Source organism: Marinifilum breve (assembly GCF_003202155.1).
In the GTDB taxonomy this organism is placed as follows: domain Bacteria; phylum Bacteroidota; class Bacteroidia; order Bacteroidales; family Marinifilaceae; genus Marinifilum; species Marinifilum breve.
On record NZ_QFLI01000006.1, the window covers coordinates 1 to 57,671 of the forward strand.

General features: G+C 35.0%; 46 protein-coding genes (1 of these 46 running past the window's edge). 30 read left to right on the top strand and 16 right to left on the bottom strand.

What is annotated here, in order from left to right; genetic code table 11:
• Window positions 1-316: 316 nt before the first annotated feature.
• Both DF185_RS13790 and DF185_RS13795 read right to left on the bottom strand, forming a co-directional pair.
• Window positions 317-1,126, bottom strand: coding sequence for an alpha/beta fold hydrolase (locus tag DF185_RS13790; RefSeq protein WP_110361345.1), 810 nt, complete (start codon window positions 1,124-1,126; stop codon window positions 317-319).
• A gap of 351 nt (window positions 1,127-1,477) precedes the next feature.
• Entirely contained in the window at window positions 1,478-2,191 is a 714-nt protein-coding gene (locus DF185_RS13795; protein WP_110361346.1) for a pyridoxine 5'-phosphate synthase, read from the bottom strand.
• A gap of 105 nt (window positions 2,192-2,296) precedes the next feature.
• On the opposite strand from DF185_RS13795, the gene DF185_RS13800 reads away from it, so the two are divergent.
• The 8 genes from DF185_RS13800 (at window position 2,297) to murI (ending at window position 10,200) form a co-directional block, all read left to right on the top strand.
• A complete protein-coding gene (locus DF185_RS13800; RefSeq protein ID WP_110361347.1) occupies window positions 2,297-2,962 on the top strand; it encodes a CBS domain-containing protein in 666 nt (221 codons plus the stop codon).
• A gap of 130 nt (window positions 2,963-3,092) precedes the next feature.
• The gene (locus DF185_RS13805; RefSeq protein WP_110361348.1) at window positions 3,093-3,977 is read left to right on the top strand and encodes an NAD kinase; all 885 of its coding nucleotides are present in this window, start codon (window positions 3,093-3,095) and stop codon (window positions 3,975-3,977) included.
• Window positions 3,978-4,164: 187 nt separating this feature from the next.
• The gene (gene porG, locus DF185_RS13810; protein WP_133250044.1) at window positions 4,165-4,851 is read left to right on the top strand and encodes a type IX secretion system protein PorG; all 687 of its coding nucleotides are present in this window, start codon (window positions 4,165-4,167) and stop codon (window positions 4,849-4,851) included.
• A gap of 3 nt (window positions 4,852-4,854) precedes the next feature.
• Window positions 4,855-5,601 (top strand): undecaprenyl pyrophosphate synthase, encoded by a 747-nt coding sequence (gene uppS, locus DF185_RS13815; RefSeq protein WP_110361350.1) that lies wholly within the window; start codon window positions 4,855-4,857, stop codon window positions 5,599-5,601.
• A gap of 24 nt (window positions 5,602-5,625) precedes the next feature.
• Window positions 5,626-8,139, top strand: coding sequence for an outer membrane protein assembly factor BamA (bamA, locus tag DF185_RS13820; RefSeq protein ID WP_110361351.1), 2,514 nt, complete (start codon window positions 5,626-5,628; stop codon window positions 8,137-8,139).
• A 75-nt stretch (window positions 8,140-8,214) separates the two neighbouring features.
• Entirely contained in the window at window positions 8,215-8,736 is a 522-nt protein-coding gene (locus tag DF185_RS13825; RefSeq protein WP_110361352.1) for an OmpH/Skp family outer membrane protein, read from the top strand.
• Between the two features lie 29 nt (window positions 8,737-8,765).
• Window positions 8,766-9,281, top strand: a complete 516-nt coding sequence (locus DF185_RS13830) for an OmpH/Skp family outer membrane protein (protein ID WP_110361353.1) — start codon at window positions 8,766-8,768, stop codon at window positions 9,279-9,281.
• Window positions 9,282-9,372: 91 nt separating this feature from the next.
• The gene (murI, locus tag DF185_RS13835) at window positions 9,373-10,200 is read left to right on the top strand and encodes a glutamate racemase (protein WP_110361354.1); all 828 of its coding nucleotides are present in this window, start codon (window positions 9,373-9,375) and stop codon (window positions 10,198-10,200) included.
• A gap of 50 nt (window positions 10,201-10,250) precedes the next feature.
• On the opposite strand, the gene DF185_RS13840 is transcribed toward murI, so the two are convergent.
• The gene (locus tag DF185_RS13840; RefSeq protein ID WP_110361355.1) at window positions 10,251-10,787 is read right to left on the bottom strand and encodes a gamma carbonic anhydrase family protein; all 537 of its coding nucleotides are present in this window, start codon (window positions 10,785-10,787) and stop codon (window positions 10,251-10,253) included.
• A 454-nt stretch (window positions 10,788-11,241) separates the two neighbouring features.
• Between DF185_RS13840 and DF185_RS13845 the strand changes: the two genes are divergently transcribed.
• The 7 genes from DF185_RS13845 (at window position 11,242) to DF185_RS13875 (ending at window position 27,536) form a co-directional block, all read left to right on the top strand.
• A complete protein-coding gene (locus DF185_RS13845; RefSeq protein ID WP_110361356.1) occupies window positions 11,242-14,289 on the top strand; it encodes a SusC/RagA family TonB-linked outer membrane protein in 3,048 nt (1,015 codons plus the stop codon).
• Between the two features lie 18 nt (window positions 14,290-14,307).
• Entirely contained in the window at window positions 14,308-15,828 is a 1,521-nt protein-coding gene (locus DF185_RS13850; protein ID WP_110361357.1) for a RagB/SusD family nutrient uptake outer membrane protein, read from the top strand.
• A gap of 204 nt (window positions 15,829-16,032) precedes the next feature.
• Window positions 16,033-18,960 (top strand): M16 family metallopeptidase, encoded by a 2,928-nt coding sequence (locus DF185_RS13855; protein WP_110361358.1) that lies wholly within the window; start codon window positions 16,033-16,035, stop codon window positions 18,958-18,960.
• Window positions 18,961-19,490: 530 nt separating this feature from the next.
• A complete protein-coding gene (locus tag DF185_RS13860; protein ID WP_110361359.1) occupies window positions 19,491-22,661 on the top strand; it encodes a SusC/RagA family TonB-linked outer membrane protein in 3,171 nt (1,056 codons plus the stop codon).
• Between the two features lie 21 nt (window positions 22,662-22,682).
• Window positions 22,683-24,299: a RagB/SusD family nutrient uptake outer membrane protein gene (locus DF185_RS13865; protein WP_110361608.1), complete on the top strand. Its 1,617-nt coding sequence runs from the start codon at window positions 22,683-22,685 to the stop codon at window positions 24,297-24,299.
• 349 nt (window positions 24,300-24,648) lie between these two features.
• Window positions 24,649-26,493 (top strand): 2-oxoacid:acceptor oxidoreductase subunit alpha, encoded by a 1,845-nt coding sequence (locus tag DF185_RS13870; RefSeq protein WP_110361360.1) that lies wholly within the window; start codon window positions 24,649-24,651, stop codon window positions 26,491-26,493.
• Between the two features lie 2 nt (window positions 26,494-26,495).
• Window positions 26,496-27,536 carry a 2-oxoacid:ferredoxin oxidoreductase subunit beta gene (locus DF185_RS13875; protein WP_110361361.1) on the top strand — a complete coding sequence of 347 codons (1,041 nt, stop codon included), beginning with the start codon at window positions 26,496-26,498 and terminating at the stop codon, window positions 27,534-27,536.
• 316 nt (window positions 27,537-27,852) lie between these two features.
• On the opposite strand, the gene DF185_RS13880 is transcribed toward DF185_RS13875, so the two are convergent.
• Window positions 27,853-28,113: a hypothetical protein gene (locus DF185_RS13880; protein ID WP_110361362.1), complete on the bottom strand. Its 261-nt coding sequence runs from the start codon at window positions 28,111-28,113 to the stop codon at window positions 27,853-27,855.
• Window positions 28,114-28,683: 570 nt separating this feature from the next.
• Between DF185_RS13880 and DF185_RS13885 the strand changes: the two genes are divergently transcribed.
• Window positions 28,684-31,659: a PEP/pyruvate-binding domain-containing protein gene (locus DF185_RS13885; protein ID WP_110361363.1), complete on the top strand. Its 2,976-nt coding sequence runs from the start codon at window positions 28,684-28,686 to the stop codon at window positions 31,657-31,659.
• Window positions 31,660-31,741: 82 nt separating this feature from the next.
• Here DF185_RS13885 and fabD read toward each other — a convergent pair whose 3' ends face one another.
• Window positions 31,742-32,632, bottom strand: coding sequence for an ACP S-malonyltransferase (fabD, locus tag DF185_RS13890; protein WP_110361364.1), 891 nt, complete (start codon window positions 32,630-32,632; stop codon window positions 31,742-31,744).
• A 170-nt stretch (window positions 32,633-32,802) separates the two neighbouring features.
• Window positions 32,803-33,429, bottom strand: a complete 627-nt coding sequence (gene folE / locus DF185_RS13895; protein WP_110361365.1) for a GTP cyclohydrolase I FolE — start codon at window positions 33,427-33,429, stop codon at window positions 32,803-32,805.
• A gap of 108 nt (window positions 33,430-33,537) precedes the next feature.
• On the opposite strand from folE, the gene DF185_RS13900 reads away from it, so the two are divergent.
• Window positions 33,538-34,227 carry a hypothetical protein gene (locus DF185_RS13900; protein ID WP_110361366.1) on the top strand — a complete coding sequence of 230 codons (690 nt, stop codon included), beginning with the start codon at window positions 33,538-33,540 and terminating at the stop codon, window positions 34,225-34,227.
• Here the strand turns inward: DF185_RS13900 and DF185_RS13905 are convergent.
• The gene (locus DF185_RS13905) at window positions 34,220-35,524 is read right to left on the bottom strand and encodes an MATE family efflux transporter (RefSeq protein ID WP_110361367.1); all 1,305 of its coding nucleotides are present in this window, start codon (window positions 35,522-35,524) and stop codon (window positions 34,220-34,222) included. The genes DF185_RS13900 and DF185_RS13905 overlap by 8 nt on opposite strands.
• 183 nt (window positions 35,525-35,707) lie before the next feature.
• Here DF185_RS13905 and DF185_RS13910 point away from each other — a divergent pair, with 183 nt between their 5' ends.
• On the top strand, window positions 35,708-36,310 hold the full coding sequence (locus DF185_RS13910) for a superoxide dismutase (protein WP_110361368.1): 603 nt from the start codon (window positions 35,708-35,710) through the stop codon (window positions 36,308-36,310).
• A 125-nt stretch (window positions 36,311-36,435) separates the two neighbouring features.
• The gene (locus tag DF185_RS13915; protein ID WP_110361369.1) at window positions 36,436-37,017 is read left to right on the top strand and encodes a superoxide dismutase; all 582 of its coding nucleotides are present in this window, start codon (window positions 36,436-36,438) and stop codon (window positions 37,015-37,017) included.
• Between the two features lie 34 nt (window positions 37,018-37,051).
• Here DF185_RS13915 and DF185_RS13920 read toward each other — a convergent pair whose 3' ends face one another.
• Together DF185_RS13920 and DF185_RS13925 are read right to left on the bottom strand one after the other, a co-directional pair.
• Window positions 37,052-37,933: a DUF6268 family outer membrane beta-barrel protein gene (locus DF185_RS13920; protein WP_133250045.1), complete on the bottom strand. Its 882-nt coding sequence runs from the start codon at window positions 37,931-37,933 to the stop codon at window positions 37,052-37,054.
• A 41-nt stretch (window positions 37,934-37,974) separates the two neighbouring features.
• Complete coding sequence (locus DF185_RS13925) at window positions 37,975-39,066, bottom strand: adenylate/guanylate cyclase domain-containing protein (protein WP_110361371.1); 1,092 nt, start codon at window positions 39,064-39,066, stop codon at window positions 37,975-37,977.
• Between the two features lie 168 nt (window positions 39,067-39,234).
• On the opposite strand from DF185_RS13925, the gene DF185_RS13930 reads away from it, so the two are divergent.
• Both DF185_RS13930 and DF185_RS13935 read left to right on the top strand, forming a co-directional pair.
• Window positions 39,235-39,807: a nitroreductase family protein gene (locus DF185_RS13930; RefSeq protein WP_110361372.1), complete on the top strand. Its 573-nt coding sequence runs from the start codon at window positions 39,235-39,237 to the stop codon at window positions 39,805-39,807.
• Between the two features lie 35 nt (window positions 39,808-39,842).
• Window positions 39,843-40,556, top strand: coding sequence for a carboxypeptidase-like regulatory domain-containing protein (locus DF185_RS13935; RefSeq protein WP_110361373.1), 714 nt, complete (start codon window positions 39,843-39,845; stop codon window positions 40,554-40,556).
• A 48-nt stretch (window positions 40,557-40,604) separates the two neighbouring features.
• On the opposite strand, the gene DF185_RS13940 is transcribed toward DF185_RS13935, so the two are convergent.
• Window positions 40,605-41,516 carry a proline dehydrogenase family protein gene (locus DF185_RS13940; protein WP_110361374.1) on the bottom strand — a complete coding sequence of 304 codons (912 nt, stop codon included), beginning with the start codon at window positions 41,514-41,516 and terminating at the stop codon, window positions 40,605-40,607.
• 260 nt (window positions 41,517-41,776) lie between these two features.
• Between DF185_RS13940 and DF185_RS13945 the strand changes: the two genes are divergently transcribed.
• Window positions 41,777-42,364: an OmpH/Skp family outer membrane protein gene (locus DF185_RS13945; protein WP_110361375.1), complete on the top strand. Its 588-nt coding sequence runs from the start codon at window positions 41,777-41,779 to the stop codon at window positions 42,362-42,364.
• Window positions 42,365-42,450: 86 nt separating this feature from the next.
• Window positions 42,451-43,719: a glycosyltransferase family 2 protein gene (locus DF185_RS13950; RefSeq protein WP_110361376.1), complete on the top strand. Its 1,269-nt coding sequence runs from the start codon at window positions 42,451-42,453 to the stop codon at window positions 43,717-43,719.
• A 295-nt stretch (window positions 43,720-44,014) separates the two neighbouring features.
• Here DF185_RS13950 and DF185_RS13955 read toward each other — a convergent pair whose 3' ends face one another.
• The 3 genes from DF185_RS13955 to nhaC form a co-directional block, all read right to left on the bottom strand.
• Window positions 44,015-44,323 (bottom strand): FtsB family cell division protein, encoded by a 309-nt coding sequence (locus DF185_RS13955; RefSeq protein WP_110361377.1) that lies wholly within the window; start codon window positions 44,321-44,323, stop codon window positions 44,015-44,017.
• A gap of 275 nt (window positions 44,324-44,598) precedes the next feature.
• Complete coding sequence (gene pruA / locus DF185_RS13960) at window positions 44,599-46,230, bottom strand: L-glutamate gamma-semialdehyde dehydrogenase (protein WP_110361378.1); 1,632 nt, start codon at window positions 46,228-46,230, stop codon at window positions 44,599-44,601.
• Between the two features lie 251 nt (window positions 46,231-46,481).
• Window positions 46,482-47,921, bottom strand: a complete 1,440-nt coding sequence (nhaC, locus tag DF185_RS13965; protein ID WP_110361379.1) for a Na+/H+ antiporter NhaC — start codon at window positions 47,919-47,921, stop codon at window positions 46,482-46,484.
• 234 nt (window positions 47,922-48,155) lie between these two features.
• Here nhaC and DF185_RS13970 point away from each other — a divergent pair, with 234 nt between their 5' ends.
• The 3 genes from DF185_RS13970 to DF185_RS13980 are packed head-to-tail and all read left to right on the top strand — an operon-like array spanning window position 48,156 to window position 50,702.
• Window positions 48,156-48,941: a hypothetical protein gene (locus DF185_RS13970; protein WP_110361380.1), complete on the top strand. Its 786-nt coding sequence runs from the start codon at window positions 48,156-48,158 to the stop codon at window positions 48,939-48,941.
• The gene (locus DF185_RS13975) at window positions 48,938-50,008 is read left to right on the top strand and encodes a sensor histidine kinase (protein ID WP_110361381.1); all 1,071 of its coding nucleotides are present in this window, start codon (window positions 48,938-48,940) and stop codon (window positions 50,006-50,008) included. The genes DF185_RS13970 and DF185_RS13975 overlap by 4 nt, the downstream gene beginning before the upstream one ends.
• Window positions 49,992-50,702, top strand: a complete 711-nt coding sequence (locus DF185_RS13980) for a LytR/AlgR family response regulator transcription factor (protein WP_110361382.1) — start codon at window positions 49,992-49,994, stop codon at window positions 50,700-50,702. Before DF185_RS13975 ends, DF185_RS13980 begins: the two co-directional genes overlap by 17 nt.
• 315 nt (window positions 50,703-51,017) lie before the next feature.
• Here DF185_RS13980 and bioB read toward each other — a convergent pair whose 3' ends face one another.
• From bioB to DF185_RS13995, 3 genes are all read right to left on the bottom strand, one after another.
• Window positions 51,018-51,995: a biotin synthase BioB gene (bioB, locus tag DF185_RS13985; RefSeq protein WP_110361383.1), complete on the bottom strand. Its 978-nt coding sequence runs from the start codon at window positions 51,993-51,995 to the stop codon at window positions 51,018-51,020.
• A gap of 21 nt (window positions 51,996-52,016) precedes the next feature.
• A complete protein-coding gene (locus DF185_RS13990) occupies window positions 52,017-52,373 on the bottom strand; it encodes a hypothetical protein (RefSeq protein WP_110361384.1) in 357 nt (118 codons plus the stop codon).
• Window positions 52,374-52,589: 216 nt separating this feature from the next.
• Window positions 52,590-53,879, bottom strand: coding sequence for a type IX secretion system plug protein (locus DF185_RS13995; RefSeq protein ID WP_110361385.1), 1,290 nt, complete (start codon window positions 53,877-53,879; stop codon window positions 52,590-52,592).
• A gap of 206 nt (window positions 53,880-54,085) precedes the next feature.
• Between DF185_RS13995 and DF185_RS14000 the strand changes: the two genes are divergently transcribed.
• The 4 genes in view from DF185_RS14000 to DF185_RS14015 are tightly spaced (at most 21 nt apart) and all read left to right on the top strand, a layout consistent with a single transcriptional unit that may run on beyond the window.
• Window positions 54,086-55,441, top strand: coding sequence for a Na(+)-translocating NADH-quinone reductase subunit A (locus tag DF185_RS14000; RefSeq protein WP_110361386.1), 1,356 nt, complete (start codon window positions 54,086-54,088; stop codon window positions 55,439-55,441).
• A gap of 21 nt (window positions 55,442-55,462) precedes the next feature.
• Window positions 55,463-56,641: an NADH:ubiquinone reductase (Na(+)-transporting) subunit B gene (locus DF185_RS14005; RefSeq protein ID WP_110361387.1), complete on the top strand. Its 1,179-nt coding sequence runs from the start codon at window positions 55,463-55,465 to the stop codon at window positions 56,639-56,641.
• Window positions 56,642-56,661: 20 nt separating this feature from the next.
• A complete protein-coding gene (gene nqrC, locus DF185_RS14010) occupies window positions 56,662-57,366 on the top strand; it encodes an NADH:ubiquinone reductase (Na(+)-transporting) subunit C (protein WP_110361388.1) in 705 nt (234 codons plus the stop codon).
• A 7-nt stretch (window positions 57,367-57,373) separates the two neighbouring features.
• On the top strand, window positions 57,374-57,671 hold the start of the coding sequence (locus DF185_RS14015; RefSeq protein WP_110361389.1) for an NADH:ubiquinone reductase (Na(+)-transporting) subunit D. 347 nt of this gene lie beyond the right edge of the window; only the first 298 of its 645 coding nucleotides appear in the window; it begins with the start codon at window positions 57,374-57,376; the stop codon falls past the right edge of the window.

A 57,671-nucleotide genomic window follows, 5' to 3' on the forward strand; every position in this document is an offset into this window, starting at 1 on the left:
GTCAGCGGAAGAGCTCATCAAAAAATTAATTGATGTGTTCCGCCAGCGTGCGAGCTTGTCAAAAAAATAAATGATTACTTCCGCCAGCGTACGGACTCATCGAAAAAATAATTGATGTGTTCCGTCAGCGGAAGAGCTCATCAAAAAATTAATTAATGTGTTCCGCCGACGTGCGAGCTTGTCAAAAAAATAAATGATCACTTCCGCCAACGTGCGGACTCATTAAAAAAATAATTGATGTGATCCGTCAGCGGAAGAGCTTGTTTAATATCTGACTATCATTGAATAAAAGTGTATTTTATTTTCTTGTGGAAAATTAATCCAGTACAAAATATTCAACTGTTTTAACCAGTAATCTAGGTTGTTCTGCATGAACCCAGTGTCCAGCTTTTGGAACAGTGGTGATTTCGGCATAGGGAAAAATGGTTCGAATCAGCTGATGATCGTCATCGGTGATGTAATTAGAGTTTTCGCCTTTTATAAATAGAACAGGAAAGCCTGTAATTCCTTTTCCTTTCTGAAACTTTTCCTTATCCATCCCATCCATAATTTGTGGCAAATATTCACTAATGGTTTTGATGTTTAGTTTCCAAACAAACTCTTTGTTTTCGTTTCGTTTTAAATTTTTGAGTAGAAATTGTCGTACTCGTTCGCTAGAGATATCTTCAGATAATTTTTGATCGATTTCTGTTCTGCTTTTGTATGCTGACAGATTAAAATTTAGCATGGCCGAAACGATATTTTCATGATCGATTGTTTGTGGAGCGTAATCAGAAATTTTCGTATAATTTTTTGGTGCAATATCAGCAACAATCAAATTGTTTACTCTTTCAGGGTAATCAGCTGCAAAAAACATTACCGTTTTTCCTCCCATTGAATGACCTAGTAAGCTAGCTTTTTCAATTTTGTGATCATCCATAAACTCCAGTAAATCTTCTTTCAGATCCTCGTAGGTATGCGAATCGGAATGTGGGGAAGCACCATGATTTCTTTGATCTAAAATATATACTTCGAAATTGTTGCCCAACTCTTTGGCAACACTCAACCAGTTATCCGAAGAGCCATATAATCCGTGAACAATGATTAATGGATATCCTTCTCCGACTTTTCTATAATTCAACTTCATAATGGTAAAGATATAATAACCTGAGTTCGATTTAAAATATTGTCACAGTTTACAGTGGTTTTGAGTAGAAATTTTCTCAAATTTTCGAAGGAATATCGGGATATTTCGAGGTGATTTGAGGAAGTTTATGCCAAAAGCATGTAAATTCTTTGAAAAATCATTTTCATCCAATCTTTACATTAAAAACTCTTCAAAATATCCCGATATTCTTTCAGTTTTTTAAAAACAAATCTTGAATAAATCTGATTTTCTGTGTCGGATATTTTAAATCGAACTCAGGTTACCAGATAATTAGATTGCAAAAAGAAAGGGTACCGTGCTGGCACCCTTTAAAAATATATCTTGTAAATATTATTTAAGACATTTTTTATACATCTGTACGGTGTTTTCCAAGCCAAAGTACAAAGCATCAGAAATTAGAGCATGACCAATCGAAACTTCAGCCAAATTTGGAATTTCCTGATAAAAATATTGAAGGTTTTCCAAACTTAAATCGTGACCAGCATTAATTTCAAGACCTAATTCGTGGGCTCTTTTTGCAGCAGTAACAAATGGACGAATAGCTGCTTCTTTATCTTCAGGATATTCTGTTGCGTATGGTTCTGTATATAATTCAATACGATCAGTTCCTGTTGCTACAGCACCTTCAACATTTGCTAAATTGGTATCAACAAAAATCGAAGTTCGGATTCCTGCAGCTTTAAATTGAGAAATAATTCCAATTAAAAGATCTTTGTTCTTTACCGTATCCCAACCTGCATTTGAAGTGATGGCTTCTGGTGGATCCGGAACCAAGGTAACTTGTTCTGGTTTTACCTCAAGAACTAAATCGATAAAATCTTGCGAAGGATACCCTTCAATATTGAATTCGGTAGTTACCAATGGTTTTAAATCCCTAACATCTTGATAGCGAATATGTCTCTCATCTGGACGCGGATGAACGGTAATTCCTTCTGCACCAAAACGTTCGCAGTTAACAGCTGCTTCGCAAACATTAGGAGTATTGCCACCGCGGGCATTTCGTAATGTTGCAATTTTGTTTATATTTACACTAAGTCTAGTCATTTTAATAGAATCTTAATTGATTAAAATGTAAGGTAAGCGCAGTTTAAAAATCGTAACTCATTTACCTATCGGCAAAAATATAAGTAATTCCTAGAAAAACTATTTATGATCGCAAAAGATTTAATTTCTGATGTAGTTCCTGTTTTAAGGGAAACGGATACTGGAATTCAGGCACTAAACTGGATGGAGATTTTTCGTGTATCTCATTTGCCAATTGTGAAAGGAGATGAGTTTTTGGGTTTGATATCGGATAATGATATCTATGACCTAAATCAGGCAGAGGAGCCAATAGGAAAGCAAAAGTTGTCTTTGTTTAGCCCATATGTAATGGAAAATCACCATATATATGATGTTATTGAGATTATATCACGACTTAAACTTACCGTAATTCCCGTTTTAGAAGACGAAAAAACATATGTGGGCCTAATTACGCTTAATGATTTAATGCAATATATCGAAAGGATTTATTCCGTTCGAGAGCCAGGAGGTATTATTGTGTTGGATCTTAATTCAGTCGACTATTCTCTTAGCGAGATTTCAAGAATTATTGAAAGTAACGATGCAAAAATTTTAAGCTTGTATGTGAAGTCTGCGACTGATTCCAGGAAGATAGAGCTCACCATAAAAATAAATCGTAGCAACCTAACCTCAATAATTCAAACTTTTTTACGTTACGATTATACGATAAAGACTACTTATGTGCGCGAAGATGATATGAAGGACATGTTAGAGGATCGTTACAATTCGTTCATGCGATTTCTGAACATCTGATTTAAATCTTCAAATCTTTATTGAATTAAGTTTTCCGAACAAGAGAAACTTTTATATTTGCTTTTACGGATATTGAATGCGTTTATGTGTGCAATTGTCTGTGAAAATCAATAAAACAAACACAAACCGGATGAAAATAGCTCTTTTTGGTCGACTTTTTAATGAAAGTTTTACCGATAGCTTTAAACTCATGTTCGATGAGTTTGCCAAACACAATGTGGAGGTAGACATATATGAACCATTTTACGATTTTTTAATTCGTGAAATCAATTTTAAACCACCCGTTAATGGATACTACAAGGGGTGTGATGATTTGAATAAAGATGTAGATTTCGTTTTCTCTATTGGAGGAGATGGAACTTTTCTTGAAGCTGTGACCATTGTTCGTGATGCAGGAATTCCTATTGTGGGGATCAATAGTGGTAGATTAGGATTTATGGCAGATATTGCCCAGGATGAAATTCCACAGGCATTATCAGACATTTTTGAGGGGAATTATACCATCGAGGAAAGGAGCTTGCTTCAATTGGAAACCTCAAAGAACGGATTGTTTCCTGAATTCAATTATGCACTTAATGAGTTTACCGTGCATAAGACTGATACAGCCTCAATGATTACCATTCATACCTATCTGAATAATGAATATTTGAACTCTTATTGGGCTGATGGGTTAATTATTGCTACGCCAACGGGTTCAACAGCATATTCATTGAGTGTTGGTGGGCCAATATTAATTCCTAATACACAGAATTTTATTATTTCTCCCATATCACCTCATAACTTAACGGTTCGTCCTATTGTAGTGCCAAACTATCACGAAATTACATTAAAGGTAGAGGGGAGAAGTGATAGCTATCTAGCTTCCTTGGATTCTCGTTCGTGTACATTTGATTCTTCAATTGAACTTAAAATAAAAAAATCAGATTTTAAAATCAGAGTTTTAAAATTGAGAACTCACAGCTTTTACGGAACCTTGCGCAATAAGCTAATGTGGGGCGTTGATAAACGTAATTAATAATCTAAGTAATACTGTTTTTCATTTTAACAAAATTTAACTCGATAGGCATTATATTTTACCCCTGAAATAAGGATTTTTAAGATTATATGTTACTTTTGTAGCTTGTGAATGAAATTTGGGAGAATACATCCTGTTTCAACAGGGCATTAAAGCGATATGCAAGGCTCTCAAATCAATTTTACAGGTGAAAAACAAACTTGTTTTTATGCGCAGACTGATTTTTGGTATACTTTTTTTTGTCGTTTGTAATTCGGCATTTTCGCAAACCAAAGCAGAATTAGGTTTTTATGGAGGAGCAGCCTACTACATGGGTGATATAAACCATACCTATCATTTTTATTCAAGTTCTGTGGCAATTGGAGGAATATATAGGTACAATTTCAATCCCAGATATTCTTTAAGAGCAAGTATGTTGTTTTCTGGATTAAAGGGAGAAGATAAAGATTTTAAGAATCAATATCAGCGAAATAGAGGCGCTTCTTTTGATACCGATGTGGTTGACTTGTCTTTACAAGCAGAATTTAATTTTCAGCCATTTTGGTCTCCGGGAAAATCAAGAACCAAAAAGTTGGTTCCCTATGTAACGGCAGGTATCGGGTATATCGCACCAAGTAGTACTGAGTCATCCTTTACCATCCCAATGGGAGCAGGATTTAAATATAACCTGGGAGGAAGATGGACTGCGGCATTAGAATGGAGTTTTAGGAAAACATTCACCGATAATTTGGATCACTTGGATGATCCTCATAGTTTAAACAAAAGCAATTTAATGCACAATAACGATTGGGCATCCTTCTTTGGAATCATGTTTAGTTATAAACTATTTCCAGATAATGAAGAATGTCATTCATACGGTCGATTTGTTAAGTAATATATGTCATTCAAAGAAAAGATTATAAAAGAAAAATTGCCTTCTCACTTGGCAATAATTATGGATGGTAATGGTCGCTGGGCAAAAATGCGTGGCGAGCATAGAATTGTAGGCCATCAGAATGGCGTTGAAGCGGTAAGACAAACTGTAGAAGGAGCCGCAGAATTAGGAATTTCTTACCTAACCCTTTATGCATTTTCAACTGAAAATTGGAATCGCCCACAGGATGAGGTTCTTGGGTTGATGTCTTTGTTGGTTGAGGCGATTGAGAACGAAACTCCAACTTTAATGAAGAACAATGTTCGATTAAAGGCGATTGGGAATCTTGATAGTTTGCCAGAGGAGGTAAGAGAGAAATTGAATGGAACCATCAATACGACATCGGTAAATACTGGATTGACTTTAGTCTTGGCCTTGAGTTATAGCTCAAGATGGGAAATTGTGAATGCGGTTAAGTCAATTGCTGATAAAGTATCTGATGGGAAAATATCTTCAGAAGATATAGACGATTCAATTTTTGAAAATCACTTGACTACAGCTGGTATTCCTGATCCTGAGTTAATGATTAGAACCAGTGGGGAAACAAGAATTAGTAATTTCTTGTTATGGCAATTGGCTTATGCCGAATTGTATTTTACCGAATTGTTTTGGCCTGATTTTGATAAGGAAGAATTGTACAAAGCATTGTATAGTTATCAAAACAGAGAACGCAGGTTTGGTAAAACAAGTGAACAGTTAACAGATAATTAAGAATTAACCATTATAAGCTAAGTAATGATTAAACGATTAACTTTTATTTTAACCCTTTTTATAAGTTTTACTGCGATAGCGCAGGAAACCGATACGATTTACAATCCAGCTCTTTACTACAACTCCCCTAAAACTTATGAATTGGGTGGTGTAACAGTTTCAGGAGTAAAACATTTGGAAACTAACGTACTCGTACAAATATCAGGATTGCGTGTTGGATCTCAGCTAGAAGTGCCTGGAGAAAAGGTTACTAAGGCAGTTAATAAATTGTATAAGCAAGGTTTGTTTTCTGATATTCAGATTACAGCAACAAAGTTAATTGATAAGCAGATTTATTTAAACATTCACTTGCAAGAAAGACCTAGATTATCGGAGGTAAATTATAATGGTACCTCTAAAAGTGAGACCAATAAAATTAAGGAAAGGTTAAAACTTCAGAAAGGAACTCAGGTTACCGATTATATGATCTCAAACATTAATACTATTGTTGGTAACTACTTTAAAGAAAAAGGATTCTATAATGTAGATGTTAATGTTTTACAGAGGGATGATCCAAATGAGGCAAATAGTGTGATTTTGGATATCAATATGGATAGAAATAATAAGATTAAGATTAAGAATATCTTCATAGAAGGTAATGGGGCTCTTTCCGATAAAAAGGTAAAGAAAGCCATAAAAGGATCCAAAGAAAAACGATTAAGAAACTTCTTTAAATCATCTAAATACATTGAAGAAAAGTGGTATGAGGATAAGATTGGCTTGATTACCAAATATAATGAAGAAGGTTATAGAGATGCGATTATCATTTCTGATAGTATTGAACAAGTTTCTGAAGACAGGGTTAATCTGTATTTAAAGCTAAAAGAGGGAAATCAGTATTTCTTTAATGATATTACTTGGGTTGGGAATACTGTTTACACTAGTTATGATTTGGATAGAGTTCTTAAGGTTAAGCAGGGTGATGTCTATAATCAGAGCTACCTGAATGAGCGATTAAGAGAAGATGATGATGCGGTAAGTAACTTATATTTAGATAATGGTTATTTATTCTTTAATGTAAATCCGGTTGAGAGAGTAATTGGGAAAGACTCTATTAATATCGAAATGCGAATGGTTGAGGGTAAGCAAGCTACAATTGACCGTGTTAATATTGTTGGTAATACAAAAACTCATGAGCATGTTGCTCGAAGAGAGTTGTATACTTACCCTGGAGAATTATTTAGTAAGTCTGATATCATCCGTTCTGTGCGAGAGTTAGCACAGCTTGGTCATTTCGATCCTGAAGCAATAAATCCGGATATAAAGCCACATCCAGAAAGTGGAACTGTAGATATTACATATGAATTGGCTGAAAAAGCAAACGATCAAATTGAACTTTCAGGAGGTTGGGGTGCTGGTATGATTATCGGTACAGTAGGATTACGTTTCTCTAACTTCTCTATTCGTAATATATTTAATAAGGAAGCTTGGAGTCCACTACCAACTGGTGATGGTCAGACATTAAGTATTCGTGCTCAAACAAATGGATCTTATTATAACTCATACAGCTTATCATTTACAGAGCCATGGTTAGGTGGTAAAAAACCTACATCATTGAGTACATCAATTTATTATTCGCAACAAACTGGGTTTAATCGTAACGCATATTACTACTCTCAAGGTTCTGATCGATTTGATACAGGACAGAGTCAAAAGATTTTTGGGGCTAGTGTTGGATTGGCTCGTCGTTTGAAATGGCCAGATGATTATTTCTCTTTGTATAATGAAGTAAGCTATCAAAATTTTAGGCTAAAAAACTGGCAGTACTATTTAATTTCGGATGGAACTTCAAATAACTTTAGCTTCACGACTACATTGTCTAGAAGCTCTATAGATAACCCATTATATACGCGTAGAGGTTCTTCTTTCTCTTTGAGTTTAAAATTCACACCTCCATATTCTTTATTTGAAGATTTGGATTATGAAAGAGCGGCAGATGATGAAAGATATAAGTGGATAGAATACCATAAGTGGGTTTTTAAGGGGAAGATGTATAATGGATTGCTACCTAAAAATGACAAATTAGTACTTTATACAGGAGCTGAATTTGGATATTTAGGATATTACGATAAGGACAAAAGATCACCATTTGAAGGTTTTGAAGTTGGTGGAGATGGTATGTCGGGTTATAGCATGTATGGTAGTGATAATATAGGGGTAAGGGGTTATGAAAATGGTTCTTTAACTCCAATTCAAGCCAATGGTAGACGTTTGGGGGGTAATGTTTACTCTAAACTTACTGCTGAGGTTAGGTATCCATTATCATTAAGTCAATCAGCTACTATTTATGCATTAGCATTTGCAGAGGCTGGTAACGCCTGGTATGATTTTGAAGATGTTCAACCATTTAACCTTAAACGTTCGGCGGGACTTGGTTTAAGAATATTCTTACCAATGTTTGGACTTCTTGGAATTGATTGGGCTTATGGTTTTGATGAAGCTAATCTACCTGGACAAAACGGTAGTCAGTTCCATTTTGTAATTGGTCAACAATTTTAACATATTTTAAGAGTTGAGTATTGACTCCTCGTGTATTTTAGCTTAATTTAGAGTTTGTTTGAAAAAAGCATTAATATGAAACGAATCATCTTATTGATAATAGTCTTGGTAGTTTGTATAGGAGAATCATATTCTCAACAACGCTATGGATTTGTCGATACGGAATATATCTTAAATAAGATACCTGATTATAAAAATGCGCAGGAGCAATTGGATCAATTTTCTCAAAAATGGCAAAATGAAATTGAAAGTGTTGCAACTGAAATTAAGGAATTACATGCAAAATTTAGAGCTGATGAGGTTTTTCTATCATCAGAAATGAAAGCAAAAAGAGAAAAGGAAATTCACGATAAAGAAGTGTTAGCGCAAAAATTACAGCAAAAATACTTTGGTAGAAATGGTGAACTTTATAAAAAAAGACAAGAATTAATGAAGCCTATCCAGGATGATATCTATGAAGCAATCAAGGAGATAGCGAAGTCTGGAAGTTATGGTATGATTATTGATCGTGCTAATGGGCCAACAATTATATACAGCAATGCAAAATTTGATTTAAGCGATAAAGTGCTGTATAAATTAGGTATAAGAACTAAATAAATATCAAATAAAAACTAACTGAGTATACTATGAGACAATTTTTAAAAGTAACATTAGTAGCCGCTTTCCTTCTTACAGGAGCTAACTTATTTGCACAAACTGTAAAATTAGGACATATTGATTCAAATGAATTATTGTCTATAATGCCAGAAAAGGAGCAAGCTCAAAAGCAAATACAAGCAAAAGCAGAAGAGTACGATAAACAAATTCAGGAAATGAAGGCTGAGTATCAAAAATTAGCTCAAGCATATATTGCCGCAAGAGAAACTTTAACTGAAGAAGTTCGAGCTATTAAAGAAAAGGAAATTCAAGATCTTCAAAACCGTATGCAAACTTTTGATGGTTTTGCACAACAAGAACTACAAAAAACACAGAATGAATTATTGAGACCTATTTTCGACAAAGCATCGAAAGCAATTAAGGATGTTGGTGCTGAAAATGGTTTTACTTATATCCTAGATATAAGTACTGGTGTTATCTTATTTCATGCAGATAATAGTACAGATGTTATGCCATTGGTAAAAGCTAAATTAGGTCTACAATAGATATTCGTATCAAGATATTTTAGATAAAGGTGGTATTTTAATACCACCTTTTTTATTTTTACCTATGTTGATGTAGTAAAAATGATGATAAATGAAGAATAATAGGCAAGCAATAGGAGTGTTTGATTCTGGATATGGAGGTCTAACTATTTTAAATGAATTTTTAAATGAGCTGCCTGAATATGATTTTATCTACTTGGGAGATAATGCGCGAAGCCCTTATGGAACAAGATCATATGATGTTGTATATGATTACACATTGCAAGCAGTGGAACAATTGTTCTCTATGGGCTGTGAATTGGTGATACTTGCATGTAATACTGCTTCAGCGAAGGCTCTTCGTACAATTCAGCAGCGCGATCTACCAAAGATTAATTCCAATAAACGAGTGTTAGGTGTTATCAGACCAAGCGTTGAGGAGATTGGTTTGTTGACTAAATCAAAACATATTGGTGTTTTTGGAACCGTTGGAACGGTACGTTCAAATTCATATCCTTTAGAAATAAAAAAGTTGTTTCCGGAAATTGTGGTAATTCAAGAAGCTTGTCCAATGTGGGTTCCTTTGGTAGAAAATAATGAGTTTCAATCTGCAGGAGGGCAGTTTTTTATTAAAAAGAATATTGATAGTCTTTTAAAAAAAGATCCAAAAATTGATACGATTATTTTGGGGTGTACTCATTACCCACTATTAAAGGAGGAAATTCGGAAATTTCTGCCAAATAATATAAAATTAATTTCCCAAGGTGAAATTGTAGCGAATAGTTTAAAGGATTATTTGTTTAGGCATCCAGAAATGGACGTTAGGTGTTCAAAAAATTCGGAAAGGGAGTTTTTTACAACCGAATTCGTTGATAGTTTTGAAGAAAAGGCAAGTCGATTTTTAAATCTCGACTTGAAAGCAAGACATATATCTTACTAAATAAAAATAGCCTTCATTATTGTGAAGGCTATTTTTATTGGAATATTATCCTACTCTTTTATTGTTTCTTCATCAGTCTGATACCAGCTTGCGTACATAGCGTAGCTATTTGCTATTCTATTGATTTCACCTTCAAGAAGTTCAGGGCTGATTTCTTTTATTTTTTTTGCTGGAGAACCAGCGTAAACACTTCCTGATTCAACATGAGTTCCTTTGGTAACAACTGAACCAGCAGCAACAATTGAATTACTTTCAATTACAGCATCATCTAATACAACGGCACCCATACCAATTAATACATTGTCTTTAATAGTACATCCATGTACAACTGCATTGTGTGCAATAGAAACGTTGTTTCCAATATTGGTTGGTGACTTTTTATAAGTAGCGTGTATGGTAGCATTATCTTGAACATTTACATTGGTCCCGAGCTTTATGTAGTGAACATCTCCTCGAAGAACAGCACTATACCAAATACTACAATCGTCTCCCATTTCTACATTTCCTATAATGGCCGCATTTTCGGCCAGAAAGCAGTTTTTACCAAATTTTGGTGATTTTCCGTTTAAATCTCTAACAATAGCCATTCTTATTTAGTTTGATTATAAATACAAAGATAATCAAAATAAGATCTGATACTTAAGGCAAGAGTATGTTGTGGAAAAAAATTACGCAAACGTTAGTGTAATAGGATAGATTATCAATGATATAAGATATCATATTATTTTACTTGAAGTAAATAGTAAGTAGTAAAATAAGTTATTGTTTATCAATCAATAGATTGATAAATTATATTTTTATGAAAATATAATTTGAAAGTTTAACATTTTTTCACAACTTTGGTTGCGACTAATTAATAGGGAAATTAATTAAAAATAGGTGAAAATTATCGTAGGGGTGCAATAAATCACCTAATTAGTCGATGAAATAAAACAATTCAAAGGGGTATGTATTCTATCTATAGCTTAACTAGGGATTAAGCTTAGGATTCATATATGAATAATTATTTAATAAATTAATTAATCCACTAACTAAAAATTTATGAAAAAAAGTTTAGTTTCGACGCTAATCCTAATGTTTATTGGGTTGCAGGGGCTTTTAGCTCAAAGTCGAGAAGTTTCTGGGGTTGTAACATCTGCTGAGGATGGACTAACAATACCAGGAGTTTCTGTAATTGTAAAAGGTACTACCATCGGTACCTCCACAGACTTCGATGGAAAATACACAATACAGCTACCTGACGGAGAAAGTGTTTTAGTTTTCTCTTGCGTTGGTATGGTTAACCAAGAAATTACAGTTACTGGTTCTACATTAAATGTAGTAATGGAGAATGAGTCAATTGGAATGGATGAAGTTATGGTAGTTGCTTATGGTACTGCTAAAAAGGAATCATTTACTGGATCTGCATCTGTGGTGAAAAAAGATGATATTGTAAAAGTTTCTGGTGGTATTGGTAAAGTAATTCAAGGTAAAGTTGCTGGTGTTACTGTAATGGGTGATGATATTCGTATCCGTGGATTCGGTTCATTCTCAGCTTCATCTTCTCCTCTATATGTTGTAGATGGTGTTGTTGGTGCCCCTAAACCAAATGATGAAGATATCGAAAACTTTACAGTGCTAAAAGATGCGGCATCTACTGCATTGTATGGTTCACGTGGTGCTAATGGTGTAATTATTATTACATCTAAAAAAGGTAAAAAAGATAAAAAACCTACGTTTGAAATTAAGTACCAGCATTCTGTGGAAAAAATGATTGAGCCTGAATGGGACTTAATGAATGCTGCAGAATATTATCAGCACCAATTTAAAGGAATGGTTAATTATGTAGGAGAAAGCAGAGCTTATACTTACTTTAACTATTACATGAATAATAAAAATCCATATAATATGGCTGAGCCATTTAATTTGGATGGTTCACTTAAAGAAGGTGCTAAGTTGCTATATGATACAAATTGGAAAGACGAAGCTCTTGAAAATGCATCTAAGGATGAAATATATGTTGCAGCAAGTGGTGGATCAGAAAATTCTAATTACCATTGGTCAGCGCGTATGTATAAGTATGATGGATTTGTGCGTACTTCAAAAAGCAAAGGGGCAAATACTCGCTTTAATTACTCTATTGACTTGCGTGATAACTTAAAAGTGAATGTTAACTCAACGATATCTTACTACGAAGGTTCGGGTACTTATACAACTAAGGCGAATGAAAATAACCACTTGTATTTGTCATATGTACTTTCTCCAGCAGCTCCAATGTATCAGTTAAATCAAATTGATAATGGTGATGGAACTCATAGTTATGAATATGTTTTGGATAAACAAGGCAACAGAGTTTATGACTATTCAAACCCTAACTACAAAAATTACAACCCAATTGGTTTGATGGAAGCAGATTTTGATGACAATTATGGCTTTTCAGCTTTTTTTGCTCCGTCTATTACTTATGAAGTAATTGATGGCTTAACATTAAAAGGTCAACTTTCGGGAAGATTAAATACTAGAAGAGGTGATTCGTTCCAGAATCCATACTATGGATCAGGTTCAACAGAGAATGGACTTTCTACTAAAGAAACCTATCATACAATGGATTGGACCATGCATACTTCCGCAAACTATAAGTTTGAAGTTGGTGATGATCACTCTTTTGATGTATTGCTTGGTTACGAAGCAGCAGACTACGACTATCAGGATTTTTATGCTACTAAAAATGGATATTCTCTAGGTGATATTTCTACAGAATTGTCTACAGGTAATAGTCCTAGATATGCTGGTTCATCAACAACTGAAGTTGGTTTGATTTCTTACATCTCTAACATGACCTATGATTTTAGAGATAAGTACTATATGTCTGCTTCATTCAGACGTGACGGATCATCTAAATTTGGAGAAGATAATAAATGGGGTAATTTCTGGTCTGTTGGTTTCTCTTGGAGATTATCAGAAGAAAACTTTTTGTCAGCAGATTGGATTAATAATCTGAAACTAAGAGCTTCTTATGGTGTTTTAGGTACTAATGACATTGGTAATTATAAGTTTGGTGATTACTATAGCCTTGGTGCAAACTATGGTGGTATCACTGGTGTTTCTCACACCAACTTGCCTAATGCTCAATTAGGATGGGAAGAGTCAGACAATTTCTCAGTTGGGGTTGATTTTGATTTATTCGATTCTAAATTGAGTGGTACAATTGAGTATTTTAATAAGAATACTGATGGGTTATTATATAATGTGCCTCTTCCTACTACTACCGGATTCCCTTCTGTACTTATGAATATTGGTGAGATGCAGAATTCAGGTTTTGAAATGGAATTGAGTGGAAAGATCCTTTCTGGAGAATTCAATTGGAATGCTGATCTTACCATGACTTACATTAAGAACGAAATTAAGTCGCTACCAGTTGATCAGGTAATTCAAGGTACAAAACGCTGGGTTGCTGGTGATAGCCGTTATGAATATTATATTAGAGAATGGGCAGGTGTAGATCCTGAAGATGGTAGAGCTCAATGGTATATGGATCAAGAAAATGCTGATGGAACAGTAGAGAAAGTGAAAACAAAATCTTACAGCGAGGCTACTAGATACAATATGGGGCAGTCTACTCCAAAATTCTTCTTTGGTTTAAACAACAACCTATCGTACAAAGGATTTGATTTCTCTGTTCAAACAGTTGCAGCTTTTGGTCACAAAATTTATGATGGTCAATACCAGACATTCATGCACGATGGTTCAGGTAAAGCTACTAACTTAGCAAAAGATGCATTGAATTCATGGACTACAGAAAACACTAATACTGATATCCCAAAATACAGATGGGCTAACAATACAAGTAGTAATTCAACTTCATCAAGATGGTTAGTTGATGGTGATTTCGTTAAAATCAAAAATATCACATTTGGTTATACTGTTCCAGAAAGATTTTTGGATAAAATGTTCTTGACTTATGCAAGAGTATTTATGACTGTGGACAATGTACACTCTTTCTCTGATTACAAGTCTGGAGATCCTGAAATCAGTTTAGCAGGTGTTAGTAATGGATATACTTTCAACCCTGCCACTACCTACAGAATGGGTATCAATATTAAATTTTAATCGGATTACTAAGAAATTATGAAAAAATATATTTTATTATTGTTCGCAGCTTCATTCTTTTTCTCGTGTAGTGAGGATTTGATTGAAGTGGATCCTACAACTAAGGTTCCAGCTAAGGACGTTTATAATACTGAGGATGCTATTGATGCGGTTCGCATTGGTATGTATTCGCAATTAGCTTATAGAGGAGATGGTGCTCTTTACACTTTAATGTTTCCAGTTTTAGGTGATATTCTTGCTGATGATATGGTGTATGGTGATACATGGTATCAGGTTTGGGGAACCGAGTATGCTTATGAAACTAGAGCAACTAGTAGTGGTCCAAAGCAAATTTGGAATCAATCATATTACTCTGTTGAAATTACAAATACTATGATTCATGAAATTGATTATAGTAAAGTTGAAGGTTTTTCGGATGATAAGGCGAAGCAATATATCGCTGAAGCCAAAGCTATAAGAGCAATGGTTCATGTTGATTTAGCACGTTATTTTGGTAAAGCTTATCATTTGGATAATGGAGCTTCGAAAGCAGTTCCTTATGTAGATAAGATTGGTTATTCTTCAACTCCTGGTGAAGTTGACCTTCCTGAAAGAAATACAATGAAGGATATTTACACTAAGGCAATTGCTGATTTAACAGCTGCAATTCCTGATCTTCCAGCAGTAAATAGCGGTAATTCGAGATATATGAATAAAAATGCAGCTTATGCTATTTTAGCAAGAATTTACATGGATATGCATATGTATCCTGAAGCAAAAGCTGCAGCTACTAGTGCTTTGGAAGGTGTTGATTTAATGAACAAGGATACTTATTACCAGGGAGGATTATCAAGAGTTAATGATGAAAGCTTATTGGTGTTTGTGAGTGATAAGGATAAGTACTCAAAGTGGAGAACATTTACTTCTTTCCATGATAACTGGGATGGCATGGGTGACGACTTTCGTGCTAATGAAACTTTAGTTGCATTGTTTGCTGATAATGATTTAAGAAAACATTTTTTCTCACCAGAATCTGACCATGAGAATGGTTCCGGTTATGAATATCATAAGCACTACTTAAAATATCCAGGATATGGTGTTACTGTAGGAAAAACAAGCTTAGGATATTATACTTATGGAAAATTCCCTCGTATTGATGCTGTAATCGGTGAAGCAAAAGGTTCTTTAGGACTTGGTGAGTACAATTACATTCGTGGATCTGAAATGGTATTAATCATTGCAGAGTGTGCAGCTCGTGAAGGTGCTTCTGGTGAAACTGAAGCTAAGAACAGATTACTTGAAATTCAGCAAAGAATGATTTCTGGAGCTAGTTTATCAACTAACTCAGGACAAAACTTAATTGATGAAATCATTGTTGAGTATAGAAAAGAAATGTTCGGTGAAGGTCATGGTCATAGATTAATGTTGCGTTTAGGTAATGGTTTAAAACGTACAGGTGGTAATCATACTGCACTTTTAAATCTTCCGGCAGGAGATCCTAAATTCCAGTGGCCAGTTCCACAATCAGAATTAGATACGAATCCAAACTTAGCTAAATAAGAATATTTAAATATTAAGCTAGTTTGAAAATATAGGAAGCCTGGTCTTTAAGTTTATGGCTATGGCTTCCTTTTTTTATACAGTATCATATTGTGTTATGTAATATTCCCTGTCTCTCATTACGGTATACATCCCTATTTTACCGTTTATTTTAATTCTTAAAAGAAAAAATATTTCATTAGTAAAAAAGGAAAATTAGATCTTATGAAATTTAAAAAACTTATTTCATTACTCACTTTGTTTGTGGTTGTTACCTCTAGTTTATTAGCTAGTGACCTAAACAGTATTAAAGAGTATAAATTAAAAAACGGATTAACAGTAATCTTAAATGAGGATAAGTATGCCTCTGATGTTTTTGGTTATGTTGTAACAAAAGCCGGAGCAAAAGAAGATCCAGCAGATCAGGAAGGGATCGCTCACTATTTGGAGCATATGCTATTTAAAGGCAATGAACAAATTGGTACGATTAATTGGGAAAAGGAAAAAGTATATATCGATAAGATTTATGCTTTGTATGAGAAGCTAAAAAGCACAAAAGATAAAAAGGAAGAAGCTGAGATTCAAAAAGAAATTAATGAACTTTCCAAAGAAGCAGCTCAGTATGCTTGTCAAAATGAACTGGACAAAGTTCTTAAAGATATTGGTTCTACAGGGCTGAATGCAAACACTAGTTGGGATAGAACAGTGTACATGAATAGCTTTCCTGATTTTCAACTTGAGAAATGGCTGAAAATCTATAGTGATCGTTTTATTAACCCTGTTTTTAGAGGTTTTCAGGCTGAGCTAGAGGTTGTTTTTGAAGAGAAAAATGAATCTTTGGATAACAGAAACAGGAAAATGTATGAAGAATTGCTTGCAAAAGTGTTTGAAGGTCATGAATATAGTAGAACTGTTTTAGGACGTGTAGAGCATATTAAAAAGCCTTCATTGGTAGCCATGAAAGAATTCTATGACAAGTATTATGTGCCTAATAATATGTGTCTAATTTTAACTGGAAACTTTTCCTCTACTGAAGCTCAGCCATTAATTGAAAAATATTTTGGACGTTGGGAACCAAAAGATCTACCTAAAGAGGAAGTAAAACCGGTTAAAGATTTTAAAGGGGGAGAGAGCTTAGCTTTAAAATTGGGATATTCAAGAAGAGGATCTTTAGTTTATCGTACAGTTAATAATAAACATGAAGATGCTGTTACTTTGGAATTTGTTGCTCAATTGCTATCTAATTCAACGGAAACAGGATTACTTGATCAGTTAAGATTAGATAAAAAAGTAGGTGGTGCTTACAGTTCCAATATGAACTTAAATGATCATGGTATTTTTACCATTGATTACTCTCCTAAACTTCGTAAAGAAGTAATGATTGAAAAGTATAAACAAACAGGGCGATATGAACCAGTATATGAATCATTCAATGGTGCGGAAAAATTGATCCTTGCTCAGGTAAAAAAATTAAAGAATGGTGAATTTGAAGATTGGAAAATTGATGCTATAAAAAAGGATTTAATCAAAGATTTTGACTTGTCATTAGAAAATAATGTACGAATGGGAATTCTTTTAGGAGATGTTTTTCAAAAAGGTTCTGATTTGAATGAATTAAAATCTTATACAGCAAAGATTAAGTCAATCACGAAAGAAGACATCGTAAATTGTGCTAATAAATATTTAGGCAATAATTATTTAGCACTTAATGCATACGAAGGAAAACCTAAACAGAAGAAGATAGAAAAGCCAGGTTATGAACCTATTGAACCTGTTGCAGGTAACCTTTCAAATTACGCTAAAGAAATATTCGAAACAAAAAATACAAATTCAAAAGAAGATTATGTTGATTTTGATAAAGATTTTGTTTGTGCAAATATTAGAGATGGCGTTGAATTATATTACGCAGAAAATCCTCATAATAACGTGTTTAGTCTAAGAATAAGTTATGGTGCAGGAAATCATCAAATAAAAGATCTTGAATATGCTTCTGGCTTAATGAATTATGCAGGAACATTGAAAAGAGATATCAGTAGCCTTAAAGAAGAATTTGCTAAAATTTCATGTAATTATAGTATCTACAGTACAGACAATGAGTTAATCGTTTCTGTTAATGGAGATGAGAAATATTTGGATGATGCTTTAAAATTAATTACCGAGTTATTGTTGATTCCAAATTTGGATGAAGAAAAACTTGAATTATTAGTGAATTCGCAAATCTCATCTCGCTACTATGAGAAACAAAATGTTGGAGCAGTTGCTAATGCTCTACGTCAATATATTCTTTATGGTGAAAAATCTGATTATCTCGATAGAAAAACTATTGATGATCTGAACAAATTATTGGTAAGTAAATTAGTTGGTGTTTATCAGGATGCAACAAGTTATGGAGTAGAAATGCACTATTGTGGAGCAAAAGATTTCAACTCAGTTAAGCAATCCATAATGAGTAATTTGAACTTTAAATCAGATTTGAAACCAAGATGCGATAAGTTTTCGCGTGAAATGAATAAGGTTGAAAATGATGAAATTTATTTTGTACATGATGCTGATGCTGTTCAATGTAATATTTTCTTATTCGTAAATGGTGAGATATTTGATCCTGCAGACCTATCAAAAATTATGGCATTCAATAATTATTTTTCTGGCGGATTCAGTGGAATTGTATTGCAAGAAATTCGTGAAAAAAGATCTCTTACTTATGGTGCAAGTGCACAATATGGGTTTGGTCTGAAAAGCAAGCCAGGATATTTATTAGGGGGAACTAAAACACAAGCTGATAAAACGGTTGAAGCTGTTAAGGTATTTAAGGATATCATTAAAAATATGCCTGAAAAAGAGGACAGAATTAAAAATGTTAAAAGTTATTTAACACAATCATTAATGTCAGGTAAGCCAAGTTTCAGAAGTATGACTCCAACTGTAAGCCGATGGAAAGAGTTAGGCTTTACTGAAGATTTAAATCACAAAATGGTTAATGAAATTAATGAATTGCAATTTGAAGATATTAAAGACTTTTATAAGAAAAGTATTGGTGGAAAACCTATCGCTATTTGTATTGTTGGAAACAAATCAAAAGTGGATGTTAAGGGATTAAAACAAATTAGTAAACTTAAATTTATTTCAAAATCGAAATTATTTTCAAGTAAATAAGAGAGTTTTAGTTAATTGACTTTATATGGAAAGCAGTTCTGATTCATAATCAGAACTGCTTTTTTGTTTTTATATATTTTGAGATGTGTTTAGTATTTAATTTGAATCTAAATACTAAAAAATAAGAGAAGTAGGCCATTTTATTTTCTGGGAGATTTATTCACGCAAACGATTTAGATAACAATATTGAATATCAGTAAGGTAATGGAGTTTTAAATTGAAAGTAATAATAAACAATTTGCTATTATACTGTAAGAGAACTGAAGTGCAATTATTTAGAATTAAAAAGTAAAAAAAAAAAAAGATTTGATTTTTTAAGAATTTTTTACACTTTTGACGCCTCAGATTTGGTAGGGGTATCGAAATCTGAGAGTTGGATATTTTAATCTAGGGGTATATTATCTTATCCAGCTTTAATCAAAAATATTCTAAAGGGAGAATATGCTTTCTATAATCTAATGGGGAAATTATTTTATAGAATTTACATATAGATGTGTATTAATTGTTAATTAACCACTAACTAAAAGTTTATGAAAAAAAGTTTAGTTTCGATGCTAATCCTATTTTTTGTAGGATTGCAGGGCGTTCTAGCTCAAAGTCGAGAAATTTCTGGGGTGGTGACTGCAGCTGAAGATGGGCTGTCAATCCCAGGTGTCTCGGTAATCGTAAAAGGTACAACCATCGGTACCACAACCGACTTCGATGGAAAATACTCTTTAAATGTTCCTGAAGGTGAAACTGTATTGGTTTTCTCTTTTGTAGGTATGACTACACAGGAATTAGCTATTACAGGTTCAACATTAAATGTTGTAATGGAAAATGAATCCATTGGAGTTGAAGAAGTAATGGTTGTTGCTTTCGGTACAGCTAAAAAAGAATCTTTCACGGGTTCTGCAGGAGTAGTTGGAGCTGAAAAACTTGAGGAAAGAACATTAACTTCAGTTGCTCAAGCATTCGAAGGTTCTACTACTGGTGTGCAAGTTGCTGGAGGTTCTGGCCAACCAGGATCATCTCCAAACATTCGTATTCGTGGTTTTGGTACATTAAATGGTGATGCCTCTCCACTATATGTAGTTGATGGAGCTCCATTTGATGGAAGTTTGGCAGACATTTCAACAGAAGATATTGCGTCTATGACAATTTTGAAAGATGCTTCTTCTACTGCACTATATGGTGCACGTGCTGCAAATGGTGTTGTAATGATTACCACAAAAAAAGGTAAGAAATCAAAAGGTAAAGTTAAGATTGATTTCAAAGCAGTTACTGGTATTGTTTCTCAAGCCATTCCTAACTACGAAACCGTAGATGCAAAGGATTATTATGAGTTAATGTATGAAGGTTACAAAAATTCACTTATTCATAGTAATGGTAAAACTCCAGAAGATGCAGCTTCAATTGCTGCATCAGGTATCTATTCTAAATTGAAGTACAATCCATTTAATGTTGCTAATGATCAAATAATTGGAGCTGATGGAAGAATTAATCCTGATGCTGAAGTTATTGCTAAGAGTTTAGATTGGTATGATCCATTGGAGCAAACAGGTAGTAGACAAAACTATAACCTTTCTGCTTCAGGTGGTGGTGAAAATCATGACTTTTATTTCTCTTTAGGATACTTGGAAGAAGAGGGTTATGTTGTAAACTCTGACTTTGAGCGTGTAAATACACGTATGAAAGTGAATGTGACACCAAAGAAATGGTTGAAATTAGGAACTAACTTATCTGCGTCTATTTCTAAGCAAGGTTTAGCTTCTGCAACAGATGGAAATACAAGTTATGCAAATCCATTTAACTTCGCACGCTACATGGGTCCTATTTATCCTGTTTATATTGTTGATCCAACAACAGGTGATTATATTCTTGATGAAGTTACTGGTGAAAAGCAGTATGACTTAGGTGGTGGATATAGTCAATATGGTATCAATTCAAGACCTTCAGGTGCAAATAATGGACGTCATATTGCAGCTGAGTTGGATTACAACTATAATAAAACTAAGAGAAACAATTTAAGTAATCGTACTTTCGCAGAATTTACTATTATCGACGGTTTAAAAGTTTCTACAAATGTTGGTTTGGATATCCAAAACTACATTGATAAGGAATACGAAAATGATATCGTAGGAGATGGAGCACCAACTGGTAGATTTAATGAAACCAGATATACAAGAACTGTTATTAACTGGAACCAGTTAATTAATTATTCTACTACCATTGGTGAAGATCATAACATTGAAGTATTGTTAGGACACGAAAGTTATGATAGAAATTATACAAACATGTATGGTATGAAGTCTAATCAGACTGTAACCAATACATATGAATTTGATAATTTTGTTACTCCAACTTCTTTGTCAGGATATTCACTAGACAAGAAGAATGAAGGTTATTTTGGTAGATTCAAGTATAATTACCAGCATAAATACTACTTCGAAGGATCATATCGTCGTGATGGTTCATCGGTATTCCACGAAGATGAGCGTTGGGGAGGTTTCTTCTCAGTAGGTGCTACATGGAGAATGGATCAGGAAGCATTTATTCAGGAAATAGATTGGCTTGATCAATTGAAAGTTAGAGCTTCTTACGGTCAGGTTGGAAACGACAGATTAGGAACAAGTGCTGCTGATGTGTATGCTTATCAGGCATTATACGGATTCCGTCCAAATGCAGGTGCACCAGGACTATATTGGTCTACAATTGGTAACGATGCATTAACTTGGGAGTCTAACAATTCATTTGATGCTGCTATTGAGTTTGCTGTATTGAATAACCGTTTGTCAGGTTCTATCGAGTATTACAAAAAGACATCTGAAGATCTTCTTTATGATATGCCATTGCCATTATCAATGGGACTTAACTCACAGCCAAGAAACATCGCAACTCTTTACAATGAAGGGATTGAGATTGGATTGAGCGCTGCTATTTTTGATACTGATGAATTCTCATGGGATATCGATGTTCAAGCATCAACTGTTAAGAATGAGATTACTGAGATTCCAGATCCATTTATTAATGGTTCAAAGCGTTGGGCTAAAGGACATTCAGTATATGATTACTGGTTGTATGATTATGCAGGTGTGAATCCAGCTAACGGTGAAGCATTGTATAATGTATGGAAAGAAGAAAATGGTCATATGGTACAGCAGTTTGATGATAATGGAGTAGCTGTAACTACAACAAGTTATTCAAAAGCTGGTAAACGTTATACTGGAGATTCTTCTATTCCTGATTTGTATGGTTCAATTGGAAACACTTTAAAATATAAGGACTTCCAATTAAGTTTCATGATGACTTACTCTATTGGAGGAAAGATCTTAGATTATAACTATGCATCATTGATGCACGGTGGAACTTATGGTCGTGCTCTTCACGTAGATCAAAGAGATGGATGGAGAAATGCAGGAGATATCACAGATATTCCTAGATTGGAAAATGGTAACTCAAACATTAATCCAACATCTGACAGATGGTTAACTGATGCATCATATCTTGCATTAAAGAATGTAAACTTAAGCTACACATTCAAGCAGCAAGCTATTAGAGATTTAGGAATTACACACCTTAAAGTTTTCGCAGCTGCAGAAAATTTATTTATGCTTACAAAGCGTAAAGGAATGAACCCACAGCAGGCTTTCTCTGGTACAACTAGTAATGTATACTTACCTTCAAGAGTTGTTTCATTAGGTGTAAATGTTTCATTTTAATTGACAGAAAAAGAAAAAATTATGAATAAATATATAAAAAGAGCGGTCTTTGCTTTTATGGCCGTTTCAATTATGGGATGTTCTGATGACTTCCTTGAAACCTATCCAACAGATAGTGTTTCAACAACAGAAGCATTATCTTCTCCTAAAAACATGATGGCTGCCTTGAATGGTGTTCATAGAGCTATGTACGGACAATCTACATTCGAAGATTATTCGTTAGCAGCTGAAGGATATATTTTACCTATGATGGAGTATGGTGCAAGTGATGCATTGCATTCAACTTCAGGAAATGGTTGGTTCAGATCCAATTTAAGATGGTTAGTTCATACAGATCCAAACAGAAGTGACATGGAATATGTATGGTATCATCACTACAACATTATCGGAAGTGTTAATAATATTATTAATGCAGCTATTGATAATGAGATGACAGTGACCCCTGAATTATCAAATATTCTAGGTCAGTGTTATGCTTACAGAGCATGGGCACATCACCGTTTGGTTACTTTGTATGCGAAGAGTTATACTTATGGAACTCCTGCTACAGATCCAGGTGTGCCAATTATGACTAAAACTGCTGCTCCTTTTGAAGGTCAGGCAAGAGCAAGTGTAGAAGCTGTTTATACTCAATGTGAAAATGATATTAAGAAATCTATTGAGTATTTTGAAAATGCAACTAAAGCAGATGATAATTCTCATATTTCAATGAAAACTGCAAAAGGGATTGCTGCTCGTATCGCTTTAACAAAAGGTGATTATGTAAATGCTGCTACTTATGCTAATGAAGCTCGTGATGGTTTCGCATTAAAAAGCGAAAATGAGTACAAGCAAGGATTCAACAATTTTGAAGATACAGAAGTAATGTGGGCTGGTGATATTGTACCTGATCAAACCACTTACTATAGAGCTTGGTTCTATTATATCGGAACAAACTTCAATGGATCTCAAAATAGAGGTAATCCTAAGTTTATCAATCACGAGTTGTATAAATTGATTGGTGATAATGACTACCGTAAAGATATGTGGTTAGAAACAGCTCCAAATACAATTGATGTAGAATTCGATGATGATGGAAACGTGATTTCAGGTGATGATAACTATGCAACATCTACCGAATTTTGGGCAGCATGGAGAAACGTGGTTGATGAATATGAAATGACTACTTCATTTAATACATACCCATACATGTCAGTTAAGTTCCGTAATGCAAATGGTGGTACTATCGATCCTGATGATGTTCTTTATATGAGAGCTTCAGAAATGTATTTGATTGAAGCGGAAGCTTTGGCAATGCAAGGAGGAAAAGATACAGAAGCTATTGCTGTTATTACAGAATTGGCTAATGCTCGTAGAAAAGACAATACAGTTGCTTACGATGTAACAGCTAGAGGTTTGAGTCTAATAGAAGAAATCAAAGTTCAACGTAGAATTGAGCTGTGGGGTGAAGGTCACAGATGGGTTGACATGAAGCGTTTTGATGAAGCTCTTGATTTAACAAATAGTGGTGCTGATGAAACTTTATACCAAAAAGGTTTCAAACAAGATAAGCCATCTATTAACAGCGATTGGATTTACAAAATTCCACAAGCTGAGATCAACGCAAATCCTAACATTTCTGAAGAAGATCAGAACTAATAAAGGAATTATATTCTCTGAGAGGACAACCTATTGGTTGTCCTCTTTTTTGTTTTTATAAGTAGAGTTATAAATTCTGCCTTTCACAAACTAAAATTCACACTTATTAAGACTTAATCAACTCAAAATCAGCTTAATTTGTATACATAAGTTAAGTGTAACTTTTTATTATACAAACGTTTGCAAAAAGTAAGCAAAATTTCATATCTTTTCTTGTCTAAAATTGGGGAAACGCTACCTTTACCATGTTAAATAACATGTAAACGGAGGTTTACTTGGTTTAATGAAATTCAACAGCAATAAACTAAAAAAACAAAAAATTTAATCTGAGATTAAATTAAAAACAGTCATGAGTCAAAAGACAAAAGTCATTGAAAAGGAAGAAGTTGTAATTAGATTCTCTGGTGACTCCGGAGACGGTATGCAGCTTACAGGAACTCAATTTTCCGATACTTCCGCATTATTTGGGAACGATGTAGCTACTTTCCCGGATTACCCTGCAGAGATTAGGGCTCCACAAGGAACAGTAGGAGGGGTGTCAGGATTCCAATTACACTTTGGGCACACTGAGGTAAATACACCTGGTGATTATGCCGATGTATTGGTTGCAATGAACCCAGCAGCGCTAAAAGCAAACTTGAAATGGGTAAAAGCTAGTGGAACAATCATCGTTAACGAGGATAGTTTTACTGATCGTAACCTTGAGAAAGCAGGTTACGATTCAGATCCGCTTCAGGATGATAAACTTGCGGATTACAATCTGATTAAGGCTAGAGTTACTTCTCTTACAAAAGAGTGTTTGAAAGATTCAGGACTGGATCAGAAAAGTATTCTTCGAAGCAAAAACATGTTTGCTTTAGGTATGGTATATTGGATGTTCGATCGTCCATTGGAGCATACCGAAGAATTTATCGAAAGCAAGTTTAAGAAGCACCCATTGGTTGTTGATGGTAACAAGAAAGTATTACGTGCTGGTTACAACTTCGCAAAAACAATTGAAGCATTAGCATACAATTATAGTGTAGCTCCTGCTAAAATTAAAAAGGGTACCTATCGTAACATTACGGGTAACAAAGCAACAGCTTGGGGATTAATTGCAGCAGCTGAAAAAGCTGGATTACCACTATTTTGTGGATCTTATCCTATTACTCCTGCAACTGAGATTTTACAAGAATTAGCAGCTCGTAAGGATTTAGGTGTAAAAACATTCCAGGCCGAAGATGAGATTGCTGGTATTTGTACTGCAATTGGTGCTAGTTTCGCAGGTAATTTTGCTGTTACAACAACTTCAGGTCCAGGTTTGGCATTGAAGACAGAAGCTGCTGGTTTAGCTGTTATGACAGAGTTACCATTGGTAATTGTAAACGTTCAGCGTGGAGGTCCTTCAACTGGTTTGCCAACCAAAACAGAGCAATCAGATTTGATGCAAGCGATTCACGGTAGAAGTGGTGAGTGTCCTATGCCTGTTATTGCGGCTAGTACTCCTTCAAACTGTTTTGAATACGCATACCGTGCAAGTAAAATTGCATTGGAGCATATGACTCCAGTTATTCTTTTAACTGACGGTTTCCTTGCAAACGGTGCAGAGCCATGGAGAATTCCTAAAATGGCAGACCTTTCACCAATTACAGTTCCTTTGGCAAAAGAAGGTGATGATTACATGCCATATGCCAGAGATGAAGAGAAATTGGCTAGAAAATGGGCTGTTCCTGGAACAAAAGGATTAGAACATAGAATTGGTGGATTGGAAAAAATGGATGTTACAGGTACTGTATCATACGTTCCGGAAAATCACCAGGTAATGACAGATATCAGATCTGAAAGAGTTAGAAAAGTAGCTAACTTTATTCCGGATCTTCCTGTTAAAGGAGAAGAAAATGCAGATGTTTTGGTTGTAGGATGGGGTGGAACATATGGTCACCTTACAACAGCTGTTCGTGAGCTTCAGAAAGAAGACAAGAGCATTGCATTGGCTCACTTTAACTACATTTTACCATTGCCAAAAAATACAGAAGAGGTATTAAAGCGTTATAAGAAAGTTATCGTTTGTGAATTGAACGACGGACAGTTTGCTGAATATTTAAGAAGCAACTTCCAGGATATTAAATTCGAGCAATACAACAAATTGCAAGGTTTACCATTTACTGTGAAAGAATTGAAAGAGACGTTTAATCAATTATTGGAGGAGAAATAATCATGGCAGATTCATTATTAAAGCAAGCGGCTCCTGAGAAATTGACTCCAAAAGATTTTAAGAGTGATCAGGAAGTAAGATGGTGCCCTGGATGTGGTGACCATGGTGTGTTGAATTCGGTACAGAAAGCAATGGCTTTAATGGGTAAGCCTAAAGAGGACTTTGCAGTGATTTCTGGTATTGGATGTTCATCTCGTTTCCCATATTACATGGATACTTACGGATTCCATTCAATTCACGGTAGAGCAGCAGCTATTGCATCTGGTGCTAAATCGGCAAACCCAGATTTGGAAATCCTTCAGGTTTCTGGTGATGGTGATGCATTGGCAATTGGTGGTAACCACTTTATTCATGCCGTGCGTAGAAATATCGATATGACCATCTTGTTATTTAATAACGAGATTTATGGTTTGACTAAAGGTCAGTATTCGCCAACATCGAAGCACGGAATGGTAACCAAAACATCTCCATTCGGAACCATTGAACAACCATTCCACCCAGCGGAGTTGGCATTGGGAGCTCAATCTAAGTTTTATGCTCGATCAATCGATACCAATATCAAGTTGACTTCTGAAATTCTTTTGGATGCAACAAAGCACAGAGGAACATCAATTGTTGAGGTTCTTCAGAATTGTGTGATCTATAACGATGGTGCACATTCTTTGATTACTGATAAGAATACAAAAGAAGAATATCAGTTGGTTCTTCGTCATGGCGAAAGAATGATTTTCGGTAAAGAAAAGAACAAAGGATTGGTAATGGGAGGTAATGGTAAGCTAGTAGTTGTTACCATTGGCGAACATGGCATTACCGAACAAGATATCTTGATTCACGATGCTCATACTCCAGATCCACACATGCATTGGTTGTTGTCGAATATGACAGCACCTGAGTATCCTGTAGCACTTGGTGTAATTCGTGATGTTGCTGCCCTTTCTTACGAAGAGAAAATGGTACAGCAAATTAAAGATGTTCAGGCGCAATCATCAATCAAATGTATGGATGACTTGTTGAACAGCGGAGACACTTGGGAAGTTGAATAATTGAAACTTTTCAATAGAATATATAGAAGAGGGAATCATTGATTCCCTCTTTTTTTATGCAAGTTTTCAAAATTTTAATGAAATAGATAACGGTACTCTGTACCTTAATATTCTTTAAATTATCAAGTTGTCTATAAATGTCAAGGTGCTCTGCACCTAGGTAATACTCAATTCAAATTCATCAGAACAGCAGCAGAGCTGCGTAAGATTTGTCATCTAAGAGTCTGAGTACCGTAACTTTTATTTTTGTTGGTGTTTTCCCTTTAATGATGAATGTTTTTATACGTGAATGTTAATCTCGCTTGATACAAAGAAATTATTCCAAACCGAAATTTGATTTCTCCCAACCATCAGGAATCCTAATATCACCAATAGGCAGAGCTTCCCGGACAGCAGGTAAGGTGATATCACCCTGGAAATGGGTGTACAGATCACTAATATGGCAATGCGAATCACTTAAGAGCATATAAAGATCACAAATATCAGTATGCGAATCAATAAAAAGTACATCAAGATCACTAAAATAGGCTTGCGAATCACTAATAAGTTTATCAGGATCGGATCTTGATTGTCTCATTAGTGATCTTCACAGTTAAAAAAGTGATTCGCATGTATTAAAAAGTGATCTGCATGTACTTAGATGTGATTCGCATGATCATTTAGGTGATCTTTAAAGCAATTTTATTGATTCGCATTAGTATTTTAGAGGGAATTGAACTCCGACCCCTGTTTGGGATATAGTTCCCAGTAGTTGGGAGAGTGTTAAGCTTGTCTTGGAGTTCATTCTCTGGCTTTTTGGAAACTTTCTTTAAGTATTAACCAGTCAGGCTATATTTTGGCACGAGATACCTTACTTCTTATTTGTTAAAAACAGATTTATAGCTATCCGGTTTATCGAGATTTTCTCTTGTCTATGCGTATATTTTGGATTTTACAGAATTGATGACGATATAGTCAAATCTCACTTTACAGAAAACCATAAAATATTAGTATTTTATGCAGCCAATTGAACGCATATATTTGTAAAATTAATTACCATTGTAGTTTGAAAAATTACTGATATTGAAGTTGTCCAACAGACCATTAAGATTAGTAACTTTGTAATAGAATAGAGAAACAACAACACTAAATAAATTAGCTAAAGAATATGGAAGAAATTTCGATTTCGAAAATTTATAAGCGAAAGAAGAACGACCGTGATATTTTTCAGGAATTGATGCCTTACAAAGTGAAGGAGATTCTGTTGATTGCAACTTATTACGACGCATATACAATTGTTCGTGAAGGACAATTCTCAGATAAAATTGTTGGTGAATATTTACAATTGAATTTGTATGCAGCGCCACGTTTTACGAGTGTTGCTACAAACGAAGAAGCACTGGAAGCACTTGAGAATCGCCATTACGATATGGTGATTTTAATGGCTGGTTTGGACAAGGAATCACCATTAGAGTTAAGCCAGGAAATCAAAAAAGTTGATCCTGAAATTCCTGTTTTGGTTTTGGTGAATAACAATAGCGATTTGGCTTATTTCGATCGTGCTGCTGATAAAATCAAAAACAATATCGACCGAGTATTTGTTTGGAATGGTTCAACCAAGATATTTATGGCAATGACCAAGTATATTGAGGATAAAATGAATCTTGAAACGGATACCAAGAGTGGTGATGTACGCGTAATTCTTTTGGCAGAAGATTCGGTGAAGTATTATTCCAGGTATCTTCCTTTACTCTACACCTCGGTGATGACACAAACACAAAAGGTGATATCTGATGAAGGTGATATTGATGAGTTGCACAAAATTTTAAAGATGCGTGCTCGACCGAAAGTGATTTTGGTAAGTACATTCGAGGATGCAGTTGATGTTGTAGATAAATATCTTGAAAACTTACTTTGTGTAATCTCCGATGTTCGATTTGCACGTGATGGCAAATTGGATGATGATTCGGGTGTTGATTTGATAAAATACGTGCAGGCAAAAAACATGAGAATACCATGTTTGATGCAATCGCATGATACCGATAATGCAATTAGAGCAATGCAGGTTGATGCTGATTTTATAAACAAAAACAGCGATACTTTGGCATTGGATATTTATAATTTCATTTACACCAAATTGGGATTTGGTGATTTTGTTTTCCGTAACCAAAGTGGAACACGTGTTGCAGTGGCAAAATCGATGGAAGAGTTTGAAGAGAAGTTAAGATTTGTTCCTGATGAATCATTGCTTTTCCACTCTAAACGAAATGGAATTTCAACCTGGCTGATGGCTCGTGGAGAGATTAACGTAGCTAAAAAGCTAAGAAGATATCAGATTGAAGATTTCAAATCAGTAAAAGATCTAAGAAAATTTTGTTTGGATGTATTCGAAGCTTCAAGAATTAAGCAATTAAGAGGTCGAATCATTCGATTCAAACCAAATATCGTTAATTCTAACCATTACATTGTTCGTATGGGTAGAGGTTCCTTAGGGGGAAAAGGTCGTGGTTTGGCTTTCCTAAGTAATTTTATTGAGAACATCTACTTCAAGAAATTGATCAAGGATATCAATGTATCGATTCCTAAAACAGCTATTGTTGGGGTTGATGAGTATGATAACTTTATTGAGAAAAATAACCTTTACGATAAAATTTACCTTGATAAGAACTATAAAAAGGTAAAAGAATTGTTCCTAAAAGGAGATATTCCTGATAAATTGGGAAATAAGCTTCGCCAGTATCTCGAAGAGATCAATAAACCAATTGCGGTTAGATCTTCAGGCTTATTCGAGGATTCGCTAATGCAGCCTTTCGCAGGAGTTTATGCAACTTATTTATTGCCAAATAACGATCCGGATATAGAGGTAAGATACCAACACTTGGTTACTGCGATCAAGTTAATTTATGCCTCAATCTTTACACCTGAAGCTCAATCATACTTCAGTGCGGTTGATTACAAGATTGAAGAAGAAAAAATGGCTGTGATCATTCAGGAAGTTGTTGGTCAGGAATACAATGGCAAATTTTATCCGAATATTAGTGGGGTTGCACAGTCTTATAACTATTATCCGTTCTCATACATGAAACCAGAAGATGGCTTTTCTGTAATGGCAATCGGATTAGGGAAGTATGTTGTAGGTGGAGAAAAAACACATAGATTCTGTCCTGAGCATCCTAAGTTACAATTGGCTTCTATCGAAGATCAGATTAAAGATTCTCAGAAGTATTTCTATGCAATAGATATGCAGAAAGAGAATATTGATTTGATTAACGATGGGGAAGATGCTGTAACCATTAAATATGAGCTTTCGGAAGCAGAGAAAGATGGCAATTTATTGCACTGTGCTTCGGTTTACGATTTCCAGAACGACAGGCTTGAACCAGATTTGAATTTGCGAGGACCACGAGTGGTTGATTTTGCAAATATCCTAAAATACAATCAGGTACCAATTGCGCATGCCTTAAGCGTATTGTTGAATATCTTCAAGCAAGCAATGGGTGCACCTGTAGAGATCGAGTATGCTGTTGATTTATCGAAAGGCAAGGATGGCAATCCAACTTTCCATTTGCTACAAATTAAACCTTTGATCCGACAGGAAATGAGTGTTGATATTGATATGTCGAAAGTGGATCGCAATAAACTGGTAATGCTTGCAAACAAAGGGATGGGTAACGGAAAGGTAAACCATATCCGCGATGTAATTTATATGGATTTAAGCAAGTTTGACAGAACCAAGACTGAAGAAATGGCTGAGGAAATGGAGCTTTTGAACCAGAAAATGAAAGAGCAAGATCGTCAGTATGTATTGTTTGGTCCGGGACGTTGGGGTACACGCGATAAATTTACAGGAATTCCGGTTCTTTGGTCGCAAATTTCAAATGCCAAAGTAATTGTAGAGCAGGGATTGGAAGACTTCCCATTGGATGCATCATTGGGTTCTCATTTCTTCCACAATGTAACATCTATGAATGTTGGGTACTTTTCAATCAAGAACAATTCAGAATTGAATTTTGTGAATATGGAAATACTCGATAAGCAAGAAAAAGTAGAGCAAATTCACTACTTCAAACATGTACGCTTTAAGGAACCATTGGAGGTTTTAATGGACGGTAAGAAACAAACAAGTGTAATCAGCTATAAATAATACAAGGAGGCTTTAGCCTCCTTTTTTATGCACAAAAAAAGGCTGATCAAAGATCAGCCTTTTCAATATCATTTGAAATGAATTAAGCTTGGTATGAATCGATACCAGCAGTTTCCATTTTACGATCAACTTTCTTCACTAATCCTTGAATTACTTTGCCAGGACCAACTTCAGTAAATGAACTTGCACCATCAGCAATCATATTTACCATTGTTTGAGTAAAACGTACTGGAGCAGTTAACTGAGCAACAAGATTCTTCTTGATTTCAGCTGGATCAGTAACAGGCTTTGCATTTACATTTTGGTAAACTGGGCATGCCGGAGTTGAGAAGTTTGTATTTTCGATAGCTTCTTCTAACTCAACACGAGCAGGTTCCATTAATGGAGAGTGGAATGCACCACCAACTTTCAATGGTAAAGCTCTTTTTGCACCAGCTTCTTTTAATTTTTCACAAGCAATTTCGATACCTTTCATGCTACCAGAAATTACCAGCTGACCTGGACAGTTGAAGTTTGCAGGAACTACTACTTCTTCAATTTCAGCGCAAACTTTCTCAACAGTTTCATCATCTAAACCGATGATTGCAGCCATTGTTGAAGGTTCCATTTCGCAAGCTTTTTGCATAGCCAAAGCACGCTGAGAAACCAATTTTAAACCATCTTCGAAAGATAAAGTTCCGTTTGCAACCAATGCTGAGAATTCACCCAATGAGTGACCAGCAACCATTTCTGGTTTGAAATCTTCACCAAGTGTTTTAGCTAAAATTACCGAATGCAAGAAAATTGCAGGCTGAGTAACTTTAGTTTGTCTTAGATCTTCGTCAGTTCCTTCAAACATTAAATCAGTAATGCGGAAACCTAGAATTTCGTTAGCTTTTTCGAAAAGTTCCTTAGCAAGTTCCGAATTTTCGTATAGGTCTTTACCCATACCAACAAATTGGGCTCCTTGCCCTGGAAATACATATGCTTTCATACTTTTTTTCAATTTGTAATGATTATTCTATATCCATACATATAGAATAAAATCATGGTAAGTTTTGAAATATTCCGGGCACAAATATATTTAATCCGTTCGCAATCTGCAATTTTACAATTTTATTGCCAACGGATTAATATACTTAATACCGGTAAGGTTGATAAATTTTAGATAGTTTTTGCCGAAATCAATCGAATAAATTCTTCACGTGTAGCTACTTTTTCAAATGCTCCTGTAAAATCGGAAGTAGTTGTAATTGAATTTTGTTTTTGAACACCACGCATCGACATGCACATGTGCTGAGCTTCAATAACCACAGCAACGCCTAAAGGATTAAGCGTATCATTAATACAGTCTTTAATTTGCGTAGTTAAGCGTTCTTGCACTTGCAATCGGCGTGCAAATGCATCTACTACACGAGCGATTTTACTAAGTCCGGTAATATATCCATTTGGAATGTAGGCTACATGAGCTCTTCCAACAAAAGGTAACATGTGGTGCTCACACATCGAATAAACCTCAATGTCTTTCACAATCACCATTTGCTTATAGTCTTCCTTAAACATCGCCGATCGTAAAATATCTTCAGGTTTGATGTGATATCCCTGAGTTAAGAACTGCATGGCTTTGGCAACACGCAAAGGAGTTTTTACCAAACCTTCACGTTCTGCATCCTCACCAAGTAATTCTAAAACTTTTTTATAGTGATACATCAGTTCTTCTGTAGTTTCCTGATTGTATTTTTCTATTTTTGTGAATCCTTTATCTTCTTGTCCGTTAATTGAAAATTCCATTCGTCACAGTGTTTTTAATAAGTCGTTGTATTGCTCTGCAAAATAAGTAATAATTTCACCTAATAAACAAACTTTTAGGTGCTTTGTTTTAGCTAAGTTCTTGCATTTATGGATATTTTAATCATTACAGAGACATTTGATGTGCTCAAAGATTTTATTTCACAACTTGAATTAGAGGAAAACCTGGGGCAAAATTATGCTCGCTTCAAGTATCAAAATCAATCTATAGATATACTAATTTCGGGATATGGAGGCAGTATGTCAACCTATGAGTATGCGAAAGCCATTGGCAAATTCAAGTATGATTTGGTTTTGCAGTTTGGACAATGCTACTCACTAAAAGATCAGATTGAAAAAAATCAGATGGTTTGTATTATTGATGATTATTTCGGAGACATTGGAATTGGTGAGGAAAGTAACTTTGCTTCTGTTTTTGATTTACAGCAACGAAATAAAAACGAAGTTCCATTTAAAAATGAGATATTAGAAAACGATACTTTGATTCCTGAAGTGTTTTCTGGTTTTAGAAAAGTAAGTGGAATAACATGTAATGCCATTCCAACTAGTCTTAATTCAATTGCCAATGCCTATATCAAGAATTATCCTGATGTAATTAGTAGGGAGGGAGCAAATTTGCTTTATATCTGCCAAAAGGAAAATGTGAAATTAATTCAGCTGTTTTATGTACTTGAGAATATAGAGAATGCACAATTTAAAATTACTCCTGACGAGCAAATGATAAAATTAGTTACAGAAAAAATTGATGAGGTTTTGAATGAATCTGTAATGCTTACTTAGAAAAATGAACCAACACGGCTTTTTTGTAATAGATAGCTTGAAAAAGCCCTCGGGTAAACATGAAACCTAGCATTGCAATCCAAAGTCCATGATTCTCTAAAGTGCCGTTTAAAAAGTAATAAAGAGGTATAAAAATTAGAATAGTTGCCGCCATCATTGTTTTACGCATATAGCTAGACGCTGTTGCACCAATAAATATTCCATCCATTAGGAATGAGGCAAAACTTAGGAGTGGCAGAAGGACAATCCATTTTAAATAATCTCTGGCAATTGTTATTGTAGACTCAGCATCGGTTAATATTGATAAGATATCGATACCAAATAATCCATATACACCTGTGAATAAAATACTGATTCCGATCCCCCAAATGAATAGTAATCGAATAAGCTGAGATAAGTTTTTTGAGTTGTTTGCACCAATAAATCTGCCAACTAAAGCTTCTGCTGCGAAAGCAAAGCCATCCATAAAATAGGAGAATATAAATAGAAACTGAAGCAATAATGAGTTTACTGCTAAGATTTCTTTATTTACACTAGCAGACTCTGTAGTGAAAAATGTAAATACAAAAATAATGCAGAGTGTTCGTATGAAAATATCCTTATTTACTAAGAAGAAATGCTTCAATTCCTGAACCTTCATCATTCCTTTTGCACTCCAATACTTAAACAAGCGTTTATAGTTTCTCAGGATAAAGAATAAAGCGATAAACAAACTACAATATTGAGCAATTAAGGTACCTAGGGCTACCCCTTTTGCATCGAGCATTAAACCATACACAAAAAATGCCGATAGAGAAATATTAATAATATTCCCTACAATTGCGATTAGCATTGGAGTTTTTGCGTTTTGCATTCCAATGAACCATCCGTTTAATGCATAAAGACCAATGGTAGCTGGAGCGGCCCAAACTCTAATGTAGAAATAGGATTTTGCGATGGTTTCAACTGATTCTTCACTCTCTATTAACCAAAAGCTAAGCATAGCTATTGGTTTTTGGAGTATTAAAATAAGAACACTTCCAGCTAAAGCAACAGTAAGCGCACGTGATAAGGACAGGATTGATTCACTTAAATTTCTTGCACCGTAAGCTTGGGCAGTAATTCCTGTAGTACCCATTCTTAAAAATGCAAAACCCCAGTATAAAAAGTTGAATATTGTGCCACCTAAGGCTATAGCACCTATAAAATCGACTTTCCCCAAGTGACCCATTAAAGCCAAATCAACAAGTCCTAACAAAGGAATAGTGATGTTACTTACAATGTTGGGTACTGCTATATTTAGGATTTTCTTATTCACAATTCAGCTTTTTATTTGCTGCACGAAAGTAGTCAAAAATCCTGTGCTAAAGGAAAAAACATTTTGTCTTTAAAATAAAAGATAAAAAAGTCCTAAAATTATTTGGAATTAATCCAAGTAAAAATTAGATTTGCTTCTAGTGACAAATAAACCTATATCAACCATAAGTAAAATATAAAATATATGGCATTTGAGTTACCAAAATTAGCTTATTCATACGATGCGTTAGAACCGCATATTGATGCCAAGACAATGGAAATTCACCATTCAAAGCATCATGCAGGATATACAAATAATTTAAACGCTGCAATAGCAGGAACCGATTTAGAAGGGAAAAGTATTGAAGATATTCTTGCCAACATTTCACAGCATTCTGTTGCTGTTAGAAATAATGGGGGAGGATTTTACAATCACGATTTGTTCTGGAAAGTAATGTCGCCTAATGGGGGAGGAAAACCAAGTGGTGATTTACATACAGCAATTGAAAAAGACTTTGGATCGTTTGATGCTTTTAAAGAAGAATTTTCGAAAGCAGCGGCAACGAGGTTTGGTTCTGGTTGGGCTTGGTTAGTAAAACAAGCTGATGGCAAGTTAGTCGTTACATCTACCGCAAATCAGGACAATCCATTAATGGATGTTGCAGATGTTAAAGGAACTCCAATTTTAGGATTGGATGTTTGGGAACACGCATATTACTTAAAGTTTCAAAATAGAAGACCTGATTACATCTCAGTTTTCTGGGAAGTAATCAATTGGGAGGAAGTGGTTAAACGCTTTCAGGATTAGTTTTGTTTATTGTTTTTTTGATTTTGGGGCCGGTTCTTTTTAAAGGAATCGGCCTTTTTGTATTTTTTTATTGAATTTGTAATTTTTTATTGTGAAATTGAAAGGAAAATCAAAAACAATAAAAAATGGAACACAAACTACCTACCTTATCGTATGAATTAGGCGAATTAGAGCCTTATATAAGTAAGAATACACTTGAATTCCATTACGGAAAGCACCATCAGGCTTACATTACAAATTTGAATAATTTAATAAAAGGAACTGCTTTTGAAGATGCTAGCATGGAAGATATCGTGAAGCACTCAGAAGGAGGGATTTTTAATAATGGAGCTCAGGTTTACAACCATACTTTTTATTTCGAGGCATTTAAACCAAATGGAAGTGCAGAGCCAAATGGCAAGTTGAAAGAAGCCATTGAAGATACTTTTGGTTCATTCGATAATTTTAAGGCTGAATTTTCGAAAGCAGGAGCAACTTTGTTTGGTTCAGGCTGGGTTTGGTTGGTTGTTGATACTGGTGGAAAGCTATCAATCATGAAGACCAAGAATGCAGGTAATCCATTGCGTGATGGTTTTAAGCCAATTCTTACAATGGATGTATGGGAACATGCCTATTATTTGGACACTCAGAATGCCCGCCCAAAGTATATCGAAAACTTTTGGAATATCATTAATTGGGAACTGGTTGTAAAACGATTCGAAGAATAAATAAAAAAAGGGTGATTTTAAATCACCCTTTTTTTTATATGCTTAGTTTAATTCCAGCTTTTATAAACAAATTATTGTCTAGATCAAAATCAGTGACTTTATCACTTCCATCTTTAAATTCGAACTTTCGGTGGAAGGTATATCCTGAGTTTACATTCAGACTTAATTTTTTTGTAATTTTCTGATTTAAGAAAAGTCCACCTCCAATATTCATGATACTAACATTATCGATAGGACTAGTTTGATTATTATAAACCAAGTCATCTGTTAGGCTAAAGTTTTCACCAGAAATAAATAAATTTGCCCCGATTTCTGTCTTATCTGATGCTTTGTATTTCACATCAAACATTGGGAATCCAATATTAAGGGTCCATTTTTGATCTGGTTTCCAAACTAATCCAGCAATAGGAATAGGAGCATTAACACCAATAGTATTTGAATAGATCGCACCCAAGTTAAGTATCAAATTCTTTTTCTCATTAATAGGTTTACTGAATAAAGCCATACCAAACAGGTTTAACTCATCAAAACCAACCGATGATTCGAAATTCGATGAAATATTTGGTTTGATGTAGGCAGTAAGAAACCAACCTTTCTTTAATGGGCGTGCATACCCAAATGTATATGAAATGGTGTGGAAATTTTTTAAATCGGTTTCCAATAAAGGAGCTGAGCCATAATCAATATTAACACCCGCATAGTTAAAGGTATGGAATATCCTTCTTCCTGGAGTTTTTAGATTTTTGTGAATACTAAATCTAAAGTCGTATTTCTCGAAAGAAATATCATTACCATTGTTGTTATCGCCTTTACCGATAAATGAATAATCAGCTCCAAATTTTTCCTGCATCATTTGGGCTTGAGAGGGGAGTATAATACCCAAAAATATTGCCGCTATTAATAAAACTTTCTTCATGCTATGTTTTTATAAATTACTTAATAAACAAATATTTAATGCTATTGTTTGATAGCATAGATATCTACTTTTTCTTTTTTTCCCTTTAATTCAATGTTATCAATAAAGGAATAATTGAAGGAATTGTAGAAAGCCAGATCCGTTACTATCAATTTTGATGCCAAAAATTCTTCTTTGAATGAATTGCATAGTCCCTGAATTCTTGAAGCAGTATTAATTACATCCCCATGGTAAGCAATGGAACGCTTGATTACACCTACTTCTGCGGCCATTAATGTACCTCCATTTATACCTGCCTTAAATTGTGGAAGAAAGCCATAAGATTGTATATAATGATCTGATCTTTTTTGAAGATACTCCTTAAATCTGAAAAATATCTTAATACACTTCGCACCTTTAATGCCATCATCATAAGGCCAAATTAACACCACTTCATCTCCAATGTATTGGTATATATTTGCATCAAACTCATTAACCGCTAGGGTTAAATCGCTGAAACAATCTTGAATGAGTTGACTGTATTTTACGTGTCCTAATTTTTCAGCATAGGTAGTTGATGATTTTAAATCCATAAAAAGGAAAACCATTTTTACTTCTTTAGGTTGACGATATTTGCCCAGAAGTAAATCCAGAAGTACACCAGGTCCGAATTTCTGATTGATGATTTGGAAAAGGATGATTCCAGCACTTACGATGTAAGTAAAAGTCAGGATTCTCCAAAAATCACTCGACTTCACAAAACGGCGAATTTCTAGAAATGTTTCTTTTGATATTTCTCCAGCCACGATAAGTTCCGATAGAACACCAACAATAAAGATTGTTAGAATGGTTAAGAGAATATGAGTAATACTGTATATGAATATAATCCTACCATATGACTTCTTTCTTAAACGTTCTTGTTTGTTTTTTATAAACAGATTGAGAAAGCCAAAAATAGTTCCCAGAAATATACCACCAAGAATAAGGTTTAGGTCATTTACTTCTCTAACAGATATGTTATGACGAATTTCACCTTCCACCGTTGGATTATAACCAGTTAATATATCCCAAATAAAAACTGCTGTTATCCAAACTAAATTGATAATTAAAAAATCTATAATAAGTTTTTTTCTGCTTTTGTTTAGTTTTAACATCCTTGTAGGGTATTTTTTCTTTTGTTGAATGTATTTTTGTTAAGAATTATAAATTTAAGATAGATTTATAAAATTCTTTGAAGAATTGATAAAAATGGATTAATTTATATCATACGGAAAACTATAATTATCTTGTAAATTAAATTTTAATAAGGATAAAATCAATAAATGTTAAAAGATTTAGTTGCTAAAAACAGAAGTTACAGAAGATTTTACGAAAATGAAAAAATAACTTCGGAGCAGGTTAAGAGTTGGATTGATCTAGCGAGACTTGGTGCCTCTGGTAGAAATGCACAAACCATTAAGTATAAAATTGTATTGTCAGATGAGATGTGCGAGGAAGTATTCAAGAATCTGGCTTGGGCTGGATACTTGAAAGATTGGGAAGGACCTGTAAAAGGAGAAAGACCATCTGCTTATATAATCATGATTAATGATGAGAAGCTGGGTAAAAATTATTTTAGCGATGATGGAATTGCGGTCCAAAATTTGTTACTAGGAGCTGTCGAAAGTGGATTCGGTGGTTGTATTATTCACGCTTTTAAGAGGAAAGAACTTAATGAACTACTAAAAATTGAAGAAGGGCTTTCAATTATTCAGGTAGTTGCCTTGGGAAAACCGAAAGAAGAGGTAGTTATCGAAGAAATGAAAGATGGAGATATCAAGTATTGGAGAGATGAACAAGGAGTTCATCATGTTCCAAAACGTAGTATCGAAGAGGTAATATTGGAAGAATTGTAATTGTAACTCTTCGGAGTTAAATAAAAGCTAGTAAAATGAGAAGATATGTGATTGGTTGTATTGCTCTTTTTTGTTTTGTTCTTGCAACAGAGAAGCTAAATGCACAGAAGATAAGAACAGATTCATTGTTTTTTACAGGTGCGGTTATGGATCAGGAAGAACTATCGCCACTGCCTTATGCGCACTATAGGGTAAATAATAAAAAAGCGGGTACATCTAATGCTTTTGGCCGATTCTCATTTTGGGTAAATGCTGGCGATACCATTCAATACTCTTACGTTGGATATCAAAATGTTCAAGTTGTAGTAAGCGATAGTCTAAAGCAAGATTCATATCTCTTTGGGGTATTTATGGCAAAGGATACCGTTTCGTTACAAGAAGTATTAATCCTACCTCGATTTGGTGATTTTAGAGAAGCATTCATTAATGCAAAGGTTAATACTCCTGAGTATGTTCGTGCAAAGAACAATGTAAATTCAGCTACTTACGAGGCATTGACTAAACGCCCTGATAAAATGGATGCCAAAGCAAATACCGATTTGTTAATCAAGCAGCACGTGATTGACAATGAGCATCAAGTAATGGTTCCTACGGATATGGTTGCAGGCGTAAGTACACTTCGAACCTTACCCGAAGTGCAGCGATTAAAACGTAAGAAGAATATGAAAATTCCTGATAATTTAGTTACCGATAAGGAAATAACAACCTTAAAACAAATGTATCGATACGGAATTAAGAAAAAGAAATAAAAAAGCGGTGAAATTTTCACCGCTTTTTTACTAATCTAAATTTGCATATTAACCTCTATTAAATAATGCCTTTATAATTAAGGAAGCCATTTTTGGGTTTTCTTTTAATCTTCGTGTTGAGTATCCAAACCAATCTTTTCCAAACGGCACATAAACTCTCATTGTATGTCCTTTTTCAACAATTGATTTTCTTAACTCTGGAGTTACACCATATAACATTTGGAACTCATACTTATCCTTAGGAACATTATACTTCTCAATAAGCTTGTATGCGCCATCAACCAAAGGTTTGTCGTGAGTTGCAATTCCTGGGTAAACATCATTCTTAAGCATGAAATCCAAATCTTCAAGGAAATGCTCATTAATTTCTTCGTACTTCTTGTAAGCAATCTCCTCTGGTTCCACGTAAATTCCCTTACACAAACGGTAGTTCAACTTTGAAACGCCATTTTGCATGTCCATCATGTTATTCAAATCGTCAAGAGTTCTCTTAAGGTAAGCCTGAACAACAAGTCCAACATTCTGTGGAAATTCTTTCTTTAATCTTCTGAAGATTTTGATTTCTTTGTCAACACAAGGAGAATCTTCCATATCGATTCTCACAAAATTATTGTATTCAGCAGCTTTTGCTACAACAGTGCGGATGTTTTGGTAACAAACTTCCTCGTCAAGCAAAAGGCCAAAAAACGTTGGTTTAACCGAATAGTTACCATCAATCTTGTTGGCTTCAAAGGTTTCAATAATTTCAAGGTAAGCCTCTTTGTTTTCGGTAGCTTCATCAAGGTTCTTAATGAATTCTCCTAGTAAGTCAACAGTTACTTTAATTCCCTGATCATTTAATTTCTTCGATTCTCTTACTGCATCAGCGATGGTTTCTCCAGCAATGTATCTTTTAGAGAATATCCAAACCAATTTTTTAGGCATATAGGGTAGGGTTGCCGCTATAAGTTTATTGAACATTGAGTTAAAATTTAAGTGATATACGTTTGATAATTGTAGTTCACAATGTATAGAGTAAAAAGTAGAAAAAGAATGATGTTTATCAGCATATCAAAATGTTTGGATATTTGATGATGTTTAATGTGTAGACGATTTTAAAATTGAATGCCAGGAATTTTTTAGTCTACTTATAAAAGTTATATTTGTTAGGCAAAATCAAAAAAAGGGAATACCATAATGGTGTTCAAATAAAACTTGAAAAATTTAAATACTAAATACCTATGAAAAATTTATCTGTTGCATTAAATGCCGTGTTAATTGTTGCTGTTGCAATTCTTTACTTTGTTCAGTTCTCTGGTAGTGGAGAATCGAAAGATGTGAAAACTGTAGCTGGAGAAGGAGCTGTTGTATACATTAACACTGATTCATTACTAAGCAACTATAACTTTTCACGTGATTTGAATGAGAAGTTCTTAAAGAAACAAGAAGATTCGCGTACTGATTTTAACTTTAAAGCTCAGAAGTTAGAGAAAGAAGCAATTGAATTTCAGCGTAAGCTTCAAAATAATGGCTTTTTAACTCGTCAAAGAGCAGAAGAAGCTCAGCAAAAATTAATTGCCAAGCAACAAAACTTACAGCAATTAGATCGTGAGTTAAGTGCAGAGTTAATGGGCGAGCAGCAAGCAAATAGCAAGCGTTTATTCGATAGCGTTACAAACTATTTGAAAGAGTACAATACAACTCGTAACTACAGCTTAATTTTAAGCACTACCAAAGGTGGAAACGTATTGTTATCGCAGGATGGTTTAGACATTACTAAGGAAATTATCGATGGCTTAAATGCAAGATATACTCCTGAAGCAAAATAATTGAAGATTTAAAAGGAGAAAGGGCAGGTGGCTGATTAGCTATCTGCCTTTTTTATATATTTGCCCTTCGTATCTAAAATAGAAATATGGCTTTTGCTGATAAATACCTGAAGAAACAAAGAATGTACCCTGAGTACATTACAACACCAGTTGATGAGAACTTGAATATGGTTGTAACAATTCCGTGTTACAACGAGCCAGATTTGATTCCAAGTTTGGAAGCATTATGGAATTGCGACAGACCCAATGGAGTAGTTGAAGTAATTGTAATTGTAAATTCAGGAGAACAAACTGAGCAAGAAGCATTGGATCAGAATGCAAAAACCATTGCCGATGCTACAGCTTGGATGGAAACGCATCAGGATGAGAAATTGAAGTTCTATTTAATCCATCAGCCAAAGCTAAAAAGAAAGTTTGCAGGAGTTGGGTTTGCTCGTAAAATTGCAATGGATGAGGCAGTAGCTAGATTCAATCAAATTGATAAAGCAAATGGAATCATTACCGGTTTCGATGCGGATTCAACTTGCGATGCCAACTATTTGGTAGAAATAGAAAAGCTTTTTAAAAAATATCCCAAGGCCAACGGCGCAAATATTTTCTACGAACATCCATTGGAAGGAGAGGAGTTCGATCAGCAAATTTATGATGCCATAGCACAGTATGAATTGTACTTGAGATATTACATGCTAGCCATGCGTTATGCCGGACACCCTCATGCTTTCCACACAGTTGGTTCTAGTTTTGCTGTATCGGCAAGTGCATACATTAAACAGGGAGGAATGAACCGCCGCCAGGCAGGTGAGGATTTTTATTTCTTGCAGAAAATTATCCCGCTAGGTAAGTTTTATGAAATTAAAACCACGCGTGTTGTTCCATCTCCAAGAGTATCGGATCGTGTACCATTTGGAACAGGAAAAGCCGTTTCTACTTTTGTTGATGAGGGAATAATGGATTATCAGACTTACAATTATTCAGCATTTAAGGAGCTAAAAGCATTCTTCGATAAGGTAGATGATTTCTTCGGGGTGGATTACGATACCTATTTGAACGATTTGTTGGTGCAATTGCCAGGTTCGGTGCGTAGTTACTTAAAAGAGGATAACTTCTTCGAAGCATTGGATGAAATCAATAAAAACTGTGCTTCAATCGATACTTTCAGAAAGAAATTCTTTGGAGCTTTTAATGCCTTTAAGGTATTGAAATATCTAAACAATGTGCACGAGCAATTTATCGATGAGGAAAGCATTGTGGTTTGTGCCAAGCAGTTGTTAAACGATTTGGGAATAAATACCAAAGGCATCTATTCAGCCAAAGAGTTGTTGGATATTTACAGAACCTACGAGAAAGAGAATTAGTACAAGTACTATGAAATAATAAGGAGAAGAGAGTTTAAAAGCTCTCTTTTTTTATGCTTTAAATCGGGAATTATTCGGTAGAAAATTAAAAATATAGCTTGTTGAAACAAAGGTTTAAAGTTGAAATAAAAAACTTAGTATGCTTATTGTCGGAAACTAAGTATACTATCTTTTGGACAACAAGCATACTAAGATTCAAAGAGTAAGTATACTAAGTTTTTGCAAAGAAAGTTAAGTATATATTTTTTAAGGTAGAATTGAATAATTTGAGAAAGGTAATTGTAAAAGGAAAACCTTAATCTTCTTCAATAAAAATAAAGATATCCTCATTTTTCTTCTTCATGAGGTATTGCTCACGGGCAAACTTTTCAAGGTTTTCCTTGTTTGTTTTTAGTTCGTGAATTCTCTTTTTGTCTTTCTCTATTTTATCAAGGTAGTAAGCTTTCTCTTTTTCGAGAGCTTCAATTTTAGACTCATTTTCTTTTCTTTCCCAGATGGAATGTTGATCGCCAAAGAATAACCAAACATAGAAAATCAGAAAAGCAATTACATATTTACTTCTGATAATCTGAGGAATGTATTTTTTAGCGAGTTTAAGAATCATAGGTCTGTCTTTCCGGCTAAATTACAAATAAAGAATAAAAGTAGAAAGATGAAAAAGTAGAAAATTTGTGTATCATTAGTGACGTAGTATTGCTACGTCTTTTAATTATTGCAATTAAAAAGATTTATGTAGAGACGGCATTAATGACGTCTTTACCAATAACGTTTTCCCCAATAAAAAAACGACCGAAGAAACTCCGATCGTTTTTATCCAAAATAAATCATGTCATTGGAAGCCGGAGCAAATCCGGCTTAACTATCCAATATTTTTTAGTCCTAGTCTTCTTTGAAGTTAGGATACATATAATCTACAGGAGGAACAAATGATTCCTTGATCGTTCTTGGAGAAACCCAACGCAATAGGTTAATCATAGAACCAGCCTTATCATTAGTACCTGATCCTCTACCACCACCGAATGGTTGCTGACCAACAACAGCACCAGTTGGCTTATCGTTAATATAGAAGTTACCAGCAGTGTGAGTTAAACGCTTAACTAGCTTTTCAATTGCGTAACGACAATCAGCGAAAATAGCACCAGTTAATGCATAAATAGAAGTCTGATCAAGGATATCTAAAGTTTCGTCTACCTTATCATCTTCGTAAACAAAGATTGTGATAATAGGACCGAATAACTCTTCTTCCATTGTAATATAATCAGCTTTCTTAGCTTGGATTACAGTTGGCTTGATAAAGTAACCTACTGATTTGTCATACTCACCACCAGCAACGATTTCAGCATCTGGAGAAGCTTTAGCATCGTCAATAGCAGAAGCTAACTTATCGAAAGTAGTTTCATCGATAACCGCATTGTGGAAGTTTGTGAAATCTTCAGTTCCACCAGTCTTGATCTTAGCAAGATCTTCCTGAACCAATTTCAATACAGCATCCCACTTGCTTGCTGGAATATAAGCACGAGAAGCAGCAGAACATTTCTGTCCTTGATATTCGAAAGCACCACGAGTAATTGCAGTTGCAACTTCGTTTACATCAGCAGTTGGGTGCATGAAAATATAGTCTTTACCACCAGTTTCACCTACGATACGTGGGTACGACTTGTATTTGTGAATGTTATTTCCAATAGTTTTCCAAATGTCCTGGAATACACCAGTTGATCCTGTAAAGTGGATACCAGCAAAATCAGGAGAGTTGAAAATTACGTCAGCAGCAGCAGGGCCAGAAACGTATACCAAGTTGATAACGCCATCAGGTACACCAGCTTTTTTGAATACTTCCATTAAAACCTGAGCTGAATAAACAGCAGTTTTAGATGGCTTCCAAACTACAGTATTACCCATCATTGCAGGAGCAGTTGGAAGGTTACCAGCAATAGCAGTAAAGTTGAATGGAGTTAATGCGAAAATAAATCCTTCTAGTGGACGTTGCTCAACGCGATTCCATACACCTTTCGATGACATTGGCTGTTGCTTGTAAATTTCAGTCATATACTGAACGTTGAAACGCAAGAAATCAGCAATCTCACAAGCAGAGTCGATCTCAGCCTGGAAAGCATTCTTCGATTGTCCCAACATAGTAGCAGCATTTAATTTCATACGGTAAGGACCAGAAATTAATTCAGCAGCTTTTAAGAAGATAGATGCGCGATGCTCCCAAGCTAGGTTTTCCCATGCTGGTTTAGCAGCTAATGCAGCATCAATAGCCATTTGTACATGTTCCTTTCCACCTTGGTGGTAGTGTCCCAACACATGTTTGTGATCGTGTGGAGGAGTCATTGCAAACAAGTTGTCTGTTCTTACTTCCTCGTTACCGATATACATAGGTACATCAATTACTTCAGAACGCATTTGTTTAAGTGTAGCTTGCAATTCAGCTCTCTCAGGAGTTCCTGGTGCATATGAGAAAATAGGCTCGTTTGTAGCAACCGGAACGTTGTATATACCTTTTGGCATGATAATAATTGTTTAAGGGTTAATTTTCTTCATTTTTAAGTCTCTCAACAAATCTAAAAAAAAATCAATTCCTGATTTATGAGTATTATCATGCTTTAAAAATTCCATGAAAACATTCAGCTTAAGATATTCACAAGAATTAGTGTTTTGATTTTAATTTTTGAGTTATGATATCAATAGCCTAACAATTTAATAGTATAAACTTCTAATTATCGAACAGTCTATAAGTTTTCCAGATGACTTAAAATAATTTAGCTTTTAGATATTCTTCTGATCTTTATATTAAGGTAGGCCATAGCAATGGTTACAAACGGACTTATAATATTAAAAAAGCAGAAAGGAGCGAACGCTGCTGTGGCTACTCCCAGTGCTCCTGCCTGGGCAGCCCCACAGGTATTCCAAGGTACCAATACCGAGGTAACCGTTCCAGAGTCTTCCAATGTTCTACTCAAAACTTCAGGCTTTAAATCCTGATCTTGATATGATTTTGCAAACATTCTTCCTGTTACTACTATAGATATGTATTGATCGGATGCGGTTAGATTTAAGAATCCACAACTAATAGCAGTAGTGGTAACCAGTGAACCTGTTGAATGAACCGCCTTCAGCATGGTTTCTGTTATCTTCTTTAAGATACCCGCTGTTTCCAGGATACCACTAAATACCATTGCTGTCAATATCAGCCAAATTGTATTTAGCATTCCCTTCATACCGCCAGTAGAGAGTAAATCTTGTATGTTTTCATTATCAACAGGAACACTGATATCTGTAAAAATGGATTTCATGACCACATCGTAGCTTGCTTGCACAAATGATGTACTATCCGATAATTGCTTGATGATTTGTGGTTGAAAGATAATAGCGAATATTCCACCTATTAATGTACCGGCAAAAATTGCTGGCAATGCAGGTACCTTTTTGCTGATGATTACAAATAATAATATAGGCACCAAAAACAACCATGGTGTAATGGTAAAGTTTGCTTTTATGGCAGATTGAACTTGTTGAATACTTTCTGGGTCGATTTCGCCATGTTTTGTGAATCCTATAATAAGGAATATTACCAATGTAATTAATATAGATGGTACAGTTGTGTACATCATGTAACGAATGTGTACGAACAAATCTACATTGGCCATGGCTGGAGCCAGGTTAGTTGTGTCGGATAGGGGAGAAACCTTATCGCCAAAGTATGCGCCCGAAATAATTGCTCCTGCAACCAAAGCAGGATTAATCTCCATGGCATTTCCAATTCCCAGCAAGGCAACTCCAATGGTGGCAATGGTCGACCATGACGAACCTGATACCACAGAAACGATAGCGCATATGATTACTGACAACATCAAGAACAGTTTTGGATTCAGGAATTCCAGTCCATAATATATCATGGCAGGCACAACACCCGATATCATCCAGGTTCCTGCTAAGGATCCAATCAGCAATAATATCAACATAGATGGCATGGCCGTTCCAATGCTTTTTACAAATCCTTTTTGAAGGTCATCCCATCCTTTACCTTGTCGTAAGGCAATAATGCCTCCAACCGCAGCAGCTATCAATAAGGAAAATTGGTTGGCACCTTCAATGGCTACATCGCCAAAAACAATGGCGTTGATACTAAGTAATACAATTAATAATAGTATGGGAATTAAAGCTTCCCCAAGCGAGAGGGATTTGTTGGTTTGGGTCATGAGTTGGGTTTTGGGTTAGTAAGAGCTCATGAACTTACAAAAAAACCTTGTGAAATGGAATATAAAACAATAACACTTGTTAAATTTATAATCTGAAACGAAATCGAAATTGTTGTGCTATCTACCGAAATTAGCATGGCAAACATCGAAAGAATTTTAGATTGAAGTATTGATTCCTTTATTTTGATTGTAGATCATGATCAATAGAACAGATGTTTCACTAAAACAATAATCATGAAAACAGAACAAATGAAAAGAATAAAACTGATTGGATTTTTTATCGTTCTTCTTGTGGCCACTCAATCTTGTGTAGTGAGTTCATTGCACCCATTGTATACCGATAGCGATAGAGTACATTTGGATGAACTGGACGGCGTATGGATAGAGAATGACGAAGTAAGGTATGAAATAACAACAATTGTGGATACAACGGACATGGCAGATATGCTAGAGAAAATGGAATCTGTCTCCAAATTAAAGCATAAAGTTGGATCTAAATTAAAAGTAAAATACAAAGATACTAATAATGTAACTGTGACTAAAGATTCTATAACAGGACAATTTGTGGTTAACGGCGCATTGGATCACAAACAAATAATGCATTATTTGTATCCTGATACAAGAAAACATTATCAGATTAAAACCTTCTTTGAAAAAGACACCAGCATTTTTGATGCGGTATTATCTAAATTAAATGGTAATTATTTTTTGGATGTTATACCCAACGATGCTTTCTTGGAAGAAAAACTTGCGGAAAGTCCAGCAATAGGTATGCTTCTTCCTACTCATATGTTTTTTAAAATCGAGGTTAATGAAGATCAGTTGGTTTTAAACTCAATAGAACCAGATGACTTTAAGAAGTTATTAAAAAGCAATCGTGTTCGTGTTGAGTACATCGAACGAGATGATAATGTTATTATTACTGCACCTACAGAAGAAATTCAAAAATTTCTTGTAAAATTTGCAGATTCCGAGTTGTTTAATGAGAAAGATAAAGGAATCTTGAAAAGAATAAAATGATCAATAGTATTAAGAGTATGCTAAGCAAACTAATCCAAAACAGAATAGTGCATCACATTCTGTTTTGGATGCTTTCATTCTATACACTGCTACAGTTCTTTGCTTTGCAGGAAGACATATCTAAAATTGATGTGGTGTATACGGGATTGTTTCATATCAGCTTGGTATTTGGAGTATATGTAAATGTGCTCTTATTAATTCCGAATTTATTAAAGCGAGAGAAATACGTATTGCATGCTATTGGTTTTGTTGGATTATGGCTTGCTGTTGCTTACTTAAATGAATTTACATTCGAACATTTAAGTGATTGGATTGCTCCTGATTACTTCTTTATATCCTCGTATGAGATAAATGAGCTATTAAAATTTAGTATTGTGTACCTCGGTTTGAGTACCTTATTGAAACTTTCAAAATCGTGGTTTAGAATAATTGAAGCAGAGAAGAAGTTGGTTGAGTTGAAACAGAAGCAATCGGAAACCGAATTGCTGGCTCTCAAATCTAATATCCATCCACACTTCTTATTCAATAACTTGAACTCTTTGTATGCATTGGCCAGAAAGAAATCGGATGAAACACCAAAGTACATTCTTCAGTTATCAGATTTAATGCGTTACATGATTTATGAAAGTAATGATCAGTATGTAGAATTGGAAAAAGAAATCAACTATATCACCAACTACCTGGAATTACAGAAACTAAGATGCAAGAACAAAACCCGAATTCAGTACATGATTGAAGGGGAACTTGGTGCTCAGAAAATCGCTCCTTTTTTAATGATCCCATTTATTGAGAATAGTTTTAAGCATGGTGGATTAAATCAGTTGGAACGCGATGTAATTGATTTGATGATTAGAATTGAAAACGATCAATTGGAAATGAATTTGAAAAATTCCATTCCGCAACAATCCCGAAAAGAAATAGATCCTATTGGAGGATTTGGAATAGAAAATGTAAAAAGCCGATTGGAATCCTTATACCCAAACAAACATGAGCTACATTTATCGAAACAAGAAGATGAATTTACTGTAGCCCTTAAAATTGACCTGAACCATGAACCGAGACACTGATAAAACATACAATTGCATTATTGTTGAAGATGAGCCTTTATCGCAAGAGATTTTGGAATCTTACCTTCAGGATTGTCCGCAGCTAAAGCTAAAAGCCATATGTAACGATGCTTTGGAAGCAAATCAAATCTTTCTAAAGGAATCGGTAGATTTGTTGTTTTTGGATATTAACATGCCAAAAATGAATGGAATTGAGTGGTTGAAAAGTTTGGATCAATCACCCAAGGTAATATTTACCACAGCATATCCTGAGTATGCCGTTGAAGGTTTTGATTTGAATGCGTTGGATTACCTTTTAAAACCATTCTCTTTCGAGCGATTTTTACGATCGGTAAATAAATTCTTGTCTTTGCAGGATAAAGTTGATGCCAAGTCAGAAAATCAGGAAGAAACCATTTTGGTAAAATCAAATAAGAAAACCTACTTGCTAAAACCTTCGGAATTAAACTATATTGAATCGGAAGGAGATTATTTAAAACTCCAAAGGGAAGATGATTGCCTGGTAATTCATGATACTTTAAAAAACTTTCAGACCAAGTTGCCACCAAAGGAGTTTTTACGCATTCACCGATCATTCATTATCAACCTGAGCAAAATTGATTTTTTGGAAGGCAATCAGGTTTGTATTGCCAAGCAAATGGTACCTATTGCAAACTCATATAAGGATCAATTGATGCAGTTAATTCAGAAATGAAGCTTGAAATTCCATGAAAGGTTTCCAATTGATCCTAAATCATTATGAAAGCTCAGAGAAACAGTAAGAAAATGATGGATAGAGCTTTCTGAGCGGAAAAAAGAGTTAAAAAGTACGAGAAAATATTAAGAAGGTGTGGGAAAATGCCTCGGGACTTTGGGGAATTGCTAAAAAGTGTGGGAAAACCACAAAAAAGCGACAGGAAGTCAGGGAAAAGTGAGGGGAAAAGTTAAAAAGCTGGGGGAATGATCAAAAAGTGACAGAAAGTCAGATAAAAAGAGCTTCATTAACAAATGAAGCTCTCTGTGTAGTATCTTAATTTTCTTCCAAAGTCGTCAATTCATGGTATTTGGTTGGAGTTAACCCCAACTGACCAAGCAAGTGTTCATCTTCATTGATGGTCATGTTATCAACAGTCAAAAGCTTATCTCCAAAGAAGATTGAATTTGCACCGGCAAGGAAACAAAGAGCTTGTCCTTCCTGGCTATAATGCGTTCTACCCGCTGCAAAAGCAACAACGGTTTTAGGCATTAAAATACGTGCAGTTGCAATGGCACGAACCATTTCGAAAATACCAATGGTTTCTTTGCCATAGAATGGAGTTCCCTCAACAGGTACCAATGAGTTCAAAGGAACATTGTATGGATGATTATCCTGATTCGCCAAAGTACGAAGCATTTCAATTCGGTCTTCGTCGTTTTCGCCCATTCCCAAAATACCACCAGAACAATATTGAATTCCTGCTTCCTGTAGGTTAGCAAGAGTTTCCAATCTTTCAGCGTAGGTTCTTGTAGTGGTGATGTTAGGATAATGACGCTCGGAAGTATCAATATTGTGATTTACGGCAGTAATACCCAATTCAGCCAATTTGTGAGCTTTTTCTTTGTTGATCATTCCCATGGTACAACAAACCTCTAAGCCCATTTTTTTCAATTCGGTAATCATTTCTGCAATTTCATCGAAACGATCATCGCGGTTTCCATCTCTACCAGCCGAGCTAAGGCAAACACGCTTTACACCATTTTCTTTGGCAAATTTAGCCTCTTCTAAAACTTTCTCTAAGCTTAACTTTTCTGGCTTTACATGAGTATTGTATCTTGCCGATTGCGCACAGTATTTGCAATCTTGTGAACATGCTCCGGTACGTACCGAGATCAAGGTATTCATGTTCATTTTTGAAGGATCGTGATATTTTCTGTGAATGTTCGAAGCACGATTCACCAAATCAAGCAATGGTAGATTGTAAATTTCTTTAACTTCTTCGTGAGTCCAGTTGTTTCTAATGTCAGTCATAATAAGATTTTTCTAGTCAATTTAATTTTTAGGATAGGATAAAGTATGAGCAGAAAGAATCTTATTCGACACTACGCCGGATTCTTTCCCATTGGTGATTTTTATGCTTTCGTTTTGTATCACCAGCATTTCGATGATTTCGGATGCTATCAGATCCGGTTCATCTAATTCATTTTTATCCCGTCCGCTTTCTGGTAAAAAACAAAATCCCGAAAAGCCGGATTCTTTCGATGGAACCAATAGGTTGTAACTTGCGTTCATGTTGGAAATTTTAATTTCCTGATTCATGCTTGCAAATGCAGCATATGATTTTCTGCTCCATCGTCTGAATACCTGCAAATCCGATCTTTGCTTACCGATTTTTTGTACAGACGTCATAATTGTTTGTTTTTATTTGAAAAACACAAGATAATGATTCTTGGTATTTCGGATTCAAAAGTATTGTTTTTTTTCTTTTTGAAAATGATTGTACAACATACAAGAAAGACGCAGATTTATATGAGGATGTATGATTTACGCAGATTTACTTGTAAATACATTGTAATTAAATCAGTGTTGATCTTACCATTTCATAACACAATCAGCGTCTAAAAATTAAAATCTCGCTGTAGATTTAATGGTTTTATATCCAATAAGCATATCGTAATTCAAAGCTATATCGTGATAATAAACATAGATGATATAGTTGTTTTCGGTTTCCCAATGGTTTCCTTCAATATATCCGGTATCAGGAATTTTGGTTTTGTGATCGACCAATGCAAATTGATAATTGTAATAACCTTGTTTCAGGAATATTTTCGAGATGTAGGCTCCTCTGTCGAAATCATAGTGCATTTTGTTTCGTTCATTGCATTGCCAGTTGTTAAAATTGCCATGTACATATAAGTCACCATGCTTTAAATCATTGTCCATTGGCAAGGTAAATGTGATGTATGCATAATCAGCTTCAGTTTCTGGAATATCACGCTCTTGCACTTCTACAAGGTAATTGCCATTGATATCCTGCTCGAAAATGTATTGCTTAAAATGACGATTGTTTCCTGGCGAAAGTATTACCGAAGTTGTATCGTTCTCGCTGGTAATTTCTCGAATATACCTGGTTTGATACCTCATGCTTTTTAAGTCGAAGTTTCGGAATTCGTTTCCTCCTGGGAATATATTTTCATCTTCGTAATCGAATACCAGTTCGTTTTTGCGGATGAAAATTGGCTTCAATCTTTTTTCCGTTCCATCAAGGCGATTGTTTTGAGTAAGGATAACATTTAGATCGAGTTGTGGGTTGTCTATTTTAAAGTTAGGGTGAAAAATACTAAAATCAACTTCCTGGTGAGATTCCCTTTTTTCAATAGAAACAGGATGTTTTACGATTCCTTTAATTTCTACTTTCGAATCTAATACCATAAATCGTTGTCGAATCACCACTTTTTCTGGATCGAAATCTTCGAATACTTCAATAACGTAATTCCCAGATAATTTTAGGCTGATATCATTGTTTGGAATTTTCAGACTATAGTGAATGTAATTCACATTGGTATTGAAAGAATGTTCGTAATCGGTAATCTGATTTTCTGCAAAACCATCCAAGAAATCAAATTCACTTAGCTCTGAATTGTACCAATTTTTATCACAATGTATAATTCTGTAAGAGTAATCTTGAATATTTTCTTTAATTTCGTCAAAGGAAAAAAGGAGCTGATTATCTCCTTCTAATTCGATTATCGGTGGAGCAAGTTCCCATCCAGTGGGAAATATTTGAACAGTATGAATGCTACTTTTCTTGATTTCATTGCGATATATAAGATCAAAATCGGACCCAAAGGTATTGTAAGTTGCTGAAATTGAAATCAAACTGAAGATGAATGATATAAGGAAAATTTTACGCATATTGATATGTATATATATTGGTTAAAAATAAACCAAAAACTTAAAAAATAAGAAATTGCTTTATATATTTGTGTGCGAATTTTTTAGATGTATTACAAAACATGTACTCAATCGTTTTAGAACACATGCTTGCACTTGGTTCTATTATGAAATAGAGTATTATTTAGTTATTTTTGACGCAAATTAATAAAATCAAATAGTTTAACATGTCTGAAGTTAAAAAGATCAAAAAAGGCTTAGATATTAAGCTGATAGGAAAGGCTGAAAAAGTACTTGAAAAAGCTGATCGTTCTGAGACATACGCAATTAAACCTACCGATTTTCCTGGATTAACACCAAAATTAAAAGTTAAGGTTGATGCTGAAGTAAAGGCCGGAAGTCCTTTATTTTTCGATAAGTATAGCCCCGAAATTAATTTTGCTTCTCCAGTTAGTGGTAAAGTAATTGCCGTAAATAGAGGAGAACGAAGAAAGATTTTAGAAGTAGTTGTTCAAGCCGACGCAGAAATCCAATACGAAGAGTTTAAAAAAGCTGATCCGAATGGTCTTTCGCGCGAAGAGGTTAAAGAAGAGCTGCTTAAAAGTGGTCTTTGGGCCTACATTCGTCAACGTCCTTACGACGTTATTGCGAATCCACAGGAAATGCCAAAAGCAATTTTCGTTTCTGCATTCGATTCAGCGCCATTGGCTGCCGATGTTGATTTCCTTTTAGAGGGAGAAGCAGAAGCATTCCAAGCAGGTATTGATGCTCTTGCAAAATTAACCGACGGAAAAGTTCATTTGAACATTAATCCAAACATGAATCAGGCAAAAATGTTTTCAGAAGTTAAGAATGCTACTGTAAACAAATTTGCAGGTGTTCACCCAGCGGGTAATGTTGGTGTACAAATTCACCACATCGATCCAATTAACAAAGGTGAAGTTGCTTGGGTTGTTCGTCCTCAAGAGGTAGTTTTCATTGGTCGTTTGTTCCAGAAAGGTATTTACGATGTAAGTCGTAAGGTTGCACTTTGTGGTTCTGAAGTAAAAACACCATGTTATTTCGAAACCATTACTGGAGCTTCAGTTCGAAACATTTTAAAAGGTAAACTTAAGGATGACGAGAAGATTCGTGTAATTTCAGGAAACGTATTAACTGGAAAACATATTCCAGAAGATGGTTTCATTGGAATGTATGATTCTCAGATTACAGTAATTCCTGAAGGAGACAAGCATGAATTTTTAGGCTGGGCATTGCCAGGTTTAAATAAATTCTCAATGTCAAAATCCTTCTTCTCTTGGTTGACTCCAAACAAACAATACCGTTTGGATGCTAACTTACATGGAGAGCACCGTGCTTACGTTGTTTCCGGAGAGTATGAGAAAGTTCTTCCTATGGATGTATTACCTGTTCACCTAATTAAATCTATTTTGGTTGAAGATATTGACCAAATGGAACAGTTAGGTATTTATGAAGTTGCACCAGAAGATTTCGCCTTATGTGAATTCGTATGTACTTCAAAAATTGATGTTCAGGATATCGTACGTCAGGGAATTGATCTGATGATTAAAGAAATGAGCTAAAAAAACGGATAATAATATACAATGAAAGCACTTAGAAAATTTCTTGATAAAAAGAAACCTTTATTTGAAAAAGGGGGCAAGTTTGCAAAGTTGCAGTCTACTTTCGACGCTTTTGAAACTTTCCTATTTGTTCCTGATCATACCTCCAAAACGGGTACACACATCAAGGATGCTATCGATTTGAAGCGTACTATGTCTGTGGTTGTTTTGGCTTTAATTCCTTCGTTGTTGTTCGGTATGTACAACATCGGTTATCAGCATTTCCTTTCAATTGGTGAAACAACTGGTTTAATGGAAATGTTTGTTTACGGATTAATCAAAGTATTACCAATTGTTGTAGTTTCATACGTAGTTGGTTTGGGAATCGAGTTTGCCTTTGCGCAAATGAGAGGTCATGCGGTAAACGAGGGTTTCCTTGTTTCGGGTATGTTAATTCCTTTGGTTATGCCAGTTGAAGCTCCACTATGGATGGTGGCTGTATCAACTGCATTTGCGGTTGTTATTGGTAAAGAAGTATTTGGTGGAACCGGAATGAATATCTGGAATCCAGCTTTGATTGCTCGTGCATTCTTCTTCTTTGCTTACCCATCAAAAATGTCGGGTGATGCAGTATGGATTTCAGAAAAAGCAGATTCTTTCTCTGGAGCAACACCTTTGGCTGATGCAGCAGCATTAGTTGATGCGACACCTGCTCAAGCTGAAAGCCTTATGTCTGGAGCATTGTCTCAAACTTGGGATATGTTTATTGGATTGATCCCAGGATCGATAGGTGAAACATCTACTCTTGCGATATTAATTGGTGCAGTTATTTTGATTGCTACTGGAATCGGAAGTTGGAGAATCATGTTGTCAGTATTCGTTGGTGGTTATGCAATGGGAGCTATCTTCAACTTGATTGGTGCGAACCCATATATGGAATTGATTCCTGCATGGCAGCATTTAATCATGGGTGGATTTGCATTTGGTGCTGTATTTATGGCAACAGATCCTGTTTCAGCAACTCAAACTACACGCGGTAAATACATTTACGGTTTCTTAATCGGATTCCTTGCAGTATTGATTCGTGTAATGAATGCAGGTTTCCCAGAAGCTATGATGTTGGCAATTCTTTTCATGAATACATTTGCACCATTGATCGACCACTATGTTGTTCAAGGCAATGTGAAGAGAAGATTGAAACGAGTTAAGGTGAAAGCTTAATCAAATAATCAAAGTAAGACATGAATACGAATAGTAATACATATACTTTCCTTTATGCTTCTGTAATGGTACTGATTGTTGCTGCAGTTCTTTCTTTTACTGCCTTGCAATTAAAACCTCGTCAGAACAAAAACAGGGAAATTGAGAAAAAGCAAGACATCCTAAAAGCTGTGGGTGTTACTTCCACTCCTGCCGATGCTGAAAAGTTGTATGATCAATATATCGTTAAAGCTTTTACCGTTAGTGCAGAAGGTAATGTGAAGTCAGAAGATAAAGAAGAAGCCTTTAAAGTTGATTTGAAAAGAGAAGGTAGTAAAGATCTTAAAGAGAGAAATTTACCTGTTTTTGTTTTTAACAAAGAAGGAGTTGGTGAAAAAATGATTTTACCAGTAAGAGGTAAAGGAATGTGGGGGCCACTTTGGGGATACATCGCAATGGAAAAAGATGGGAATACCATTTTTGGAGCAACTTTTGCTCACAAGGGTGAGACACCAGGTTTAGGAGCTGAAATTGCTACTGATGCATTCCAGAATCAATTTGTTGGAAAGCAAATTTTCGATGAAGCTGGAAAATTTACATCTATTATCATGGTTAAAGGTACGGCTAGCGGAAACCTTCACCAATTCGATGCAGTATCGGGTGGTACTGTTACTTCTAAAGGTTTTGAAGCTATGCTTCTAGATAACCTTGGCAGTTATGAAAAGTTTTTAAAATCTTCAAAATAAGTACGAGATGAGCGATAAAGAACCATTATTCTCGGCTAAAAACCGAAAGTTGCTTACCAATCCATTGGGAAGCGATAACCCAATTACCGTGCAGGTTTTGGGTATTTGTTCGGCCTTGGCGGTAACTGCAAAATTGGAACCAGCTTTTGTTCTTTCCATTTCAGTTATGGCTGTATTGGCACTTGCTAATGTTATCATATCATTATTAAGAAATACTATACCTTCAAGAATCCGAATCATTGTACAATTGGTTGTAATTGCTGCTTTGGTAATCCTTGTAGATCAGGTATTGAAAGCATTTGCTT

Coding starts and splice junctions, on each gene's coding strand:
- DF185_RS13790 (WP_110361345.1), bottom strand. CDS start 1,126: ATGAAGTTGAATTATAGAAAAGTCGGAGAAGGATATCCATTAATCATT.
- DF185_RS13795 (WP_110361346.1), bottom strand. CDS start 2,191: ATGACTAGACTTAGTGTAAATATAAACAAAATTGCAACATTACGAAAT.
- DF185_RS13800 (WP_110361347.1), top strand. CDS start 2,297: ATGATCGCAAAAGATTTAATTTCTGATGTAGTTCCTGTTTTAAGGGAA.
- DF185_RS13805 (WP_110361348.1), top strand. CDS start 3,093: ATGAAAATAGCTCTTTTTGGTCGACTTTTTAATGAAAGTTTTACCGAT.
- uppS (WP_110361350.1), top strand. CDS start 4,855: ATGTCATTCAAAGAAAAGATTATAAAAGAAAAATTGCCTTCTCACTTG.
- bamA (WP_110361351.1), top strand. CDS start 5,626: ATGATTAAACGATTAACTTTTATTTTAACCCTTTTTATAAGTTTTACT.
- DF185_RS13825 (WP_110361352.1), top strand. CDS start 8,215: ATGAAACGAATCATCTTATTGATAATAGTCTTGGTAGTTTGTATAGGA.
- DF185_RS13830 (WP_110361353.1), top strand. CDS start 8,766: ATGAGACAATTTTTAAAAGTAACATTAGTAGCCGCTTTCCTTCTTACA.
- murI (WP_110361354.1), top strand. CDS start 9,373: ATGAAGAATAATAGGCAAGCAATAGGAGTGTTTGATTCTGGATATGGA.
- DF185_RS13840 (WP_110361355.1), bottom strand. CDS start 10,787: ATGGCTATTGTTAGAGATTTAAACGGAAAATCACCAAAATTTGGTAAA.
- DF185_RS13845 (WP_110361356.1), top strand. CDS start 11,242: ATGAAAAAAAGTTTAGTTTCGACGCTAATCCTAATGTTTATTGGGTTG.
- DF185_RS13850 (WP_110361357.1), top strand. CDS start 14,308: ATGAAAAAATATATTTTATTATTGTTCGCAGCTTCATTCTTTTTCTCG.
- DF185_RS13855 (WP_110361358.1), top strand. CDS start 16,033: ATGAAATTTAAAAAACTTATTTCATTACTCACTTTGTTTGTGGTTGTT.
- DF185_RS13860 (WP_110361359.1), top strand. CDS start 19,491: ATGAAAAAAAGTTTAGTTTCGATGCTAATCCTATTTTTTGTAGGATTG.
- DF185_RS13865 (WP_110361608.1), top strand. CDS start 22,683: ATGAATAAATATATAAAAAGAGCGGTCTTTGCTTTTATGGCCGTTTCA.
- DF185_RS13870 (WP_110361360.1), top strand. CDS start 24,649: ATGAGTCAAAAGACAAAAGTCATTGAAAAGGAAGAAGTTGTAATTAGA.
- DF185_RS13875 (WP_110361361.1), top strand. CDS start 26,496: ATGGCAGATTCATTATTAAAGCAAGCGGCTCCTGAGAAATTGACTCCA.
- DF185_RS13880 (WP_110361362.1), bottom strand. CDS start 28,113: ATGAGACAATCAAGATCCGATCCTGATAAACTTATTAGTGATTCGCAA.
- DF185_RS13885 (WP_110361363.1), top strand. CDS start 28,684: ATGGAAGAAATTTCGATTTCGAAAATTTATAAGCGAAAGAAGAACGAC.
- fabD (WP_110361364.1), bottom strand. CDS start 32,632: ATGAAAGCATATGTATTTCCAGGGCAAGGAGCCCAATTTGTTGGTATG.
- folE (WP_110361365.1), bottom strand. CDS start 33,429: ATGGAATTTTCAATTAACGGACAAGAAGATAAAGGATTCACAAAAATA.
- DF185_RS13900 (WP_110361366.1), top strand. CDS start 33,538: ATGGATATTTTAATCATTACAGAGACATTTGATGTGCTCAAAGATTTT.
- DF185_RS13910 (WP_110361368.1), top strand. CDS start 35,708: ATGGCATTTGAGTTACCAAAATTAGCTTATTCATACGATGCGTTAGAA.
- DF185_RS13915 (WP_110361369.1), top strand. CDS start 36,436: ATGGAACACAAACTACCTACCTTATCGTATGAATTAGGCGAATTAGAG.
- DF185_RS13920 (WP_133250045.1), bottom strand. CDS start 37,933: ATGAAGAAAGTTTTATTAATAGCGGCAATATTTTTGGGTATTATACTC.
- DF185_RS13925 (WP_110361371.1), bottom strand. CDS start 39,066: ATGTTAAAACTAAACAAAAGCAGAAAAAAACTTATTATAGATTTTTTA.
- DF185_RS13930 (WP_110361372.1), top strand. CDS start 39,235: ATGTTAAAAGATTTAGTTGCTAAAAACAGAAGTTACAGAAGATTTTAC.
- DF185_RS13935 (WP_110361373.1), top strand. CDS start 39,843: ATGAGAAGATATGTGATTGGTTGTATTGCTCTTTTTTGTTTTGTTCTT.
- DF185_RS13940 (WP_110361374.1), bottom strand. CDS start 41,516: ATGTTCAATAAACTTATAGCGGCAACCCTACCCTATATGCCTAAAAAA.
- DF185_RS13945 (WP_110361375.1), top strand. CDS start 41,777: ATGAAAAATTTATCTGTTGCATTAAATGCCGTGTTAATTGTTGCTGTT.
- DF185_RS13950 (WP_110361376.1), top strand. CDS start 42,451: ATGGCTTTTGCTGATAAATACCTGAAGAAACAAAGAATGTACCCTGAG.
- DF185_RS13955 (WP_110361377.1), bottom strand. CDS start 44,323: ATGATTCTTAAACTCGCTAAAAAATACATTCCTCAGATTATCAGAAGT.
- pruA (WP_110361378.1), bottom strand. CDS start 46,230: ATGCCAAAAGGTATATACAACGTTCCGGTTGCTACAAACGAGCCTATT.
- nhaC (WP_110361379.1), bottom strand. CDS start 47,921: ATGACCCAAACCAACAAATCCCTCTCGCTTGGGGAAGCTTTAATTCCC.
- DF185_RS13970 (WP_110361380.1), top strand. CDS start 48,156: ATGAAAACAGAACAAATGAAAAGAATAAAACTGATTGGATTTTTTATC.
- DF185_RS13975 (WP_110361381.1), top strand. CDS start 48,938: ATGATCAATAGTATTAAGAGTATGCTAAGCAAACTAATCCAAAACAGA.
- DF185_RS13980 (WP_110361382.1), top strand. CDS start 49,992: ATGAACCGAGACACTGATAAAACATACAATTGCATTATTGTTGAAGAT.
- bioB (WP_110361383.1), bottom strand. CDS start 51,995: ATGACTGACATTAGAAACAACTGGACTCACGAAGAAGTTAAAGAAATT.
- DF185_RS13990 (WP_110361384.1), bottom strand. CDS start 52,373: ATGACGTCTGTACAAAAAATCGGTAAGCAAAGATCGGATTTGCAGGTA.
- DF185_RS13995 (WP_110361385.1), bottom strand. CDS start 53,879: ATGCGTAAAATTTTCCTTATATCATTCATCTTCAGTTTGATTTCAATT.
- DF185_RS14000 (WP_110361386.1), top strand. CDS start 54,086: ATGTCTGAAGTTAAAAAGATCAAAAAAGGCTTAGATATTAAGCTGATA.
- DF185_RS14005 (WP_110361387.1), top strand. CDS start 55,463: ATGAAAGCACTTAGAAAATTTCTTGATAAAAAGAAACCTTTATTTGAA.
- nqrC (WP_110361388.1), top strand. CDS start 56,662: ATGAATACGAATAGTAATACATATACTTTCCTTTATGCTTCTGTAATG.